This window comes from Varibaculum sp. C0165D1, from assembly GCF_056590355.1.
Genome location: NZ_JBWPVY010000003.1, coordinates 115,344 through 173,014, shown reverse-complemented (window position 1 = coordinate 173,014; position 57,671 = coordinate 115,344). Strand labels below are relative to the sequence as shown.

The 57,671-nt window shown below is 54.2% G+C and carries 41 protein-coding genes (2 of these 41 cut by a window edge); 35 read left to right on the top strand and 6 right to left on the bottom strand.

The genetic code is table 11. The features are described 5' to 3' along the window. A protein-coding gene (locus AC1EKS_RS05625; protein ID WP_481010286.1) for a cation:proton antiporter crosses the window boundary here: on the top strand, positions 1 to 817 show its 3' end. The gene continues 1,247 nt to the left of window position 1, outside the view; 817 of the gene's 2,064 nt are visible here — the last part of the coding sequence; its start codon lies beyond the left edge, outside the window; its stop codon occupies positions 815 to 817. Between the two features lies 1 nt (position 818). Here the strand turns inward: AC1EKS_RS05625 and AC1EKS_RS05620 are convergent, their stop codons facing one another. After that, entirely contained in the window at positions 819 to 2,405 is a 1,587-nt protein-coding gene (locus AC1EKS_RS05620) for an aspartate:alanine exchanger family transporter (RefSeq protein WP_481010321.1), read from the bottom strand. Positions 2,406 to 2,412: 7 nt separating this feature from the next. Further along, complete coding sequence (locus AC1EKS_RS05615) at positions 2,413 to 3,369, bottom strand: TetR/AcrR family transcriptional regulator (protein ID WP_481010285.1); 957 nt, start codon at positions 3,367 to 3,369, stop codon at positions 2,413 to 2,415. An 80-nt stretch (positions 3,370 to 3,449) separates the two neighbouring features. Between AC1EKS_RS05615 and AC1EKS_RS05610 the strand changes: the two genes are divergently transcribed. Beyond that, positions 3,450 to 8,027 (top strand): acyl-CoA dehydratase activase-related protein, encoded by a 4,578-nt coding sequence (locus tag AC1EKS_RS05610; protein WP_481010283.1) that lies wholly within the window; start codon positions 3,450 to 3,452, stop codon positions 8,025 to 8,027. A 260-nt stretch (positions 8,028 to 8,287) separates the two neighbouring features. Here the strand turns inward: AC1EKS_RS05610 and AC1EKS_RS05605 are convergent, their stop codons facing one another. Further along, positions 8,288 to 9,673, bottom strand: coding sequence for a Fic family protein (locus AC1EKS_RS05605; protein ID WP_481010281.1), 1,386 nt, complete (start codon positions 9,671 to 9,673; stop codon positions 8,288 to 8,290). A 327-nt stretch (positions 9,674 to 10,000) separates the two neighbouring features. Between AC1EKS_RS05605 and AC1EKS_RS05600 the strand changes: the two genes are divergently transcribed. Then, positions 10,001 to 11,968, top strand: coding sequence for an acyltransferase family protein (locus AC1EKS_RS05600; protein WP_481009117.1), 1,968 nt, complete (start codon positions 10,001 to 10,003; stop codon positions 11,966 to 11,968). Between the two features lie 26 nt (positions 11,969 to 11,994). On the opposite strand, the gene AC1EKS_RS05595 is transcribed toward AC1EKS_RS05600, so the two are convergent. Further along, positions 11,995 to 12,492: a hypothetical protein gene (locus AC1EKS_RS05595; RefSeq protein ID WP_481009116.1), complete on the bottom strand. Its 498-nt coding sequence runs from the start codon at positions 12,490 to 12,492 to the stop codon at positions 11,995 to 11,997. Between the two features lie 503 nt (positions 12,493 to 12,995). On the opposite strand from AC1EKS_RS05595, the gene AC1EKS_RS05590 reads away from it, so the two are divergent. From AC1EKS_RS05590 to smpB, 29 genes are all read left to right on the top strand, one after another. Beyond that, positions 12,996 to 14,048 (top strand): AAA family ATPase, encoded by a 1,053-nt coding sequence (locus AC1EKS_RS05590; protein ID WP_481009115.1) that lies wholly within the window; start codon positions 12,996 to 12,998, stop codon positions 14,046 to 14,048. Then, positions 14,041 to 16,257: a S8 family peptidase gene (locus AC1EKS_RS05585; RefSeq protein WP_481009114.1), complete on the top strand. Its 2,217-nt coding sequence runs from the start codon at positions 14,041 to 14,043 to the stop codon at positions 16,255 to 16,257. The genes AC1EKS_RS05590 and AC1EKS_RS05585 overlap by 8 nt, the downstream gene beginning before the upstream one ends. A 173-nt stretch (positions 16,258 to 16,430) precedes the next feature. Continuing rightward, complete coding sequence (locus AC1EKS_RS05580) at positions 16,431 to 17,519, top strand: virulence RhuM family protein (protein WP_481009113.1); 1,089 nt, start codon at positions 16,431 to 16,433, stop codon at positions 17,517 to 17,519. A gap of 103 nt (positions 17,520 to 17,622) precedes the next feature. Beyond that, on the top strand, positions 17,623 to 19,479 hold the full coding sequence (locus tag AC1EKS_RS05575; protein ID WP_481009112.1) for a site-specific DNA-methyltransferase: 1,857 nt from the start codon (positions 17,623 to 17,625) through the stop codon (positions 19,477 to 19,479). After that, entirely contained in the window at positions 19,479 to 22,064 is a 2,586-nt protein-coding gene (locus tag AC1EKS_RS05570) for a DEAD/DEAH box helicase (RefSeq protein ID WP_481009111.1), read from the top strand. Before AC1EKS_RS05575 ends, AC1EKS_RS05570 begins: the two co-directional genes overlap by 1 nt. A 113-nt stretch (positions 22,065 to 22,177) precedes the next feature. After that, positions 22,178 to 23,581, top strand: coding sequence for a DUF2252 domain-containing protein (locus tag AC1EKS_RS05565; RefSeq protein ID WP_481009110.1), 1,404 nt, complete (start codon positions 22,178 to 22,180; stop codon positions 23,579 to 23,581). A gap of 323 nt (positions 23,582 to 23,904) precedes the next feature. After that, complete coding sequence (rpsO, locus tag AC1EKS_RS05560; protein WP_481009109.1) at positions 23,905 to 24,174, top strand: 30S ribosomal protein S15; 270 nt, start codon at positions 23,905 to 23,907, stop codon at positions 24,172 to 24,174. A 204-nt stretch (positions 24,175 to 24,378) separates the two neighbouring features. Further along, positions 24,379 to 26,736: a polyribonucleotide nucleotidyltransferase gene (locus tag AC1EKS_RS05555; protein ID WP_481009108.1), complete on the top strand. Its 2,358-nt coding sequence runs from the start codon at positions 24,379 to 24,381 to the stop codon at positions 26,734 to 26,736. A 72-nt stretch (positions 26,737 to 26,808) separates the two neighbouring features. Beyond that, the gene (locus tag AC1EKS_RS05550) at positions 26,809 to 27,237 is read left to right on the top strand and encodes a hypothetical protein (RefSeq protein WP_481009107.1); all 429 of its coding nucleotides are present in this window, start codon (positions 26,809 to 26,811) and stop codon (positions 27,235 to 27,237) included. Positions 27,238 to 27,247: 10 nt separating this feature from the next. Further along, a complete protein-coding gene (locus AC1EKS_RS05545; protein ID WP_481009106.1) occupies positions 27,248 to 28,597 on the top strand; it encodes a M16 family metallopeptidase in 1,350 nt (449 codons plus the stop codon). Between the two features lie 9 nt (positions 28,598 to 28,606). Beyond that, positions 28,607 to 29,092 (top strand): hypothetical protein, encoded by a 486-nt coding sequence (locus AC1EKS_RS05540; RefSeq protein ID WP_481009105.1) that lies wholly within the window; start codon positions 28,607 to 28,609, stop codon positions 29,090 to 29,092. 1 nt (position 29,093) lies between these two features. After that, the gene (gene dapB / locus AC1EKS_RS05535) at positions 29,094 to 29,849 is read left to right on the top strand and encodes a 4-hydroxy-tetrahydrodipicolinate reductase (protein ID WP_481009104.1); all 756 of its coding nucleotides are present in this window, start codon (positions 29,094 to 29,096) and stop codon (positions 29,847 to 29,849) included. A gap of 1 nt (position 29,850) precedes the next feature. After that, positions 29,851 to 30,423, top strand: a complete 573-nt coding sequence (locus AC1EKS_RS05530; RefSeq protein ID WP_481009103.1) for a GNAT family N-acetyltransferase — start codon at positions 29,851 to 29,853, stop codon at positions 30,421 to 30,423. 63 nt (positions 30,424 to 30,486) lie between these two features. Beyond that, positions 30,487 to 31,389 (top strand): 4-hydroxy-tetrahydrodipicolinate synthase, encoded by a 903-nt coding sequence (gene dapA / locus AC1EKS_RS05525; protein WP_481009102.1) that lies wholly within the window; start codon positions 30,487 to 30,489, stop codon positions 31,387 to 31,389. 200 nt (positions 31,390 to 31,589) lie between these two features. Beyond that, complete coding sequence (locus AC1EKS_RS05520; RefSeq protein ID WP_481009101.1) at positions 31,590 to 33,281, top strand: ribonuclease J; 1,692 nt, start codon at positions 31,590 to 31,592, stop codon at positions 33,279 to 33,281. Next, positions 33,282 to 36,608, top strand: coding sequence for a bifunctional lysylphosphatidylglycerol synthetase/lysine--tRNA ligase LysX (gene lysX, locus AC1EKS_RS05515; RefSeq protein WP_481009100.1), 3,327 nt, complete (start codon positions 33,282 to 33,284; stop codon positions 36,606 to 36,608). A 44-nt stretch (positions 36,609 to 36,652) separates the two neighbouring features. Next, positions 36,653 to 37,591 (top strand): PfkB family carbohydrate kinase, encoded by a 939-nt coding sequence (locus tag AC1EKS_RS05510; RefSeq protein WP_481009099.1) that lies wholly within the window; start codon positions 36,653 to 36,655, stop codon positions 37,589 to 37,591. 103 nt (positions 37,592 to 37,694) lie between these two features. Continuing rightward, positions 37,695 to 40,202, top strand: a complete 2,508-nt coding sequence (locus AC1EKS_RS05505) for an FtsK/SpoIIIE family DNA translocase (RefSeq protein ID WP_481009098.1) — start codon at positions 37,695 to 37,697, stop codon at positions 40,200 to 40,202. Between the two features lie 50 nt (positions 40,203 to 40,252). Further along, positions 40,253 to 41,569, top strand: coding sequence for a CDP-diacylglycerol--glycerol-3-phosphate 3-phosphatidyltransferase (pgsA, locus tag AC1EKS_RS05500; protein WP_481009097.1), 1,317 nt, complete (start codon positions 40,253 to 40,255; stop codon positions 41,567 to 41,569). Positions 41,570 to 41,746: 177 nt separating this feature from the next. Further along, on the top strand, positions 41,747 to 42,067 hold the full coding sequence (locus AC1EKS_RS05495) for a helix-turn-helix domain-containing protein (protein WP_481009127.1): 321 nt from the start codon (positions 41,747 to 41,749) through the stop codon (positions 42,065 to 42,067). Between the two features lie 4 nt (positions 42,068 to 42,071). Beyond that, complete coding sequence (locus AC1EKS_RS05490; RefSeq protein WP_481009096.1) at positions 42,072 to 42,353, top strand: DUF3046 domain-containing protein; 282 nt, start codon at positions 42,072 to 42,074, stop codon at positions 42,351 to 42,353. A gap of 284 nt (positions 42,354 to 42,637) precedes the next feature. Next, positions 42,638 to 43,711 carry a recombinase RecA gene (gene recA, locus AC1EKS_RS05485; protein WP_481009095.1) on the top strand — a complete coding sequence of 358 codons (1,074 nt, stop codon included), beginning with the start codon at positions 42,638 to 42,640 and terminating at the stop codon, positions 43,709 to 43,711. Between the two features lie 20 nt (positions 43,712 to 43,731). Continuing rightward, positions 43,732 to 44,316 carry a regulatory protein RecX gene (locus AC1EKS_RS05480; RefSeq protein WP_481009094.1) on the top strand — a complete coding sequence of 195 codons (585 nt, stop codon included), beginning with the start codon at positions 43,732 to 43,734 and terminating at the stop codon, positions 44,314 to 44,316. Between the two features lie 30 nt (positions 44,317 to 44,346). Next, complete coding sequence (locus AC1EKS_RS05475; RefSeq protein WP_481009093.1) at positions 44,347 to 44,826, top strand: CinA family protein; 480 nt, start codon at positions 44,347 to 44,349, stop codon at positions 44,824 to 44,826. A gap of 41 nt (positions 44,827 to 44,867) precedes the next feature. Further along, the gene (prfB, locus tag AC1EKS_RS05470; RefSeq protein WP_481009092.1) at positions 44,868 to 45,989 is read left to right on the top strand and encodes a peptide chain release factor 2; all 1,122 of its coding nucleotides are present in this window, start codon (positions 44,868 to 44,870) and stop codon (positions 45,987 to 45,989) included. 103 nt (positions 45,990 to 46,092) lie between these two features. Next, entirely contained in the window at positions 46,093 to 46,785 is a 693-nt protein-coding gene (gene ftsE / locus AC1EKS_RS05465; protein WP_481009091.1) for a cell division ATP-binding protein FtsE, read from the top strand. 8 nt (positions 46,786 to 46,793) lie between these two features. Then, positions 46,794 to 47,708 (top strand): permease-like cell division protein FtsX, encoded by a 915-nt coding sequence (gene ftsX, locus AC1EKS_RS05460; protein ID WP_481009090.1) that lies wholly within the window; start codon positions 46,794 to 46,796, stop codon positions 47,706 to 47,708. 2 nt (positions 47,709 to 47,710) lie between these two features. Beyond that, the gene (locus AC1EKS_RS05455) at positions 47,711 to 49,030 is read left to right on the top strand and encodes a M23 family metallopeptidase (protein WP_481009089.1); all 1,320 of its coding nucleotides are present in this window, start codon (positions 47,711 to 47,713) and stop codon (positions 49,028 to 49,030) included. A gap of 30 nt (positions 49,031 to 49,060) precedes the next feature. Beyond that, positions 49,061 to 49,576: an SsrA-binding protein SmpB gene (gene smpB, locus AC1EKS_RS05450; protein ID WP_481009088.1), complete on the top strand. Its 516-nt coding sequence runs from the start codon at positions 49,061 to 49,063 to the stop codon at positions 49,574 to 49,576. Positions 49,577 to 49,713: 137 nt separating this feature from the next. On the opposite strand, the gene AC1EKS_RS05445 is transcribed toward smpB, so the two are convergent. Both AC1EKS_RS05445 and AC1EKS_RS05440 read right to left on the bottom strand, forming a co-directional pair. Further along, positions 49,714 to 49,962, bottom strand: a complete 249-nt coding sequence (locus tag AC1EKS_RS05445) for a WhiB family transcriptional regulator (RefSeq protein WP_481009087.1) — start codon at positions 49,960 to 49,962, stop codon at positions 49,714 to 49,716. Between the two features lie 184 nt (positions 49,963 to 50,146). Further along, a complete protein-coding gene (locus AC1EKS_RS05440; protein WP_481009086.1) occupies positions 50,147 to 53,401 on the bottom strand; it encodes an FHA domain-containing protein in 3,255 nt (1,084 codons plus the stop codon). Positions 53,402 to 53,519: 118 nt separating this feature from the next. On the opposite strand from AC1EKS_RS05440, the gene ligA reads away from it, so the two are divergent. From ligA to gatC, 3 genes are all read left to right on the top strand, one after another. Continuing rightward, entirely contained in the window at positions 53,520 to 56,105 is a 2,586-nt protein-coding gene (gene ligA, locus AC1EKS_RS05435) for an NAD-dependent DNA ligase LigA (RefSeq protein ID WP_481009085.1), read from the top strand. Positions 56,106 to 56,150: 45 nt separating this feature from the next. Beyond that, positions 56,151 to 57,392: a phospholipase D-like domain-containing protein gene (locus AC1EKS_RS05430; RefSeq protein ID WP_481009084.1), complete on the top strand. Its 1,242-nt coding sequence runs from the start codon at positions 56,151 to 56,153 to the stop codon at positions 57,390 to 57,392. 87 nt (positions 57,393 to 57,479) lie between these two features. Next, on the top strand, positions 57,480 to 57,671 hold the 5' portion of the coding sequence (gene gatC, locus AC1EKS_RS05425; RefSeq protein WP_481009083.1) for an Asp-tRNA(Asn)/Glu-tRNA(Gln) amidotransferase subunit GatC. Its footprint extends 105 nt past the window's final position; the window shows 192 of its 297 coding nt (coding positions 1-192); it begins with the start codon at positions 57,480 to 57,482; its stop codon lies off the right edge, out of view.

Genomic DNA, 57,671 nt, shown 5'->3' with positions numbered 1-57,671 from the left:
TTTGTTGATGGCTAATTTCTTGACCCCCTTACTTACTCCTACTCCGGAAATACCTGATGATACCGAGCTTCATCAGGCACGTGCCCGGGTAAAGAAGCAGGTAATAAAGGTTTTGCGGGATCAGTTCGCGTCTCGTTCCCCTTTGGCGGTCACGGTGGTTTGTACGCGTTTGACCCGCCAAATTAATGAGGATTTGGATTCTTCTCATTCCCATAATCTTTTCCGCGAGATTCGGATTGATACTATTCGTCACCAGATGCGTCTACTTGATGAAATCGCGGATTCTGGGCAGGCAGATAAAGCGGTAGTAGCGGCTATGCGCAAAGTTTTACGTCGCTCCTTACTGTTATCCGGTTCGCAGTCTACCGCCCATCATCCTGGGAAAAGCTTGCGCGGTGTTGGTCAGTTTCTGCGTAACCGTTTAGGGGACTGGTTTAGGAAGATGCGGTTAAAGTCCGGTTCTACCCCGGTAATTGAAAATTCTAATGAGATGCATGCTCTGCGTTTACGGATGGAAGAGGAAGCCATCAAGTATTTGCGTGCCCGCCAAAGCACCACCGATGATTTGGAGCGTCAAGTTGCTGCTTATCTGCTAGAGGGCCACCAGGAGATAATGGAGTTTTTGAAGAATTATTCTCGCTCCCATCCGAATAATTTGCAGGTAAAAGTAGATCAGTTAGAAGAAGAGTCCTTGCGGCTGCAACTGGGGTGTATTCAGGATTTACGGGAGGACGGTATTCTCAGTGATGATTTGGCTGATGCGCTGCGGCAGGAAGTTTACCTGTTACAAATGAATTATGCTGATGCTGGTCATTAAGCTAAATCACCATTACGATCTGTACTAATACGATTTTCGCGATGATTCCGAGGGCGAAGGTGGCGGAGTAACCTGATTCGCATCGCTCATCCGGGATAGTTGCTTGCACGTGGCTGAGGATTGCAGGCTGCCCGACGAAACCGGCGATTGCTCCGGCCATGCGGGCAGTAGAAAGTCCCAAGAATTTTCCGAGCAGCCACAGCGCCACTAACACTGGCACCATTCCGACAGCTGACAGTAACCCAATTTTGATGCCGGTCAGGGAAAAGGCTTTGGCGGCAAAGGCTTGCCCGGAAGATAGGCCCACTGCGGCCAGGAATAGCACCAGTCCCATTTGTCGCAACATATTATTTGCTGAGGGAGCCAGGGAGAACACCAGCGGTCCCAGTCGGTCTATGCGCCCTAATACTAATCCCACTACCAGTGGTCCGGCAGCGGCTCCCAGTGCGAGGGAACCGAGGGATCCCAGCGGGATGGCGATTAGTCCTAGCGCCACCCCCGCGGCAATCCCCAGCCCGAACGGCAGATAATCGATGGCAGAGATTTTATGTTCGGAATTCCCAAAAGTTTTCGCGATATCGCGTTCGCGTTCTACCGGGTAAACCACCAGTACCCGGTCGCCCATTTGCAAGCGAGTAGCCGCCGTAGCCAACATATCGGTGTCGCCGCGGCGCACCCGGGTGAGCAGTGATTGGAAACGCGCCGGCAAGAATAAGTTCGCGACCGGTTTCCCTACCAGGCGGCTATTAGAAACTGTGAAGCGGCTAAAGTTAACGGCAGTGCGGTCGTTGGAAATATCTTCTTCAATCGGCTTGCCCAATGCTTGCCCCGCAGTTTTCACCGCATTTGGGATTCCCACTAGGAACGCTAAATCCCCAGATTTTAGTTCCCCATCGGGATGGGCAACCCGCATTTTGCCCTCCCGCAGCAGATAAGAAACCCGCAGCCCGCCCTCGGCAGAGCCTACGACCTCAGCAATCCCGGGTATATCTTGGATTCGCATCGGGTTTTCTACCCGGATAGTTTGGGTAGCTAGCCCGGCAGCGGAAGCCGGATCGGGGTCATTTTTTGCCGGGAGTTTTATCCGCATTAGTGCCGTCACTACCACCATGGTTACGATGACCCCCACCGGGTAGGCAATCGCGTATCCCACTGCCGGCTGGGCGCTTCCTCCCGCCGCATCGGTAGCTGCGGCCAGGGCGGGGGTAGTAGTGAGCGATCCCGCGAACATTCCCCCCAGCAGCGGAGAGGTGAGCCCCAGGGCTTTGCCACCAAAAGCTACGATCAGGGCATATACCGCGAGCAAAGCAACTGCCCCAATTAAAAGCGGGGCTTGTTTGCGTAGGTCGCGGAAAAAGGAGGCACCTGCGGCTAAACCGATGGTGTAGACAAATAGTGCCAGTCCGATGGCAGAGACCAGGGATAGATTTTCTCCGAGTTTCGGGTCGAGGGCGCCGGCGGCCAGACCTACGAATAAGGCTCCGGCTGCTCCAAACTTGAGGGGGCCGAAAGGAATCGAACCAAAGAGGGTGCCGAGGGCGATAACCAGAAATAGGGTCAACAGGGGAGAAGAGGCGAGTATTTGCATCACCTCTTTAGGATAGCGAGGGGAATACTTCGTGTGCTAGATTCTCGATTTCGGTTTGCAATATCGGAGCGAGCCGGTTTTGTAATTCGCTACGGGGCATGGAGGCTAGGGGCTCTAGCTGCACGATATAGCGCATAGTCGCCACCCCGTAAATCATGGACATCAAAATCTCGGTGAGTGCGTGAAAGTTGGTTTCCACTTTTTTATCCACGGTTTGCCCGGAAGCTATTTGTAAAGTGTTCAATACTTGGGCGCCCCCTTCGAGCAGGTTGTCACTTACATAGGCGCGAAAGCGTTGGGTGGTTTTTGAATCGGTAATCAGTGCCTGCATCAGGGCTTTCATCCGGTCTTTGGTGAGGCGTTCTTCGTAGAGGGTGAAAGCAAAATCAAGTAGTCGGTCAGCTATTCCCTCAATTCCAGGTTCCCAGAGCTGTAAAATTTGTTCCAAAGGATCTAGGGGCAGGTCGAAACAGTCGCGAAATAGCCGCTGCTTGGAGCCAAAATAATAGCTAACCATCGCGGGGTCGCAGCCTGCCCCCTTAGCAATCGAACGCATAGTGGTGCCGTCATAGCCGCGGGTAATAAATTGATCTTCGGCTACCTGTTTGATTTCTTTGCGCATTTGTCCGCGGGCGCCTCTGGGGCCGCGGGGGTGAGTTACAGAATCAGTTGGTGTTTCTTTATCGGTCGGTGGGTCTTGGTTTGCAAGTGCTTCCGCAGTTTTTTCACCGCCCGCTTTGTCCTGGGGGCGAGTAGCTTTTTTAGTTTTTCGCTGGGAAATTCTATTTTTCTGGCTGCCCTGATCTTTTCCAGCTAACTCTCGGTTAGGAGAATTAGGAAACATTTTCTTTTCGTAATTCCGGGCTTCTAATTCATCGCTGTTAACACTTTCCCTGCCGGTCTTTTTTCTCGCATTTAGGCGTTCGCGCTGATTGAGGCAATTTTCTGCTTCTTCCGATTCCATAGCTCTATCCTAATTTCAACACCCTGTGAATTTAGCATTTTCAGTTTACTTTGAGGGTGACAACAACTGCCGGAGGTGCCATGAGCAAAACCATTGCCCCCTTTGAATTCGCGAGCTGGGAAAACGCTGCCGCTAGCGAAGGCAAGCGGGTGCTCAGGCTAGGCATCGACATTGGCTCTACCACGGTAAAAGCGGTGCTACTTGACGGGCGGCAGGTAATCTTTTCCGACTATCGCCGCCACCACGCAGATGTGCGCGGGGAACTGGCCGGCCTGCTGCGCGATATTAGCGCAGAGCATCCGGGAATTGCCGTAAAGGCGACAGTGACCGGGTCGGGCGGACTCTCGGTTGCCGGAGCGATGAAAGTACCGTTCGTGCAAGAAGTTATCGCCGGCACCAAAGCAGTGGGAGATACTCACCCGCAAACCGATGTGATTATTGAGCTGGGCGGGGAAGACGCAAAAATCACCTATCTGCATCCCACCCCAGAACAGCGCATGAACGGCACCTGCGCCGGAGGCACCGGCGCCTTCATCGACCAGATGGCCACTTTGCTACACACCGATGCCTCGGGACTAGACAAACTGGCCTCCGGTGCCAATCAGCTCTATCCGATTGCCTCGCGCTGCGGGGTGTTCGCCAAAACCGATTTGCAGCCCCTGCTTAATGAGGGCGCCGCGCATGAAGACCTCGCAGCCTCAATCTTCACGGCAGTTGCCACCCAAACTATTGCGGGATTGGCCTGTGGACGCCCGATTCGCGGAAACGTCATGTTCCTGGGCGGGCCGCTGCACTTCCTCCCGAATCTGCGCAAAGCCTACCAGGAGCTACTACCTAAAGCCGATAGTTTCCTCACCCCCGAACATGCCGAACTTTATGTAGCGCTGGGGGCGGCGCTTAGTGCTGACAAAGGGGAGCCGCGCCCCCTGGAACAGTTAATAACTGACCTGACTACCGGGAAAATCGATACTGATTCCCAGCGGATGCGCCCCCTATTTGCTAATGAAGAAGAACTGGCTGAGTTCCGCGCCCGCCACGATAAAGAAGTAATCCCGCAGCTACCGTTATCCGAGGCGCGGGGGCGTTGCTTCCTGGGGGTAGATTCCGGATCCACCACTATTAAAGCGGTCGTGATTGACCAGGATAAACGGATCGTATTTACCCACTATGCCTCTAATGAGGGCGACCCGGTTTCGGCGGCAGTGGAAATTGTGCGCCGCATTCGCACCGAACTGCCCGCGGGCGCTTATATTGGGCGCGCCTGCTCCACCGGTTATGGGGAGGGATTGGTGAAAACCGCCCTCAACCTAGAACAAGGCGAAGTGGAAACGATGGCGCATTTCCGCGCCGCCGAAGACCTGCTGCCCGGGGTGTCTTCGGTAATCGATATCGGCGGGCAAGATATGAAATATCTGGAGATTCGCGCCGGAGCCGTAGATTCCATCTCGGTGAACGAGGCCTGCTCGTCTGGGTGTGGATCTTTCCTGCAGACCTTCGCCGCCACTATGGGTACCAGTGTTCAGGCTTTCGCCGCGGACGCGGTAGCTGCGAAATCGCCGGTGGATTTGGGAACGCGCTGCACCGTGTTTATGAACTCTTCGGTGAAGCAGGCACAAAAGGAGGGGGCGAGCCCTAAAGATATTGCCGCGGGGCTGTCTTATTCGGTGGTGCGCAACGCCCTCTATAAAGTTATTAAACTCAAAACCCCGGAAGAGCTGGGCGAAAAGGTAGTTGTCCAGGGGGGAACTTTCCTTAACGACGCGGTGCTGCGGGCTTTCGAGCTGCTGACTGAGCGGGAAGTGGTGCGTCCTAATATCGCCGGTTTGATGGGTGCCTACGGGGCGGCTCTGATTGCCAAGCAAAGTGATGATGGCCAGGGGGAGTCCACCTTGGCCACCTTGGAAGACCTGGAGAACTTCCAGGTAGAGACCACCCGCAAGACCTGTAGGCTGTGCCAAAACCACTGCCAAATGACCATTTCTACCTTCTCTAATGGGGAGCGGCACGTGTCGGGGAACCGCTGCGAACGCGGGGCTTCCTTAGAGAAAGTGCCGAAGAAGTCGGCGCTACCGAACCTGTTCGACTGGAAATATAAACGGATTTTCGGGTATCGCCGCTTGACCGAAAAGAAAGCTTTCCGCGGGGATATTGGGATTCCCCGGGTGCTGAATATGTACGAAAACTATCCGCTGTGGTTCACCATGCTCACTAAGTTGGGATTCCGGGTGATGGTTTCGGGGCGCTCTAACCACGACCTGTTTGAAACCGGGATGGAGTCGATTCCGTCTGAAAATATCTGTTACCCCGCAAAACTGGTGCATGGTCATATCGAGTCCTTACTGAAGAAAGGGATAAAAAATATTTTTTATCCCTCGGTGATTTATGAACAACAGTTGGTAGAAGGCACCGATAACTGCTTTAACTGCCCGGTGGTGGGTACCTATCCCGAGGTTATCCGCAACAATATGGAGTCGGTGCAAGACAGCGACGTCCGCCTGATTAGCCCGTTCTTAAACCTGGGGAATCGAGAGTTTCTGCCTAAACGGATCGCGGAAGTATTCGCTGACTGGAACGTAACCGAGGCGGAAGCCAAAGCCGCCCTGGATGCGGCTTGGGAAGAGGACGCCGCCGTCAAAGCGGAGATCCGGGAGAAAGGCCGCGAAGCTTTAGCGTGGATTCGCGAAAACGGGGTGCGCGGGATTGTGCTGGCTGGGCGCCCGTATCACCTGGATCCGGAAGTGAACCACGGGATTCCGGAGTTAATTATCGGCTTGGGAATGGCGGTGTTTACCGAAGATTCGGTGCTTGATGGCCGCCTGGAGCGCCCCTTGCGGGTGCGTGACCAGTGGGCTTATCATTCTCGGCTTTATGAGGCCGCTGCCCGGGTGGGCGACGAACCTGATCTGGAACTGGTGCAGCTGAACTCTTTTGGTTGCGGGGTGGACGCGATTACCGCTGACCAGGTGCAAGAGATTTTGGAGGGGCGCGGAGACGTTCACACCGTCCTCAAGATTGATGAGGTTTCCAACCTGGGAGCCGCCCGGATTCGCCTGCGTTCCCTGGATGCGGCTACTCGGGAGCGGCAAAGCTCCACGGTGCTTACTTATCCCAGTGCGGATCGGATCGGTGATCCGGATGCGGCGCCGCAGCAGCGCGACCAAGAGGCGGTCCCAACTCGCATAGACCCGGCAGCCGAAGCCGCCGCGGAAGAGTCTCGCCTGGCGAAAGCCGGACACGTGCAGGTACACGCCCAGTTCACTGAGCAGATGCGCAAAGATGGTTGGGAGATTCTGGTTCCCCAAATGGCGCCTATCCAGTTCCGTCTGGCGCAGCCGGTGGTGCGCCGCGCTGGGTTGAATGTGCGTTTGCTGGAACATACTTCCCGCGAATCGATGGAAACTGGCCTCAAGTTCGTGAACAACGATTCTTGCTACCCCGCGATTGTGGTGATTGGGCAGCTGATTGAGGAGTTTACTTCCGGGCGCTCCAACCCAGATAAAACTGCGGTCGCGATTTCGCAGACCGGAGGAATGTGCCGGGCAACCAACTACGCGTCCCTGTTGCGTAAAGGGTTGCGGGATGCCGGATATCCGCAGGTGCCGGTGATTGCCGCCTCGGTGCAAGGTATTGAAGAAAATCCCGGATTCCAGCTTTCTTGGCCGGCAATCCACCGGATTTTGCAAGCTATCTGCTTAGGGGACATGTTGCAAACCATGCTTTTGCGGGTACGCCCCTATGAGCTGGTGAAAGGCTCCGCGATGGAGCTTTATCGGCGTTGGGATCAGATTATTCAGGAGTGGTTTGCGGCTGGAAAATACTCGGCCACCTGGGGCGGTCGCCTCAGCTATTCCCGCCTGATTAAGGAATGTGTCAAAGAGTTCGATAGTTTTGCTTTGAACGATGAGCCGCGTCGCCCTCGGGTTGGTTTGGTGGGAGAAATCCTGGTGAAGTTCCACCCGGATGCTAATAATCACGCGGTGCGGGTGATTGAGGAAGAAGGCTGCGAAGCGGAACTGCCCACCCTGATCCAGTTCTTCCACTACTCCCTGGCCAGCGGAAACTTTGAACGCGACGAAATGGGCAATTCCCGCAAAGTTAAGTTAGGGATGGATGCGGGTCTGTGGGCCTTAGAGCGTTATGAGGACGCGATTCGCCGGGCTTTCGCTAAAACTAACGGCAAGTTCGAGATGCATCGGCGAATCAAAGATATGGCGGCGCGTTCTGTCGATATTGCAGGCATGGGTAATCAGGCTGGTGAAGGCTGGTATTTGACCGCGGAAATGGTGGACATGATTGAGCATGGCTGCCCCAACATTATTTGCGCTCAGCCTTTCGGCTGCTTGCCGAACCATGTGATTGGCAAAGGCATGTTCCGCGCATTGCGTAACCGCTACCCGGAAGCCAATGTGGTGGCGGTCGACTATGATCCGGGCGCCTCGGAAGTTAATCAGCTAAACCGGATCAAGTTGATGATTGCGACTGCCCTGCGCGGCGAGGAAGTCGCTGATGATTTCGAGGATATGCCCGAGGAGGCATCCGGGGCAGGCTGCGGATGCGGCACCTCTTGTGGTAGCAGAGTGCAATGGAATTCTGAGGTTCAAGTCAGCCCCGCAGGTAGGCGTTCCCTGCCGATTACCCCGGTCAGTGCCGCGCGCTAAAACTGGTGAACTACTAGCCGAGGACACCCCGTTGTGACCCCGGTAATACTGATACTACCCCTCGCTCCCTTTTATGTCTGGAAGAGAATGGATTTTATAGGCGCTAGCCGCAAGTTTCTTATTGAAATTTCGTTGCCATAGATAGCTATCACCTCAAAATCTTTACTTCTTACGGCAAGCAAGGAGTAAAAAGTAAAGATTTTAAGGGTACGAGGTAAAGATATGGGTCTACGTTATGTTCTGGCGGTCAAAAAGAATTTTCATGCTAGAGAGTCCAGAAATTCTGCCGCCTGGTTTGCGTCCTCAAAAACTGCCCCATCTTCGGGATCTTTACCCTCGATAACTCTTTGCGCGTTTGTCAGGGCGCGAGCTGTCAAAGCATTGGGTACGGGGCGGCGCGGGGCAGAGACCAGGGTATCCCACTGGGTGGAGGCAAGGCGGCGTTCGCTGCCACTGATCAGGTCAAACAAATCTGGTTGCCACCAGCCGCGTTGCCCACGCCCGATACTAAGCGGCGCCACTATTCCCGCCGCAACTAAATCTTTAGCGGCGTTCTCGAAAGCGGGGCGAGAAACCTTTAAGGTTTGAGCGGCAGAAGCGATAGTGAACATCGGCAGGTTGGGTAGTTGCTGTCGCAAACGGTTAGCGGCCGCATCAATGCGCAGGGAGCGGTGGTGCTCGCTGAGGTACCAGGAATCTAGCCGCGCCTTCCAGTCGGCTTGCAGCTCCTCGACTTGGTTCTTAAGGCTTTCAGAAATGGTGAGCGCAATCTGGCAAGCATCCAAGAATACTTTGATCCAATGGTTCACCGCCGATATTGCCTGGTCGCTGCGGGGGGCGGCGAGGTGGCGGTAGGAAGAAAGCGCGTCCTCGTACAGGTCAGTTCTGGTAGCGAGCGCCAAAGATAGCGGCAGGGGAGCCCCCTGGGTGAGGCCGCGGCGAGTTAAAACAATATGGATCAGCGCCCGCCCGATGCGACCATTGCCATCGGGGAAGGGGTGGATGGATTCGAACTGTGCGTGCACCAGCGCCGCCTGCAGTAGCGGGCCGTGCTCTGCCCCATTTAGATAGTTGACCAGGTCATTTAATAAACCATCGAGGTGTTCGGGGGAGGGTGGGATATAGCTGGCAGCTAGGGGATGGTAGGAGCTGCCCCCTAACCAGTTTTGGCTGCTGCGGATCCCTTGCCAAGTTTCCTCGTGGATTAGTTTCTGCTGCAAATCCACAATGTCCGCAAGTGAAACCGTCTCGGCGCTAGCTAATTTGCTGGTTGCGTCCTCTAGTATCTGGATATTGCGGATAACGTCCCCAGCGGTGCTGCGCGGATCAGTGCCGCTTTTTTCCTTCAGTTCGGCGCGCGCCAGTTCCCGCGGAGCAACCTGCAATCCCTCGATATTGCTGGAGGCAATAGCTTCACCGCGCAAGATCAACCGCGCCAAAGACTCCATCCCTAGCTGCGAGTTTAACGGAGAAAACGCCAGGATTTTCCGTTCCAAGAGAGCAGCGGCGGCGGAGTTTTCTTCAGTAATCACGATATTTCCCGCCAGCAGGTCAGGTACGTAGGAGCGGTAATCGCCGCTGCGCCGGCCTTCCCGAGAAAACGCAGACAAATTTGCTGCCCAATGCCGTTTTTCGTAATGCCCCATGTGTTCGCCTCCCCGGGACTTAGTTTCCCGCCACCATTGCGGCGGCGCTGCCGTATTGTGGGTGTTTCCGGTATCGCTGAAAGTTCTTACTTTATTTTCGCACTTTAAAGTAGGTGATTGCAAGGATAAGGCTTATCCTTGCAAAACTTAGGGCTGGATGTAAGGATAAGCGCTATCCTTACAAAACTTGGAGGTGCAGATAAGGATAAACGTTAGGGCCTCGCAGCGAGGGTGGGCTGGGGGTACCGATTTAGGAATAACGGAGTTGTCCGAGCCTGTTTTTGTGACCTTTTTAAATTCGCTTTCAACTCGCGCTAGACTTTAGTCATGACAAATGATGAATGTTCCCCGCAATCTTTGTCCGAAAATACGCCGGCGCCAGGAAAATCTCTTCCTCAGCGGCGCCGGAGCAGCAGGATAAAGGCACTGGATGGGCTACGAGCGCTAGCAATTGTGGCGGTAGTTCTCTACCACCTGCGCCCCAGCGTGTTACCCGGCGGATTTATCGGGGTGACCGTATTCTTCGTACTCTCTGGGTTCCTGATTACCCGCAGCGTAGTCAGCGCCCTCGATAAGGGAGTCTTTTCTTACCGGCGCTACCTGCTACGACGCTTCTGGCGGCTATTTTTCCCGATAGTTATCACTATCGCGCTTGCCGCCGCCCTGACCTATCTATTCGCGCCCAGCCTGCTGCTGAAAGTGCAAAGCGACTGCCTACCGGCGACCCTATTCGTCAGCAACTGGTTTTACATTTTCCGCAACGTCCCCTATTTCGCGGCGGCAGGGCTGCCCTCCCCGCTCACGCACCTGTGGTTTTTAGGGTTGTTGGCGCAGTTCTATGTGATCTGGCCGCTGATTGTCTACCTGCTGCTTAAAGTCCGGCGGGCAGCCCCGGCGATTACCGCAGTCTTGATTCTGGCGTCTGCGGCGGCAATGGCGATCTTTTGGATGGCGGGAGAGGATGTTACTCACGCCTATTACGGCCTGGATACTCGCGCCGCGGAACTGCTAGTAGGCGCGTTCTTAGCTTTTATTTACCCGCAGGTTTCTTCGCCGGGTTCCGATTCTGCTCGCGAGGCGAAGACCGGAAAAGGCACTGCGCTGCAGATACTGGCAGCCGGGAGCCTCGTGGCGTTAGTAGTCTTCGCTATCGGAGGAAATGGGGAGATGCCGGCGATTTATCTCGGCGGGTTCCTGCTGGCGGCGATCCTCAGTGCGCTAATAATCAGAGCGGCGGCTTCCGCTGGCTCCGTGATTTCAAAACTGCTATGCAACCCGGTTTTTAACTATCTGGGTTCCCGCTCCTTCGCCCTCTACCTGGTGCATTTCCCGATCCTGCTGATGCTGAATCCGGCTACCCGCACAGTTCCGCCCACCTGGTGGCAGCAACTTTTGCAGCTCCTGATAGTGGTAGTTGCCGGAGAAGTTTTCTATCACCTGACAGAAGCGCCCTCCAGCTTGGTAAGTTCCCTTTGGAAAAAACCGGGAGAAAAGAAGGTCGCAAAACTTAAGGCGCAGAGCCGGCTCCGCAAAGTGCAGCTCACGGTGTTCGCAGTGCTTTCCGCGCTGTCACTGGTAGTAGCCGGGATCTTGGCGTTTTACCCCGCTAACTGGGAGCAGATAGCGAAAAACCGGGCGGTGCAATTGCGTCCCGAACTTGCCGCTACTGCTGCCCCCTCCCCGAAGGTAGAGAAGCCAGCAACTAAGGACAAGGACGAGACCGACAAACCGGAAGAAGAGCCTAAGGGGATAAAACCCGTGGCCAAGAAGGTTCCCAATAACTTGGATACCACCGGATGGCATATAGATCCGGCCACCGGCACCTGTAATGCCGACGTCCTCATTATTGGGGATTCGGTAACCGACGAGGCTACCCCGGCGATTAAGAAAGTGCTGCCAAACGCGGTAGTCGACGGGAAAACTAGTCGCCAGATCCAGCGCGGCCCAGACGTGTTAGCTAAATACAAGAATCAGGGGATTCGTCCCCGGGTCCTGGTGTATGCCTTAGGCAGTAACGGGGTATTGTACGGCGATCGGCTGGTGCAAAACCTGATCGACACCGCCGAAGGCAGGCCCATGTATCTGGTGACTATCCGCGATCCGAATCCTTTGCAAGATATCAATAATGAAATATTGAACCGTCTGGCGAACGCCAATCCGAATGTGGGGATTATTGACTGGTGGGCGGCCAGCGAAGGGCATCGAGAGTACCTGGTAGATGATGGCACCCATCCCACCAATGCTGGAGCTGCGGTGATAGCCAACCTCTACAAGCAAGCCCTGTGTGGGCAGTAGGGGCGTCGGCGGAGCCAGGGAGTGTTTTAGCTTAAGCGGGTGAAAACTGTGGCTATACCAGAGAGAATGGCTGCCAAAACTGCCACCCCGACCGTGCCGAATAGCCATTTGATGACCTTGTCGCGGAGTCTAATGTATGGCTGCAAATCCTCGGTACCAGGGATAATCCACGCCCTGGTGTGTCCCACCCAGTATTCGTCTACCAAGAAACGGTCGACGAGGTTAGTGATGAATAAAATTGCCGCTATCTGCCAAAAGCCTGCCAGGAATCCTCGGGTGTCATTTATCGCATAAACACAGACCAGCGTGTAAATAATGTAGCCGGGAATGCAAATAGCTTTGAAAATCGCGCGGCCGCGTTTGATTTTATTACGCGTGGTCAATCCCAACTTTACGCACCGTTCCTGCACCTGGGGAGGGTAAAGATACACCATATTAACCGGGCTTTTGCGGATGCCGATGACGCAGAGCAAAATCAGCAGCGCGCCCAGCACCAGTCCTTCCAGGACAACTCGTAAAATCATCGTCACCTTCCCCCGATACGTCAGCCGGATTGGGCTTTGAACTCAAGAAAGTAGCCCTCTGACCTGACAAACTCCACTTTTCGACTTAAATAGTTTCGCTTATTTTTCCTAAATTTGAAAGGTACCGGATTTACTCAATACCTTTCTTCGCGCCCCGGGCTTTATTCGCGTTAAAAATGTTGTCATTGAGGCGTTTTCCGAGGGCGAGGCAGAGGCAGTCACCTTAGGAGACTGCTACGTCTGGGCAGCGCTGCGGCGCTCATACCTTGAGTGTGCCACATTGAGAATGCGCGAGTTTACTCAGCGGGGAAACCGGGAAAAGTACCGGGAATCTGGATGCGCTGGATACGGGGTGTGTTTTTATCTGAGGATATTTAATTGTTGCTAATTGCTTCTACCAGCAGGAAAGCCCTAATGTTTTGTGAATAATTGAAATCGTGTCCCAAATGACTTGCATCTGTCCCAAAGTGTGCCTACGCTTGTGTGTAACGAAAGGGGACGTCTTGAAGAAACGCAATGTTATCAATCTGATTAGATATCACGAAGACAGAAATGAATCTGCATTCCGCGCTGAGGCGTCAGAAATTGCCCGTGACTTTGAGGCTGCCGGTGACGCGGAGCTAGCTGCATATATTATGGCTCTCATTTCTGATGCTAACGCGTTTGTCCCGCAAGCTTTAGGGGAGGACGGGGGAGATTTTCTTCGTCGTTTTGAGTCTGCTTCAGCACCGTTGCCTCTCCCGGAGGCTATAGCCATGGACGTTACCGGTGTATGCAATGCAATCTCCCACAATATCGGGGTAAACAAGTTTTTGTTCCAAGGTCCTCCGGGTACCGGGAAAACCCAGACCTCTCGCCAAATCGCCAGAATAACCAAGCGTGAGCTTTATCTGGTGGATTTTAACGCGGTTATTGACAGCAAACTTGGACAAACAGGTAAGAATATAGGGCGTCTTTTCACGGAAATAAACGATATGCGGCACCCCGATAAGGCAGTGGTCTTGTTCGATGAAATAGATGCCCTGGCGCTTGATCGGGTAAATAACCATGATGTTCGGGAAATGGGCAGAGCTACTTCGGCATTATTAAAGGAACTCGACTCTCTAAATGAACAGGTGGTATTGATCGCCACTACAAATCTTTATGAGGCGCTAGATAAAGCCCTCGTCAGAAGATTTGATTCCATTATTGATTTTGGTCGCTACGACAGAGATGACCTGTTAGAAATTTCTGAAGTGATGTTGAGCGGATTGTTGGACAAGTTCAAAAATGTGGCTCGCAATGTACGCTTGTTCCGAAAAATCATGAATCAAATGCCGGAGATTCCTTATCCGGGAGACCTTGAGAATATGCTGCGAACCTCGCTTGCTTTCAGTAAACCCGGTGATCTATACGATTATCTGCGCCGTCTCTACTCCCAGGTCTGTCCGGGTAAATCTATCAAGGATTATGCAGAGCTGAGTCGGCAAGGTTTTACGTTGCGAGAAATTGAAGTGCTTTCCCAGGTGCCGAAGACAACTATTTCCCGGGAACTGCGGGAGGTGCGTGGTGAATAACCTGCTTCAGCTTAAAGGTCAGTTCCAAACCAAAGGTGCTCGGCGACCAGGTTTGCCTCAACTACCCAAGAATGGGGAAGTTACTGCCCAACACCTGTTAGATTTGCGTCAACAGTTGATGGAAATAAAGGAGTATTGGCAGAAAAAGCAGATACCCTTCAATCCATTGATCAGCGTTTACTATAAAAAAATAACGGCTAAAAGTAACCGGATTCGCCGCCTACTTGGCGGAGGCAGCTCTAAAGCTAGTAATTTCATTGTAGGAGCCTGCTTCGAGGGCAACTACCAGAACACCCACCATGTGATTACCTATTGTGTCAGCGAAACCACGGTTGATGAGTCCATCAATGTTTTGGATAGTTGCGCAGCAATTGTTGAGCAACACGGTGGCACTATCAATTATGAAATACTGGAGAAAATAAAAAAGACTTCCAAAAATAAGTGGATTTATAAACTGCCGAAGAGTAGCTTTTTCCAGGTAATCAGGGATGCTTATTTCGCTGAGCGTTTCGGCATACGTGCTCAGCAGGAGGCAGTTGACGGCTGGGTAGTTGTAAATCTTTACGATACCGGCTACAGCGATGTTCGCGATTTTCTAGATGGTTTGGGTTTAAGAGTCACGCCTGACCAAGTGTTGGGAAGCGCTCTCCGGCTGAGCCCGGAGCAATACAGTGTATTGATAGGGAAATATCCCTTCCTGGTATCGATGGCGATTTCCGATATCTCCGAATTGACCCCCGAAGAGTTCGATGAGGCGGGTATCAATCCTTTGGATATACCTAAAGCGGGTAATGAACCCATTATCGGAGTGATTGATACCCCGTTTGATGAAAATGTGTATTTTTCCGATTGGGTTGAGTCAATAAATCTGATTCCCCCTGAAATTGAAATACGACCGGAGGATTATGCTCACGGGACAAAAGTTACATCGCTTATTGTCGACGGTCCGAGTCTAGTACCGGACTTGGATGACGGTTGTGGTCGTTTCCGGGTGCGGCACTTCGGGGTCGCTACGGGATCGCGATCAGATTCGTTTGCATTCATGAGGCGAGTGAAAAGTATCGTGGAACAGAACCGTGACATTAAAGTATGGAACATTTCCCAGGGTTCTGTGCGAGAGGTAGCGCGTAACTTCGTGTCTCCCGAGGGCGCTATTCTGGATGAATTGCAATCTCGATTTGATGACATTGTTTTTGTGGTGGCAGGTACCAATCAAACGCAGGAACAACAACAGAAAATCGGGGCTCCCGCTGATTCGATTAACTCCTTAGTCGTAAATGCAACCTCATTTTCCGGTGAAACTGCCAGCTATTCCCGAAGTGGTCCGGTCTTGGAATTCTTCAAAAAACCTGACGTCTGCGCAGTTGGTGGGGATCAGGATATCCCCATGTATGCCTATGCAGGAAACGGGGGTTCTTGGGTACAGGGGACTTCTTTTGCGGCACCGTGGATAGCGCGGAAAATGGCCTATTTAATGCAGATAATGGGGTTTAATCGTGAAGTTGCCAAAGCGCTGATAATTGACGCGGCTGCGGGATGGGATTTTCGTGAGGATTCTAAGCGAGGCTATGGTCAGGTTCCCATTCGCATAGAGGATTTGGTTAAGTCTAAAGATGATGAAATTAAATTTGTGTTGACTGGGATGTCTGCTTCTTATGAAACTTATAACTTCGATATTCCAGTGCCAGTTGTGAATGAAAAACATCCGTATATTGCCCGTGCCACCTTGTGCTATTTTCCCCCGTGTGACCGCCGTCAAGGCGTGGACTATACCAGTACTGAATTGGATTTACACTTTGGGCGTATTGATGACAAGGATAGTTTGATAGCGGTTAACAATAACCGCCAAGGTGAAAATAATGATTTCACTACTGAGGGCACGGCCCGTAATAGCTACCGCAAGTGGGATAACGTCAAACATATCGGCGAGAATTTTCGTAATGGTCAGCGCGGTAGGAAGGCCTACAAGACGCAGATGTGGGGGTTGAAAATCCGCAAGACCACCCGGTGGGATAAGCCTGCGGGCGCCCCATTTGGAAATTTGCGGTTTGGGATAGTGGTTACTTTACGGGAAATGGGGGGTGTGAACCGTATAGATGAGTTCATTCAAAAATGTTCGTTGCGTGGCTGGATCGTACATAGCGTGGATGTGCAAAACAGGGTGGATATCTACAACGCCGCCGAGGTCGAGATAGATTTTAAAGAATAGCTTTTGCCTTTACAGGAAAAATGTGCCATCGGAACCCATCTTGCTATCGGAAACAATTCTTTGGGTTTAGCGGGAGAGGGTGAGAACCGCGCGGCGCAAACAGTCGGTTCAGACTCAGAAGTGATGATTTGCGAATGGAAAACCTCAATCGAAGGATGGTTAAGAAAAACGGTATGACGAAGAATAGTAAACCTAAAAAGAGCTTGGAACAAACCAGTTCTCGGACAATAATTAAGCATGATTCCGGGCAGTTTCTGGTATTCACCGCTCAGCCCGGCGCGGGTGTTGAAGTGCGTTATCAAGAGGGAACGATTTGGCTGACGCAAAAGCTGATGGCGCAGCTGTTTGATGTGGATGTTACCACTATTAACTACCATCTGCAGCAGATTTTTGATTCTAAAGAACTGACCGAAGAAGCAACTATTGGAATTTTTCCAATAGTTCGCCAAGAGGGCTCTCGCCAGGTAACTCGCCAAATTCAGCATTACAACCTAGATGCCATTATTTCCGTTGGCTACCGCGTAAATTCTATTCGCGCTACCCAGTTCCGTCAGTGGGCAACCGCAGTGCTTCGAGACTTTACTCTGCGCGGCTATGTTATTGACCGCGGGCGCATGGAGTCGGGGAAGTTTCTCGGGCATGACTATTTCGAGGAACTGCTCCAAGAAGTCCGCGAGATTCGTCTCTCGGAGCGCCGCTTTTACCAAAAAATAACCGACATCTATGCCACCGCAGTCGACTACAGCCCCAATGCCCCCACCACCAAAACATTCTTTGCTGCCGTTCAAAACAAACTGCATTACGCGGTTCATGGTCATACCGCTGCCGAGTTGATTGCCCAGCGAGCTGACGCCGCCAAACCACACATGGGGTTAACAACTTGGAAAAACTCCCCAGAAGGGAAAGTCCTAACCAGCGATGTTACCGTCGCCAAGAACTACCTAACGAAAGACGAATTGGCCGATTTAGGACGAATCGTTGAAGCCTACCTAAACCTGGCAGAATCACGTGCCAAGCGGCATATTCCCACCACCATGGAAAAATGGGAAGAATTCCTGAACCAAGTACTCACTCTTGATAGTCGCGAACTCTTAGAGAGCGCCGGGAATATCTCCAAGAAAATAGCAGACCATAAAGCCAAAGAAGAACTGGAAAAATATCGGGTAATCCAAGACAGGGAATATCAGTCAGATTTCGACAAGTTCGCTGCCAAAGCCTTGGAGGCCAACAGCCAACACGAGAAGCTAAATGAAGCGCCCTAGAGAGCGTCTAAACCGGCAGGTTGCTTAGGGGCGCTATCGTGGGGCGGTAATATCAGGGTATCTGTGAAGTGTTTTATTGGCGCGCAAGGGAGAGGGCTATTAGATGTCGCAACAACGCCTGCAACTTACTTGGTACAACAAGGACAAGGCTCTGATTCCTACCGAAACCGGCAAATATGGTTACACCTGGGTTGATCCCGCCGATCCGCGTTACTGTGAAACCCACACCCTGGTCTATGACGAACACGTTCAGGGTAAACAAACTCCCAAGAGTGAGGATTTCGAGTATTCTGAGCGTGCTGATCTGGAGCCGCAAGACGATAACTTGTTGATTTTGGGAGAGAGCGGGGACGTGCTGGAGGCGCTTACCCGGGTGCCAGAGTTAGCCGAAAAATATGTGGGCAAAGTGAAGCTGATCTATATTGATCCGCCATTCAACACCGCGCAGACTTTCGTCAATTACGAGGACAACCTGGAACACTCCGTGTGGCTGACCATGATGCGCGACCGCTTGCTGCATTTAAAGAAACTCTTGAGTGAGGACGGATCCATTTGGGTGCATTTGGATGATGTGGAAGTACATAGGATGCGACTGCTGATGGACGAAGTGTTTGGTGCCGCGAATTTTGTGGCTGAGGTTGCATGGGAGAAGGGAGATTCTCCAAGAATGGACGCCAATCAGTTTTCTGAAAGGCATGATTTTCTCCTTGTTTATGCAAAAGAACTGAATTGGTCACCTAATAAACTTGAATCAACGGTAAAGCTAGATTTTCCTCTGACTGACGCACAAGGGCGTCGATACCGTGCACCCGGGCCACTTAGGAAATGGGGCAAAAATAGCTTGCGCGAAGATAGACCTAATCTTTGGTATCCGATAATTGCTCCTGATGGAACTGAAGTTTGGCCGATAAAACCAGATGGAACAGAAGGCAATTGGCGTTGGAAAGCATCAACAGTAGAGGAAAAGGTCAATGACCTTCATTGGGAAGATAAAGGCTCTGGGCTTCAACCTTATGTGAAAGAATACGAGGACTCGGCACGTCTTTCGATTCCTCCCGAAACTTGGTGGCCTAACTCAGAAGCTGGTCATAACCGTGAAGCAAAAGCAGAACTTAAAGCCTTATTTTCTGACTTGAATGTGGTTTTCTCCACCCCTAAGCCCGAACGACTGCTTGAGAAGATTATCCACATCGGTACCAAACCAGGCGATATAGTACTAGATTGCTTTGCAGGTTCAGGAACTACGGCTGCTGTCGCGCAGAAGATGGGCAGGCGTTGGGTGACGTGTGAGCTGGTGGAGGATACTTTTAAACGCTTTACCCGTCCTCGGTTAGAGAAGGTAATTAACGATACTGATCCGGGTGGTATCACTCGCTCGAAGGGCGAACGGGTGGACGCTACCGATGAGGGTTTACCGGAGGGTTTAAACGCTGATGATGCGCAGAGGCTGACTTCTTTACTTAATAAGGCGATAAGTGAGAGCCCGGAGTTGAAGAAGTCGGCGGATATTCGGGCAGTCAAGCAGATGGTGAAAACTCGCCGCTCGAAAGATGTGGTTAATTGGCGTGGGGGTGGCGGTTTTCAGGTGGCGCATTTGTCGCCGGCTTGTTTTGATTACGATCCGCAGTTGGGTCGGGTGATGCTAACGGCGGCGGCGATTGGGCAGGTGTTTATTGAGTCGGTAGCAGCGAATCTGGGGTTCAGATTGTTGCATCCTGATGATGATTATGTGTTTGACGGTAGGCGCGGCAATTCTTTGTTGAAAGTGGTTGAGGGCGTCGCAACTGTGGAGGTTGTGGATTGGTTGGCCTCGCAGGTGCGGCCGGGTGAGACGATTGTGCTGGCTGCTACCAGCGTGATGGATGGGGTGCGTCAGCATCTACGGAAAGCGGTGAAAGGTTCACGGGTGGTTGCCGTGCCGGATGATGTTTTTTCTTTTAGCGCAGGGGGTGAGCGGTAATGGCGGGTCGGCTTAATATTAGTTTTGATTCCGACATGCTGGAAGAAATTAGCGCCCAGTTTGATTTGCGGGCTCCCAATAAAGAAGCGCTGCGCAAGCTGGTGTTTACTCTCGATGGAGATTATGACCCGGCGGTGATGCAGGTGTTGAATCTGGCGACCGGGGTGGGGAAGACCTATTTAATGGCGGCGTTCGTGGAGTATTTACGCCGTCAAGGGGTAGGTCATGTCATGATTGTTACCCCTGGTAAAACGGTACAGGCGAAGACGGTACAAAATTTCTCTCCGGGGTCTGCTCGGTATATTGCTGGTTCTGGGGTGCCTCCGCAGGTGGTTACGCCGCAGGATTATTCGGCGTGGGTGGCTCGCCAGAATGGCCCAGCGCAGCTGGCTTTTGGTCGCGAGGTGCCGTTACTGGCGTTCATTTTCAATATCCAGCAATTGATTGCACCCAAGTCCGAGGACGGGGATACTCATGGTGGTACCCAGGAGGCGATGCGGCGCAAGCCCCGCAGGTTTGATGAGAACGCGGGGGTGCTTTTTGATTACCTCAAAAATCTTGATGACCTGGTGGTGATTGCCGATGAGTCGCATCTTTACGGTACGAGCGCGGTAGCGTTTAATGCCGCTCTTAAAGAGCTAGATCCGGCTGCGGCTATTGGCTTGACTGCCTCGGTGGATAAGACAACAGATAAGGTTATTTTCGAGTATCCGCTGTATAAAGCTATTCAGGACAAGTATGTGAAGGCTCCGGTGTTGGCGTTCCGTAAGACGGGTTATGGCGCGGGTAAAGCCTCGGAGGAGCAGCAGCTGCGTGATGCGTTGCAGCTGCGGGAGATTAAACAGGCTTATTACGATGCTTACGCGAAAGAGCAAGAGCGCGGTCATGTGAATGCGGTTGCTTTCGTGGTGTGCTCGGATGTGGAGCACGCTACCCAAGTAACTGATTTGTTGCGTACCCCGGAGTATCTGGGTAAGGCTGATGCGGTGTTGCAGGTGGATTCTAAGCATGAGGACGAAGCAACTCAGCGTCTGCTCGAGGAGTTGGATCGTCCGTATTCGCCGGTGTTAGCGGTGGTTAGTGTCAATAAGCTTAAAGAGGGTTGGGATGTTAAGAACATCGCGGTGGTGGTAACGCTGCGGGCGATGGCTTCGGAGGTTTTGACCCAGCAGACGATGGGGCGCGGGTTGCGTTTGCCGTTCGGGAAGTATACGGGGGTGGGGCAGATTGACCAGTTGGATATTATCGCCCACCAGTCATTTAGTGAGTTGTTGGCTGCCGAGAATGTGCTGCAGCAGTTTGGTTTAGAAGAAGCGGTAGCCAACCAAGATGTAGGTAGGATGCGTGAGGCTATCGAAAGTGCCGGTAGCGAAATCTCTGCTAATCCTGTCGCCGTTGACGGTGATAGCGTCAGCCAGCCCACCGGGGCCCCGGTGGATACCACTTTCTCGTTTGTGAATGGTTCGCAGGTATTTGCAAGTCATGAAGGTTCGGTGTTGGTTGGTGAGCCGGGGGAGCCGGGGCTTCCAGGGCTGGGAGTTCGCACTATTAGCGAATCCGGGGTAGATGCCGCCCCGGCGTGGGAGCAAGTTACGATTGAGCGTAACCCTGAGTTTGCTGAGGTTAGTTACCAGTTCCCGGTGACCACGATTACCGTTAGCCAGCCGCCTATTGACTTGTCAGAGATTAGTGATGAGCAGATCGAGCAGGCGGCACGGCGGGTTACCTCTACAGGTGACGTGTTATTGCGTAAGGAAATTGTTGCCGTGTTAGGTAAGAAACTGCGGGCTGAAGATCGGGAAAGTGCGGAAGTAGACTCGCTTCATGTTAATGATGCTGACGCCCAAGAAGGCCTGGTTAAACTGGTGATGAACCTGCAACTGGTGCCAAAAACAGACCAGAATCATCGCTATGTTTCTACCTTCCTGGTTCCTAGTTTCATGAAAGGCGTGACTTTCACGGGATGGACGGTGAAATCACTGGCTTCTGCGCGTGATGAGCTTTCTAAGCTGGTGCAAAAACATATAGATGAGACGCTACGCGCCACCCGTGAAGTTTCCACCATTCACCCTAAAACCCTGCCCGGCTCGGGATACACCCTGCCGATGGGTGAAATAGTGCATGACCAGATTGACAGCCGTGAACAGTTTGTGCGGGGACGGGTTTATGGGGGCTGGTTCAAGTCTCTTTTCGCTGAGGAATCCTTCGACTCCTACACCGGTGAATATGTATTGGCCAAGCTGCTAAATACTTCGCCAGGAATCAAGTGGTGGCACCGTTTGCACCCGCAAGATGGGGCTTTCGTGTACTACAACTCTAAAGATCGTTATTTCCCAGACTTTGTTGCCCGCGACAGTGATGGCGTGTACTGGATTATTGAAGGCAAATCAGAACGTGGACGTGATGACGAGCAGGTGCAAGCCAAACGTAAAGCCGCAGAATCATTAGTGCGACGTTTGATTGCCGAGGACGCCTACGCAGATCAAAAGTGGGGATACCTAATCGCCTACGAAAATGACACTGCCCGCGCAGATTCCTGGGAAGACCTCAAATCCTACAGCCAACCAGTCACCAACGTTATCTAACTGCGGTATCACCGCCGTCTAGGCGGCTTCCATTCCAAAAGGCTAATGCCATTTCAAACGGGGAAAAGGTGTTGAAATCGGTTAATACGCACAAAGAATATAGAATTTACAGCGTGAATATTCCGGTGAAATATCAATCTTTGCTCGCACCTCCCGAACCGCGGGAAAAGCGGTACCAATACGGACGCTCGCTGCGCGATACCGTTCCCTTCAGTTCTTTGGCAGCCTGGGTGTCGCCGCCCGATCGCGACCCCATCGCCCTCATCCAAGACTCTCACCAGGGCAGAGTAGAAAATCTGATCCCGATTCGGGTAGGGCGGATGGCGTCTTCACCCTACGGATTCTTACGGGGAGCGGCGGTAGTCCAAGCCGCCGACTCGGCCGCTCTACCCGCCACCGGGATCCAACCGGTAGTTTGCGGGGACTCCCACTTGGGAAACTTCGGTTTTTATCGTTCCCCCGAAGGGGAGCTAGTAATTGACCTCAACGACTTCGACGAGGCACATACCGGCAGTTGGGAATGGGATTTGCGCCGCCTGACCGCCTCGATCCACGTGGCGGGGCGGGAAAATAATCTTTCCGAATCCAAATGCTCCGACGCGGTAGTCGCCTGCGTTAATGCCTACCGGGACGAAATCGCCTACCTGGCGGGCCGCCCCCTCTTTGAGCGCGCTTTTAACCGGATTGACCTGGAAAAACTCACCTCGAAAGAGCTAACTCCCAAGTTGGTTAAAGAAATTGAGCGTGCCGCCGCCAAAGCAATGAAACGTACCTCGGATCGGGCGCTCCCCAAGTTCGCCCAAGAATCCGCAGGCAGCCTTAAGATAACCCCAGAACCGCCGCTAACCACCCAAATTCCCCAGGATGATTGGGATGCGGTGGCGCGCGCCCTCGACGAATATCTGCACACTATTTCCCCACAATGGGCGCGAGTATTAGGCGGATACACCCTAGTCGATATCGCGCAGCGAGTAGTCGGGGTAGGCTCGGTGGGTCTGCGAGCCTATATCGCGCTGCTGCAAGGCTCCACCCCCACGGACGTAATCTTCCTGCAGCTCAAACAGGCCCGCCGCTCGGTACTCGCCCAATATGTGCACGGCTCTAAAGAATGGCACGCCCACCAGGGGCAACGGGTGGTTGAATATCAGCGGGCGCTGCAAACCGTCTCTGATCCCCTCCTGGGTTGGGCGAGCGTAGGGGAGCATCAATACTACGTGCGCCAGTTCCGCAATATGAAAGGAACCGTGCCCCTGGATCGGCTGGGAGGCAATTCTTTATGCGACTACGCGGGGATCGTGGGGCTGCTGCTGGCGAAAGGACACGCGCGCACCCACGGCGCCGCTATGATTGCCGGCTACCTGGGTAAATCTGATAAACCGGGACAAGCCTTCGCCACCTTCGCCCGGTCCTACGCCGACCAGACCGAGGCCGATCACTCCGAATTCCTGCGGGCGATCAAAGACGGACGGTTGCCGCAGCCCGAGGGCGAAATGGGAAGTGCCTTCCGCGCGGGCTAGGACATATTAGGAGGAAAATGGCTGGTGCCGCACCAGCGCGGGGGCTTGGTTTTATCCGAGCAGGCGCGGTGGGCATAAGAATTCGGAAAATGACTGCGGTCTTTTTCCGAATTCTTGGGCGGGAGGAAAAACCAAGGCTCCGCGCGTAACCCGTGCCAGCGCTCCCGCCCGCGCCGTGTCCTAGTTCACCAGCGCCAAAATAGGATAGCCAGCAGCGGTGATGTTAGGCTAGTAAAGCCGTTACAAGCCGGCCACGGATGCGTCATGCCCGGGTGAAACTGCCCCGGAGCTCCGTGCAACAAGTATAGGAAAAGGAGAACCCAGTGGCACTGAGTAAAGATGAAAAAGCCAAGATTATGGAAGAATATGCGACCCATCCCGGTGATACGGGTTCGCCTGAGGTCCAGATCGCGCTGCTTTCCAAGCGGATCTCGGATCTAACTGAGCATTTCCAAACTCACCAGCATGATCACCACTCCCGTCGGGGACTAATGCTGCTGGTGGGGCAGCGGCGCCGCCTGCTAGGCTACCTGAAAGACATCGACATTGAACGTTACCGTTCTTTGATCGCGCGTCTCGGTTTGCGCCACTAACATAGGAATATCGGCCCGGTTATCGCCGGGCCGAATTGCTATCACCCAGGTTTCGGTCTTCGGTGGTGGCCTCCGGATAGGGCGCAGCAGTTTCTAGTCGCCAACCTCCGTGGGTCTCGATCGTTGACCGCCCATCGCAAGGTGATAGCTCTCAGGAGGGCATAGGCCCTAGAAGATGGAATATCAAGGAGTAAATAAAAGAAAATGATGGACGATCCAGAAGTGATTGCCTCCGAGGCAATCATCGATAACGGTCGTTTCGGACAGCGCACGGTGCGCTTCGAAACTGGCCTACTCGCCCAACAGGCTGCCGGCAGTGCGCTGGCTTACCTGGATGATCAAACCACGGTTTTATCTGCCACCACGGTAGGGAAAAATCCGCGCGACCAGTTTGATTTCTTCCCACTGACCGTTGATGTGGAAGAACGTCAATACGCGGCCGGACGTATCCCCGGAAACTTCTTCCGGCGCGAAGGCCGTCCCGGCACTGAAGCGATTTTGGCTGCTCGCCAAATCGACCGTCCGCTGCGCCCCTCGTTCGTAAAAGGGCTGCGCAACGAAGTACAGGTAGTGGAAACTATCCTGACCGTACACCCGGACGACGCCTATGATGTGCTGGCCATTAACGCCGCCAGCATGTCCACCCAGATTTCCGGTCTGCCCTTCTCCGGGCCGATCGGCGGCACCCGCATCTCCCTAATCGATGGACAGTGGGTAGCTTTCCCGCGGTACAGCGAAATGGAACGCGCCACCTTCAACATGGTGGTGGCCGGACGGGTTATTCAGACCGCGGACGGCGGCGAAGACGTCGCCATTATGATGGTTGAGGCCGGTGGCGGCGAAGGTACCTGGGATCTTATCCAGCAGGGACAGACCGCGCCTACCGAAGATGTAGTAGCTGCCGGCCTAGAGGCCGCCAAGCCCTTCATCAAAGAACTGTGCCGCGCGCAAGCGCAGGTAGCGGCCAAGTGCCAGAAGGAAACCCTAGAGTTCCCGCTGTTTAAAGACTTCGAGGACGAACACTGGGATGCCGTAGCCGAAAACTGCCGCGAACAACTCGACCAGGCCGTACAGATCGCGGAAAAACTCGAGCGGCAAGACCGGGTTGATGAAATCAAAGACCAAATGCTCGCCGATCTGGAAGAGCGTTTCCCCGAAGGCGAGAAAGAGCTGAAAGCGGCTTTCCGCGCCCTCGAAAAAGAGCTAATCCGCACCCGTACCCTGAACGAGGGGGTACGGATGGACGGACGCCAGCCGAACCAGATTCGCTCGCTATATGCGCGCGCCGGAGTGCTGCCCCGCCTGCATGGATCCGCGATTTTCCGTCGCGGAGAAACCCAGGTGCTGGGGGTAACCACCCTGAATATGCTGCGCATGGAGCAGCAGCTAGACAACCTGGGGCCGGAGACTCGCAAACGCTATATGCACCAGTACAACTTCCCGCCCTACTGCACCGGCGAAACCGGGCGCGTAGGCAGCCCCAAGCGGCGTGAAATCGGGCATGGTCACCTCGCAGAAATGGCGCTAGAACCGGTACTTCCTTCCCGGGAAGACTTCCCCTACGCTATCCGCCAGGTTTCCGAAGTGATGGGCTCGAACGGTTCTTCTTCGATGGGTTCAGCCTGTGCTTCTACCATTTCCCTGCTGAACGCGGGCGTACCGCTTAAAGCGCCGGTCGCCGGGATCGCGATGGGGCTAATGAGCGAACCGAACGAGGACGGCACCACCAAGTACATGACCCTGACCGATATTTTGGGAGCCGAGGACGGCTTCGGAGATATGGACTTCAAGGTTACCGGGACTCGGGACTTCATTACCGCCCTACAGCTGGACACCAAACTAGATGGTATCCCCTCTGACGTGCTGAAAGGCGCGCTAGCCCAGGCGAAGGAAGCTCGCCTGGAGATCTTGAACCTGATCGAACAGGCGATTCCGGAACCGGACGAAATGAGCCCCTACGCTCCGCGCATCATCACCGTACAGGTGCCGGTAGATAAGATTGGCGAGGTTATCGGGCCCAAGGGCAAGATGATCAACCAGATCCAAGAGGACACCGGAGCCGAAGTGGTGATTGAAGACGACGGCACCGTCTATATTTCCTCCGCTGACGCCGAATCTGCCGAGGCCGCGCGGGCAGCCGTTAATGCGATTGCTAACCCGCAAATGCCCGAGGTAGGGGAGCGTTTCGTAGGAACCGTAGTTAAGACTACTTCCTTCGGAGCCTTCGTTTCTCTGACCCCCGGAAAGGACGGACTGCTGCACATTTCGCAGATCCGCCGCCTGGTAGGGGGCAAGCGCATCAACCAGGTTGAGGACGTACTAAACGTTGGCGACCAGGTGCAGGTAGAGATCGAAGAGATCGACGAACGGGGCAAACTTTCGCTAGGCGCAGTCCTCAGCGAAGAGCAAGAAGCCGAGCTAGCCGAAAATGAGGCTAAGCAGGAATCTCGCCGCTCCGAGGATGGAGATCGCCCGCGGCGCTCGCGGAATCGTACCCGCCGTCACCGCAACAATCGTCGCGACGACCGTCGCGATGAGCAAGCAGACGGTGACGACGAATAATCGCTAAGAACAGTTGGCGAGGGCGAGAGTATCTCGCCCTCGCCTGCTTTAATTTTCAGAAAGGAAATCCTGGTGCGGAGATTCTTTGACCTGGTAGTGGCAGGTAGTGTCCTCTTCCTCTGCCTATTTTTCGCCCTGATATTACTATCGGTATCTGCCTCCTCTGACTCGGGACTTTTAACCATGTTGACCGGGTTTCTGGCTCTGATTTTCGGGGCTATTGCCGGCGGATTTCAATTAGTTTTTGCTGGTTTGCGTTTGATCTTTAAGCTAGATCCCCGCCGTTTTTGGGCCCGCGCCACCCTAGTGTCCCTGGCAGTTACTGCCGGTTTCCTTATCTATGCGGGGCTGTCCGACAGCGCCGAAACTGGACTACTGACCCTTGCCTTGGGAATATTCACTATCCTCGCGGCGCTGCAATTCGGTTGCTGCCAGGCATTAGGAAACCCCCAACCGCTAAACCCCGCGACCGGCAAACGGACAGGTAGAAAGAAAAACTAGGGAAACCGCAGTGTTAACTATCAATACTAAAGCAGAGAAAATGCCGGAAAAAAACTATTACGAACTGCCGCTTTCAGCCCAGGCGCCGCGCCTCAGTATTAACGAGGGCGAAACCCTGATAGAGCGGTCGATACTGCCCGGCGGTATCCGTCTGATTACCCAACAGGTGCCCGCCTCCCCCTCGGTAGTGCTGGGATTTTGGATTCCGGCAGGTTCGCGTGATGAAGGACCAGAGCATCTGGGATCTACCCACTACCTCGAACACCTACTATTTAAAGGGTCCGCAACCCGGGATGCCCGCGAAATTTCCTTGGCCTTCGATGCGGTTGGGGGAGAACTAAACGCGGCTACCGCCAAAGAATCCACTCACTATTACTGCCGGGTACTGTCCCGGGATTTACCAATGGCGGTGGAAGTTCTCACCGAAATGCTGGCGCGCCCCACTTTGGCGTCCGCAGATTTCGAACTAGAGCGGGCAGTAATCTTAGATGAACTAGCTATGTCTCAAGACGATCCCCAAGATGTAGGTTACGACAAGTTTTTGGGCGAACTATTCTCTACCTCCCCGCTGGGATTGCCGGTAGGCGGCACTGCGCAAACTGTAGCCGCCACTCCTTTAGAGGCGGTAAAAGCCCATCATCAGCGCTGGTATCAGCCCCGACACTTGACAGTAGCCGCGGCAGGCGACATTAATCATGACCGCCTAGCGCAACTGATTTTAGCTGCCGCCGAGAAAAACGGTTGGGATCTGCCCGGTGGCACCGATCCGGAAGTTCCCGAGCGTCCCCTGCCGGATCCGGCGGTGGACGCAAGCGCCGCGGTAGAAAAAACGGTGGAACAGGGGCAAATATTTTTAGGGACCCGGTCTCTGCCCGCTAACGACCCTCAACGCGACACTCTTAGTTTGTTGCTCACCGTGCTTTCCGGGGGAATGTCCTCTCGGCTTTTCCAAGAAATCCGAGAAAAACGGGGACTAGCTTACTCTACCTATGCCTTTGACTCCGCTTATAGCGATAGTGGAGCCTTCGGCCTCTACGCCGGGTGTGCCCCCGATAACTTGGAGAAAGTCGAGCAGCTGCTGGTGGCAGAACTAGAAAAACTCGCCGAGTACGGGGTTCAAGAGGACGAACTAACTGCGGCATTAGGGCAGCTAAGCGGGGGAGTACTGCTGGGAATGGATGATAACCGTGCCCGGATGGCCAGGTTGGGCCGCGCGGAAGTAACCGGCGGTCGTCTGCGCACTATCGAGCAACTAAATGCAGCGCTAAAGAAAATAACCGGAGCGCAAATTAGCGAGTTGGCCCAGCGATTCCTAGGCTCACCCCGGGTAAAAGTCGTGGTACGCCCAGCGATGGCATAAGCTGAACGGGTGAAACTAAAGAAACTTTTCCCGATAATTGCTGCCGGGGCGCTGCTGAGCGCCTGCAGCCCCGCTGCGCAGCCGTCCGCTCCCGATAGCACTACCAAAAATCCTAAAGTGAGTAGTTCGGTCTCGCCTTCGCCGGCGACGCCTACTACCCCCACAGCTTCGCAAACCCCGACGGTGGCATTTACTCCCAAAGCCCACCTGTCGGAAGCCCAAAACTCTTTCGTGCAAGAGATAATGGAAAAGAACCATTATGACCAACGCACCGCCGAGTTGGTGCTCGGGCCGGCACAATCCCTATGTGGGCTGCTAGATACCAAACAGCCGGATTCTCAGGCCAATAAACAGACTTTGTCCGATATTTATACCAAGGTTGATTCTGCCGAACTGCGGCAAGAATGGTACAACAACCTCCAGGTAGCCGGGCAAACCCTATGCCCGGACAAAGCCCAAATTATTAACGCTAATAAACCCGAGGGCGTGAAATAAAATGACCGCAAAACTGAAAGTGGCCGTAGTGGGCGCCCAGGGACGTATGGGGAAAGCCAGCTGCCAGGCCATTGAAGAAGCTGCAGACCTGCAGCTAGTTGCCTGTTTAGGTAGTAAGGATGAGATCACCTCCCAGACTTTAGCGGGAGCTGAAGTCGCGGTAGAGTTCACCATTCCTAGCGCCAGCTTTACTAATACTGCGGCGATTTTGCGCGCCGGGGCGCACGCGGTGGTCGGTACCTCTGGATGGGACCAGGACGCCCAGGAAAAAATTCGGGAAGTGGCTAGCCAAACCGGACGCAACGTCGTGATTGCCCCCAACTTTGCGCTTTCCGCGGTGCTAGTGATGGCATTTTCGCGTCTAGCGGCACCTTTCTTTACCTCCGCCGAAATCGTGGAAACCCATCATCCGAAGAAACTGGATGCCCCCAGTGGGACGGCGCTGGCAACCGCGCAAGAAATGGCGGCGGCGCGGCAAAAAGCGGGGATTCCTGCGGCCCCCGATGCCACCACTACCGATCCCGAGGGCGCGCGCGGTATGAAAGTCGGCGACGTGGGGATCCATTCTCTGCGGATGTTGGGCGCCAACGCCCACCAGGAAGTGTTGCTTTCTAACCTTGGGGAACATTTGCGGCTGCGTACCGATTGTTTTGATCGTTCCTCCTTTATGCCGGGCGTGCTACTGGCTGTCCGCAAAGTCGGCGCTGCCGATCCGCTGACAGTCGGGCTAGATAAGCTCATGGATTTAGGGATTTAGAGTGAAGGCAGCACCTGCCGCTAAAGATGCGGTGCGCTTAGCGAAAAGCGAAGATCTGCCCACCTGGGGTCAGATACAAGCACAAGCCATGCGCGCAGATCTGCAATCCCATTTGGGGCAGGTCGGCCCGCAAACCTTAGCGCTGATCGATCCGCAGCAGATTACCCGTGCCTGGGAACAAGCCCTTTTCAATCCGCCCTCCCCAAAACATCACCTGCTATCGGCAGTATCAGAAGGACAGGTAGTGGGCATGGCGGCGATTGCCCCCGCCCCCAAAATGTTGGTGCAACCTAAGCAGTCCCCACTTGCCGAAAAAAGCGCAGATGCCGAAATCGTGGTCTTAGAGGTCGCCGATTGGGAAAAACAGCTAGCCGACGCCTCCCGCCTAGTAAATGCGGTGGCAGATATGTTGCGAATGTCGGGGGCCACCCGGGTGCAGATTTGGCTAGCGGCCCAGGCCCAAGAAAAAATCCGTTTCTTTTCCGAATCTGGGTTTGTCCCCGCGGGGCTGCGTCAAGGCTTGCAGGTAGGACACCAGTCTATGGTGCAGCATCTGTGGTTTACTGACCTGTAAACAGCTGACGCCCAAATTTTGGACGCCAGAAAAATCCCCTGATGGGACGGGTAGAGTAGGGGCATGAGCAACACAGAGTGTACTTATCGGCTTCCAGCACCGGTCGGGGTAGCGATGGTGACCCCCTTTCACCCGGATGGATCCGTTGACTACGATACCGCGGCTAATCTAGCAAAACACCTGGTAGAACAGGGGATTGATCACCTGGTGCTGTCCGGTACCACCGGGGAATCGCCGACCACCCACCTGGATGAGAAAGAACAGCTGATTAAGGTAGTCCGCCAGGCAGTAGGAGAAGAGCTCTATATTACTGCCGGGGCGGGATCCAATGACACTGAACATTCGGTGCGGATGGCGCGCAGCGCCCAGGAGGCGGGGGCAAACGGGATCCTGCTGGTCAGCCCCTACTATTCGCGTCCTTCCCAAGAGGGGCTCTATCAGCATTTTGCAAAAGTTGCCTCCCAGGTAGAGCTGCCGGTTATGCTCTACGATATTCCCGGCCGTACCGGGGTAGCTATCAGTGATGATCTGCTAAAGCGCTTAGCTGAAATCGACAATATTGTGGCGGTAAAAGACGCCACCGGCAAAGTGGAAGTGGGTGCCCGGCGCATAAGTGAAACCGGGCTGGCTTTTTACTCCGGCGATGACGCCCTCAACTATGCCTGGCTCACCCATGGCGCAGTGGGGGTAATTAGCGTGGTTGGCCACGTAGCCGCCCCCAGCTACCGTAAAATGGTGCAACTGGTAGAAAACGGTGATTACCAGGGGGCCTTGCAGCTTTCCCTGGAGGTAGAACCCGTGGTGAAGGCGTTAATGGGAGGGGGACAAGGGGCAGTAATGGCCAAGCACGCTCTCGCCCTGCAAAAAGTTATTCCTTCCGATACCCTGCGCCTGCCGCTTGCTCCGGCCAGCGAAGAGGAAATTGCGCAGTTGCGCGCCGACCTCGAGAAATTCGAGTTGCTTTAAGTCTTTACCGGCCCTGTGCCCGCGAGCATTTTTTCGCCTATCCAAGACTGGCATGCCGGTTAGCCGGCGTAGCAGTAGTAGCCGACCCCAGCATGGGGTTTGCCCTTGCCACCTGCCCGTACGGGCTTATAAGGGCTTATTAGGATGCTAATGCGCGCGGAGGTTTGCTATAGGCGGGCAAACTCGGGACAATTGGAAACGTGAAACCGCTTTATCCTGAACTTTCTTTACCGCCAAAACTTAAAGCCGGCACCATCCGCGTGGTTCCCCTGGGAGGCCTGGGGGAAGTTGGGCGAAACATGACCGTAATCGAACTGAATGACAAAATCTTGATAGTTGATTGCGGAGTGCTTTTCCCGGAGGAAATCCAACCCGGCGTGGACCTAATCCTCCCCGATTTTTCCTATCTGCGTACCCGCATGGATCGGGTAGTGGGATTAGTGCTCACCCACGGTCATGAAGACCATATTGGGGCGGTGCCTTATCTGCTGCGCCTGCGCGAGGATATCCCCATCTACGGCTCCCAACTCACCTTAGATTTCCTGCGTCCCAAACTAGAGGAACATCGCCTCTCGGCGGCGCATCTGCATCAAGTTCGCGAAGGCGAAGGCGTACAACTCGATAATTTTGACTGCGAATTTTTAGCGGTTACCCACTCTATTCCCGATGCGCTAGCGGTAATGATCCGCACCAAATCTGGAAACCTGCTGGTCACGGGGGATTACAAAATGGATCAGCTGCCCCTAGACAGAAGGATCACCGACCTGCGTGGTTTTGCGCGTATGGGGGAAGAGGGCGTGGATCTGTTCTTAGTGGACTCTACCAATGCGGAAGTCCCGGGGTTTATTGCCCCGGAACGAAAAATCGGTCCCGTAATCCGTCAGGTACTGTCTGAATCCAGCGGGCAAGTAATCGTGGCCTCCTTTGCCTCCCACGTGCATCGGGTGCAACAGGTTTTGGATGCGGCCCGGGCAACAGGGCGCAAAGTGTGCCTATCGGGGCGGTCAATGGAACGCAATATGGGTATTGCGGCGCAGGCCGGATACCTGGACTTAGACCCGGAAGTAGTGGTGCGCGCCGACGAACTAAAGCATTTGCCCCCGAAAAAACGAGTGTGGATGGTCACCGGTTCCCAAGGTGAACCTATGGCGGCGCTGTCCCGGATCGCTCAAGGTGAGCACCGGTTTGTAACCCTGGAACCAGAAGACACGGTGCTGCTGGCTTCTTCCCTGATTCCCGGCAATGAAAACTCGGTTTACCGGGTGATTAACGCGCTAATGCGCCAAGGGGCAAATGTAGTACATAAAGGTAACCGCGCAGTTCACGTTTCTGGGCATGCCGCCGAAGGGGAACTGCTCTACACCTACAACATTGTGCAGCCCAAGAACGTGATGCCGATTCACGGAGAAATCCGGCATTTGATTGCCAACGGGCGAATCGCTCAGGCCACCGGGGTACCAGAAGAAAACGTAGCATTGGCTGAGGACGGGGTAGTAGTCGACCTCAAAGATGGAAAAGCCCAGGTCGTAGGGCAAGTTGATTGTGAATACGTCTATGTAGACGGCGGATCTATCGGGGAGATCGATGAAGATCAGCTAAAAGACCGGATGACTTTGGGAGAGGAAGGCTTCGTTTCCGTATTTGCGGCCGTAGACGTGCCCACCAAGATAATTGCTGCCGGCCCCCATATCACTGCTCGCGGAATGGCCGAGGATGAGGGGGTGTTCAGGGAAGTACTACCGGATGTGACCGAAGCGTTGCAAAGAGCGTTAAATCAGGGCGATAGCGATCCTTACCGTTTGCAACAGGCCATGCGGCGGGCGCTCGGGCGTTGGGTGGCACGCCGACTGCGGCGTCGCCCCATGATTGTGCCGGTAGTAGTGGAGATCTAGATGGCAGTGGCGAGTAAAGAAAAGCTTAATACTTCCTGGCGTCAGCGAGTTCCCGCCTGGGGAGGCTGGGTCTATACTATTGCGGCCCTGTTCTGCCTAGTAATGATCCCTTTGCGTTATACCGCAGGTCATGGTTTCGGGCGATTTTCTTTCCTGGTACTAACCGCTCTCGGGGTGCCATCTACCGCCACCTTGGGCACCGCGGTGTTATTGGCTTTCTTGGCTTTGCTCTGTTTTTCCCGCAAGCGGATCGGAGTTATCGTCCTCATCGCGTTGCATTCTCTGCACGCTTTGCTGTGTCTGGTCGCGCTAATATTTTCTTTCTCCGACCCGGAAGTTGGCCCGACAGACCAGATAGTCCTAGGGTCGCGGATACTGATAGCCTCGCTGATTCTGGCTATCTTATTCGCATCTGCGCGTAGTTTCTGGGGGAAAATCAATGCTAAATCCGCCTGGAAAGCTATTTTTATTCTGTTAAGCGGACAGCTGCTGGTATTCGGGATGGGATTCGCGATGGCTCGGGTTATCGCGCCCCGCAGTTGGGCTAGTAGTCCGCTAGCACTGTGGGTCTTCGGTCGCATGTCTGGTTTGCGACTGCACCGGGGTCTGGCCATCCATTTCATGTTTTCCCATCAACCAGCTTTTCGCGGTCTCGGATTCTTTATCATGGTGCTTTCTGGCCTGGTGATGATGATCGCTGCCAATCGATTTATTCTCGGGCAACGGGCGAAGGCTCGCACCCGCAGTGAAGATCTCGCGTTGCGTGCCCTCTTAATCAAATGGGGGAAAGCCGATTCTTTAAGCTACTATGCCACCCGTGATAATCGCGCGGTAGTTTTCAGTACTGACGGGCAAGCGGTGGTTTCTTACGGGGTAGCTCTTGGAGTGGCCCTAGCTGCCGGAGACCCCATAGGAGATCCTTCTTCCTGGGAAGACGCGGTGCAGAGGTGGAAAGGATATTGCTATCGGCAAGGATGGATTCCGGCGGTAATTTCTGCCAGCACCCAGGGGGCGCGTATCTATCGCCACCAGGGACTTAGGGTGCGCAAAATGGGGGACGAAGCCATTATTAGCCCCGAACGTTTTGAGCGTAACTCCAGTGCCGGGCGCGCCCTAGCCGCGGCGCAAAGGCGGGTGGCCCGCGCCGGGGTAGAGATTGAAATCTGCAGGCAAAATGAGCTTTCTCCGGCGCAGCTGCGGGAAGTGGCGATGGTGGCGGAGCTATTTAGGCGTGGGAATGAACGTGGCTTCTCTATGAGTCTAGATAGGATGTTTGCTCCGCAAGAGGGCGAGCAGCTGATCGTAACCGCGCGGGGCCGGGATGGGCAACTGCAATGTCTGCTTACTTTCGTTCCCTGGGGGCAGCGCGCTGTTTCTCTCAACCTGATGCGCCGGGCAGAATCGGCGGTTAACGGGGTAGTAGAAGCCATGGTGCTCACCTTGCTGCAGCAAGGCCCGGATGAGGGGATCGAACGTTTCTCCTTGAACTTTGCGATGTTTAGAGAAATCTTTGTCGAGGGCGAGGCCGTCGACGCTACTTTTAATGATCGGGTTAAGCGCGCCCTCTTTGTTAAAGCCTCCCGTTTTTGGCAACTGGAGTCGCTTTACGAATCCAACGCTCGCTATAACCCGAAATGGTTGCCCCGTTACTTTTGTTTCTCTTCCGACCCTCTAATGCCGTTATCGCTGATCGCAGCGGGAATGTTAGAGGGATTTGTACCGGCCCCGGCCGCTGCTTTAAGCGGGGAACCCTTCGATTGGGAAGTAGATGACCAGTATCTTGCAGAGCTGGAATCGCTGCGCAGCGGATACACCGCTGCCAAGCTGCAGGTGAAGCTGAGTCAGCAGCAGCGATCTCGGCGCGCGAAAGCCGAAAAGTTAAGTGCAGCTGGAATAGAGCCGTTCCCGGCAGGCTTCGATTTAGGGATTCCCTTATCTGAAGCGAAAACCCAAGTAGATATGGGTGACAACGGGAAAGCGCTGCGCACCCTCGGCCGGATTGTGGCGAGGCGAAATCACGGAGGCGTGGTGTTTTGGGATTTGTTCTTCCAAGGCACCTTCCTGCAGGTGGTACTGGAAAGAAGAAACCTGAGCCCCGAGCAGTTCGCCCACTTACGCCTGTTAGATTTGGGGGACCTGGTAGTAGTCAGCGGCAGTTGCGGAGCCTCCCGCACCGGCACGCCCTCTTTGCTAGCAGAAAACTGGACGTTGGCAGCCAAAGCTCTGCGCCCGATCCCGCATCCGGCTGCGCGTCTGGACAGTTCCACCCGTACCCGGGAACGGACTATGACCCTGCTCAATGATGCCGCGGCCATGCGCCGCCTGCAGGCACGTTCGCGGGCATTAAGTGCCGTTCGACAGGAGTTGATTAACCGCGGCTACTTAGAGGTGGAAACCCCCATGTTGCAGGCGGTACAAGGCGGCGCCAATGCCCGCCCCTTCGTTACCCACTCCAACGCCTACCAAGTAAATATGTTTTTGCGGATCGCTCCAGAGCTGTATCTAAAACGGCTGGCGATAGCCGGTATGGGAGCGATTTTCGAAATGGGGCGTTCTTTTAGGAACGAGGGCGCCGATGGGACTCACAACCCCGAGTTCACCTCGCTGGAAGTCTATAAAGCGGGCTCTGATTACCAAGAAATGATGACCCTTACCCGTCAGCTTTACCAGGCGGCGGCCCGGGCGATACACGGTAAAGAAATCGCTTTGCGTCCGGTAAACCTGGAAGATGCTGGCACCGGTAGCAGCGACGCAGAATTCGAGGAAGTAGATATCTCCGGCCAGTGGCGGGTGATCTCGGTTTTCGAGGCAGTATCACAAGCGGTAGGAACCACCGTTACTCCCGACACCGGGGAAGATGTTCTGCGGAGCCTGTGCGCCGAGCACCACCTCACCCCGCCGCCGGGCGCCAATAGCGGCACCTTGCTAGGTACTCTCTATGACGAGTTGGTAGAGGCACGCACAGTAAAACCCACCTTCTACTGCGATTTTCCGGTGGAGTCTTCTCCGCTCACCCGCCGGCACCGCACCGATCCTCGCCTAGCGGAGCGTTGGGACCTGGTGGCTTTTGGGATGGAACTAGGAACCGCTTACAGCGAACTAACTGATCCCCGCGACCAGCGCGAACGTTTCACTCAGCAGTCGCTGGCGGCAGCGGCGGGCGATCCAGAAGCTATGAGCCTGGACGAAGATTTCTTAAACTGTTTGGAACTGGGGATGACGCCCCTGGGCGGACTGGGACTGGGAATGGATCGGATGGCGATGATGCTGATGGGATGCGATATCCGGCAGGTGCTGGCTTTCCCGTTCGTTAGGCCCCGCAACTAGGGACCAAATCTAGGTGGCAAGAGACAAGATTTAGGCGAGAAGAAATGACTAAAAAACAAAACAAGTTGGTTTCGGTAGCGGCGGTGGTGCTGACCCTGCCGTTGAAAATGTCGCGCCTGCCCGAACGGGGTACCACCGTCCTCGGGAGCGCGAAGCGTCCGGGAGTGGGGGAGGCTGCCGAAGTAATGCTAGCTGCCGCTCGACAAGGGGTGCCGGTATTAAACATGTCGTGCCTAGGGACCGGTCCGAATTCCACCCAGGCGAGGAAAGCATTGCGAGATGCAAATATCAATACCAACACCGTAGAAGTGGTGGGCGATATCGGGATGAAAATTCAGATGATTGAGGCCGGAGGCTACTACGCGTCGGTACTCACCACCGGAGTGGAAGTAGATATTTCGGGTCGGGAGCTAGACAAAGTTTCGATGCACCCCGGGGATGTGGTTTATATTTCCGCTGGGGATCTGGCCCACACCTCCTATCGAGCAGCGCTCTCCCAGTGGCTTCCTTCCTTGCCGGAGCAGGTAAAAGTAGTGATGGCGGCGACTCCGCAAATTTCGCAAATCGAGCCCCGATATGTTCGTGAAGTTCTGCCCTATGTTGATGTGCTTACTTGCAACGAATATGAATCCCAGTTCTTGCCGGGATCAGTTGGGCACGTGACTTGTGGTTGGGTTGCGGAACGACTCCCCGAATCAGCTTGGGTGGTAGAGCGTATCGGCGCCTACGGGGCAAAATTAATCGATACCCAACGGGAAACCATGGTTCCCTCCCTAAGCGTCAAGGTGGCCGATACCTTGGGGGTGGGATCGGCCCACACCGGGGTGTTGCTGGCAGAACTGGTTAAGGGACGAGATCCACTTGCGGCTTTGCAGCGAGCCAATGTGGCGGGGGCTTTGGCGGCAGAAAAACACGGGAACGATACCTCTCCTGGGCAATCAGAAATAGATGAGCGTATTGGCGAGGTTCCTGCCTACCGTTAACTGCCCATTACTAAAAACCAAAATTGCCTTGAACAGCTAAATTGCCTGCTTGCGGCGTGGCAATCAGCGGGAGAGTGGTCCAGAAAGGTAAAGTGCCAGTGTTATGGTTGCGAAGAATTCTAGCAAGAAACAAGGTCCCTCCCATCCCCTGACAGATAGTTCCCGGATGCGCGATGGGATAGCTTTCTTACTTATTGCCTTAGCCACCGTGTCGGCGTTAACTGAATGGTTCGCCATGGATGCGCTAGCAACCCGGGCTCTGCATCACCTAGCAGCGGGGTTGATCGGTATCTACAGCATTATCGCGCCAGTAATCTTGGTGGGAGCGGCGATTAGCCTTTTCCGCCACCGTGACCCCGAAGAATCCCAGCTCAATATGCTGTTGGGAGCTATCGGGATAGCGGCAGCAATCACCGGAGTCACCCATGTGGCTTGCGCTAGTCCGGGTATCACCGACCTTACGGCGATTGAAGAATCCGGGGGGATCTTAGGGTGGTTCTTTGGACATCCGCTGCAAATCCTGGTCTCGGCGCCGGGTGCGGTGATTTTACTGGTGCTATTGGGCTTGTACTCACTGCTAATCGCCACCGACACTTCTATTTCTCAAATACTAGGGGTCGCGCGTTCCCTCATTGAACGGATTAAATCCCGCGCCGCAAAGTCGCAGGAAGCAGCAGAGACAGAGCGCGAAAGCGATCCTGGCTTACCGGAAGAAAATGGGCAGGAGGCTCCGCGCACCCGGCGTCTGAAGCGTTGGGAGCGGACGGCAGCCGCACAGGACAGCGAGCAGGCGGAAGAAAGCGGCAGTGCCACCGAAGTTTTAGATCCGGCCGAGCCGGTAGCCGCGAAATTGAAACCGGAAACCAAGCTGCACACTTCTCGCCTAAAACTGCCTGCAGATGCCGAAGAAACCAAGGTGCTTAGTGGCGGTGAAGCAGTAGCAGCATCAAAAACCGGCGGCGATGGCGAGAAAACGGAACTGCTGTTGCCGGGTGCCGGCCAAACCGGTATGGAGCTTGCTGATGGGCAAACCTATGAACTTCCGGGGGAGGAATTACTGGTTAAGGGCAAGCCCCACAAAGTACGCTCTCAAGCTAATGACCGGGTAGTATCCGCTCTGGAGGAAGTATTCACCGAGTTCGGGGTAGACGTGGAAGTCACCGGATTCTCTCGCGGACCTACGGTTACCCGCTACGAGCTGGAACTGGGACCAGGGGTAAAAGTAGAGAAAATTACTAACCTCAAGAACAATATCGCCTATGCGGTGGCCAGCGCGGATGTGCGGATTTTATCCCCGATTCCCGGAAAGAGCGCGATTGGGATTGAAATCCCCAATACGGATCGCGAGATTGTGGCCCTAGGTGACGTATTGCGTTCGGCGGCTGCGCACCGCTCCACCCATCCGCTGATGGTAGGGGTAGGTAAAGACGTCGAGGGCGGTTACGTGGTCACTAACCTGGCAAAGACCCCGCACCTGCTAGTGGCGGGGGCTACTGGTTCGGGTAAATCTTCCTTTGTAAATGCCATGATTACCTCCCTGCTGATGCGGGCCACCCCGGAACAAGTGCGACTGATTCTAGTTGACCCCAAGCGGGTGGAACTGACTATTTACCAGGGGATTCCCCATCTGATTACCCCGATTATTACCGACCCTAAGAAAGCGGCCGAAGCCCTAGAATGGGCAGTCAAAGAAATGGATCACCGCTATAACGATATGGCCAACTTTGGGCATAAACATATCGATTCTTTCAATCAGGCGGTGCGGGAAGGAGAGGTCGTGCCCCCGCCGGGCTCTGAGCGGGAAGTCAGCCCCTACCCCTATCTGTTAATCGTGGTGGACGAGCTAGCGGATATGATGATGGTCGCTCCCCGGGACGTGGAGGCCTCTATCCAGCGGATTACCCAGTTAGGGCGTGCCGCTGGAATCCACCTGGTGGTCGCCACCCAGCGGCCTTCCGTGGACGTAGTTACCGGCATTATTAAAGCGAATATTCCTTCGCGGCTAGCCTTCGCTACTTCTTCGATCACAGATTCGCGCACAATTTTGGACCAGGGAGGAGCGGAAGCCTTAATCGGACAAGGTGACTCCCTGTATCTGCCGGCCGGAGCCGCAAAACCGATGCGCATTCAAGGCGCCTGGGTAGGCGAGGACGAGATTCAACAGGTAGTCGACGCGGTGAAATCGCAGATGAGCCCGGAATATCGCGAGGATGTAATCGCCAAAGAAGAGGACAAACCAAAAGTTGCTGAAGATATTGGTGACGATTTAGACGACTTACTAGAGGCCGCGCAACTGGTAATCAACACCCAGTTAGGCTCAACCTCGATGCTGCAACGCAAACTGCGGGTAGGGTTCGCCCGGGCGGGCCGGCTAATGGATTTGCTGGAGTCTCGAGAGATTGTGGGGCCATCGCGGGGCTCCAAAGCCCGGGAAGTTTTAGTTAATCCCGAGCAGCTGCCCGAGGTGTTAGCGATGCTGAGAGGAGAAGAGCCGACGGTTTCACCTGCAGATTCGCCCTCGGAAGGGGAGCAGGCGAGCGCGGAAGATCCTCCGCTAGAGGAAGTGGAAGCCGAAAGCGGGGAGGACGCCTGGGAGCTTACCGGGCGATAAGCACCTATAATGCGTCTTTAGAGCGAAAAAATCTATTAGGGTAGTAGTTGATGGAAAGCAAAGAGAAACCCGTAGCTTCATCGGACAAATGGTGGAGACTGATTCCGAACGCGCTTACGATTGTGCGCATTGTCTTGGTGCCAGTCTTTATCGCTTTGATGGTTATGCAGCATTTGCGCGGTTCGGTATCCCTGCTGATTGTTTCGTTGGTGGTATTCTGTATAGCTTCCTATACCGACCATTTAGACGGTAAACTGGCTCGCCGCTGGGAAGTGGTGAGTGATTTTGGGAAACTAGTTGACCCCATCGCCGATAAAGCTCTGATGATTTCGGCTTTTGTTTTGCTTTCCCTGTTCCAGAACCTGTGGTGGTGGTTTACTGCAGTCGTTATTTTACGCGAGGTTGCGGTTACACTACTGCGGATGTATCTGCTGCGTTCGGGCGTGGTTCTGCCGGCCTCTAAGGGCGGGAAAATCAAGACCAGTTTGCAGATTTTGATGGTGTTCTTATGGATGTTAGCGGGGATTTGCTACCCGTTTAACGTTCAGCTGGGCATCATCATTATGTATTTGGCAATTGCGGTTTTGATCGCCGCCTTCGTGGCCACTGTGCTTTCGGGGATGGTTTACTTCCTGGACGCCCATGACAATCACAAAAATTCGGATAATGCCACTGATAGCGCTGATCAGGCGGCAGAAAAGGATTCGGTAACTAGAGCCGAAACGGATACGAAACAGCTCGGTAAGGCTGAGGAAGATGGCGCCGCTGAAGACCGAGAAGACCGAGAGGAAAAAACTTCCGGTGCCTCGTCCTCTAGCCTAGAAGCTGGAAGCGGTCAGGAACCCGCTGAAGATGCTGTAGCTTTGAAAAAAACCTGGGAACCGCGCTCCCAGCGTGCCTCCCGGCGGGCTAAAAACAAGGATCAGGAAATCGAAGACTCCCGCCCGGCAGATAGTCCGGTCCCGGAACCGGAAGAAACCGGCTCGCAAGATTCTAACGAGGATTCCCCGGTAGCCTCTAAGCCCGATACTCCCGTTAAAACTTCCGATGAGGACGTGATGGTTACGGAGAAGGAAAACGAGGGCGGACACCATGCCCCCTTCCCTTCGCGCCGGGAGCGCCGGGCGCAGCAAGCCCCAAAAGCAGACTCTAGTGATACCGACCTAGATAACAAGAAAGAAGATAGTGCCGATACCTGGGATCGCCGTTCGCGGGTAAGTATTCCGGATCTGTCGGCGGCCAGCGCTAGCCCCACGCCCGACCCCACCCCAGAACCGGCGGGTGAAAGCCCAGAGCCAGAAGTGGCTGGACAGGAATCCCGGTTTGCAATGACGCGTTCGCAGATGCGGCGGAAAAATAACAAATGATTGAAAGCCAGGTAGGTCACGGGGGTGTGAACACTGGCACTATTTATCGGTAAGCGGAATGAAGCTTGCGGACGTGGTGTTGGAACGAGTGTGAAGGCAAAAGAGTATCAAAGGATACCGGCTCGGGCTGCTCAAGATAATCAATCTAGGCGCGGGCAGCAGATAGGGGGATATGCTATGGATATGCGAGAAAAAGACGCAGGAAATAAGACTATGTTGCTACGCGAAGAGATCGGGCAAGTACTGCGGATGGTGCGCCGTTCCCAGGGGCGTACTCTGCGGGAAGTTTCTACCAGCGCCCAGGTATCTTTGGGATATCTGTCCGAGGTTGAGCGGGGACAAAAAGAGGCCTCCTCGGAACTCTTGGCTGCTATTTGTAAAGCCCTCGAGGTACCGATGGCGATGGTGCTGCGGGAAGTATCTTTGCGAGTGGCCGTGGCCGAAGGATTATCGGTGCGCCGCCAGGTACCGGAAGTACCGGTTCATTCGGTAGTCTAGCCTGGTGAAACGCTCTGAATTCGACAACGCCCTGAAAGCTGTCTTTGGGCAGGCTTTCGGGGCGTCACTACTTTCTGATCTTTATTTACCGGATCTGCATGCTACTCCGGCAGAAGCTTTAGCGCAGGGAAAAGACCCGCAGCAGGTTTGGGATTTATTACTGGTGCAAACCGATAGTGACCCCGACTTGCGTTTTATTCACCGCGCTGACCGAAGAACTTTAAATGAACTAATGCGAAAAGGGCTGCTCAGAGGGGATACTGGCGCCTCTAGCGCCGATAGGTAGGTTAAGGACTGCCCCGGATTATTGGTAAGGGTCAGCGCTTTGCTGCTGCCTTCATCGCCGTTTTTATTATTCCCCGGTGTTTCATTTGTCGAACATCTGTTCGCTAGGTAGAGTTGTACCCAGACGCGCAGTCAGTGATATTTCCTCAGGGGATTATCGCCAAACTGTAAAACGTATTTGGCCGTACGTAGCGTTGGCTTGGCTCCTCGGAGAGGGGAATCCCAAGTCAGGAAAACCAGGCCAGCCTATTAATCGTTCGGAGAGAACCAGAGAGGATCGAAACCATGGCAAAAAAGACCGCAAAACGGCAGGTAAATGCAGGCGGAAATCGCGAGCAGGCGCTAGACATGGCGCTGGCGGCAATTGATAAGCAGTTCGGAAAAGGCTCAGTGATGCGCCTTGGGGAAAACACCCATCGTCAGGTAGAGGTCATCTCTACTGGTTCAGTAGCTCTAGACATTGCCCTAGGGGTAGGCGGCTTGCCGCGCGGGCGCATCGTAGAGATTTACGGCCCGGAATCCTCGGGTAAAACCACGGTGGCTCTGCACGCGGTAGCGGCGGCGCAAAAAGCTGGCGGGAATGCGGCATTTATCGACGCCGAGCACGCCCTCGACCCCGAATACGCCAAGAAGCTCGGGGTAAACACCGACGAGCTGCTAGTTGCCCAGCCAGATACCGGGGAGCAGGCGCTAGAAATCGCCGATATGCTGGTGCGTTCCGGGGGCATCGATATTTTAGTTATCGACTCGGTAGCCGCTCTGGTTCCCAAAGCGGAAATCGACGGAGAAATGGGTGATTCCCATGTAGGCTTGCAGGCTCGGTTAATGAGCCAGGCCCTGCGGAAAATTACCGGCGCGCTGTCCGCCACCGGCACCACCGCGATTTTCATTAACCAGCTGCGGGAAAAGATCGGGGTTTTCTTCGGGTCTCCCGAAACCACCACCGGCGGTAAAGCCCTCAAGTTCTATGCCTCAGTCCGGATCGATGTGCGCCGCATCGAAACCTTGAAAGACTCTTCGGGACCGATTGGTTCGCGCACCCGGGCAAAAGTGGTAAAAAACAAGATGGCGCCGCCTTTTAAGACCGCCGAATTTGACCTGATGTATGGCGAGGGGATTTCTCGCGAAGCCTCCATAATCGATTTGGCCACCGATTTGGGAATTATCCGCAAGTCAGGTGCCTGGTACACCTATGAAGGCGACCAACTGGGACAAGGCAAAGAAAACGTGCGGCAATATCTGAAAGATAATCCGGAACTTGCCAATGAAATCGAAGAGAAAATTCTAAAAGCGGTGGGGATTATCGCAGAAGAAGATGCTGGGACCGCTGAGGAAGCGGCTGACGAGAACGCGAAGTAGGGGACAGTCAACCAGGCAAGATGGTTAAATATCTCGATCCCGAAAGTGATTTTGGGGCCCCTCGCCGTCGGAAAAAAAGTCCAGATCTGGCGGCGAGGCGGCAAAAAAATGCGGAGCTTCCTGCCGAGGAAGCCTTAGCGGCGGCGCGAGAAGCCGCCTTGCGGGTGCTAGATCGCACTGCTGCCTCCAGTTTCCAGATTCGTCAAAAACTCACCAAAGCCGGCTTTTTACCGGAGATTGCCGAAGAAATCGTCAATCGCTTTGGTGAAGTGGGGCTGCTAGATGACCGGGAATATGCGGCGATGCTGGTGCGGACTCGCTTTCAGGAACGGGGATTAGTGGGCAGAGCCTTACTTCAAGAATTAAATCGGAAAGGGATTGCCTCTGACCTGCAACAAGAGGCACTCGCGCAGATCACCCCGGAGCAAGAGGCAGAAAGTGCCCAAATGCTAGCGGAAAAGAAGGCGCGCTCCCTCCATAATGTTTCCTACCCCCAGGCAATGCGGAGAATCGGTTCTTTTTTGGCGCGTAAAGGATATTCGCCCAGCCAGTGCCGCGAGGCTACCCGGCAGGCACTTACCAATATGGATTTTGAAACCGAATAGGGGCGAGGGCGCTCGTGCCATGATGGAACTATGAATCAAGAACTAGATGCGCTGGCGCGCCGGCTGCAAGAAATATTGCGCGAAAAAAACTACACGATTGCCTGTGCGGAATCTTTAACCGCCGGGCTGGTATGCGCTACCCTCTGCGATATTGCGGGTGCCTCCAAGGTAGTAGCCGGGGGAGTCACCACCTACCAAACTCGCACTAAGAGCGAAGTCTTAGGGGTTTCGCGTTCTCGTTTACAGGATACTGGCGCGGTAGATCCGGTGGTGGCTGAACAGATGGCGCAAGGAGTCGCGAAATTATTTTCCGCGGACGTCGCCCTCGCCACTACGGGAGTGGCTGGCCCTGGCAGCCAGGACGGTCATAGCGCCGGTACCGTGTTTATTTCGGTTACTACTCCTGCCGGGGGAGCAACCACGGAACTATCTTTATCGGGCGATCGCAATCAGATTCGCCTGCAAACGGTGGCGGCGGTGTTAGAGCTGGCTATCGGGGCTTTAAGTTAAGCACTTATTCACCGCAGAGTTTCCTCGGGTAACCTAGAAGCGTGGCATACGATTACGAAGAGCAACTCGCTAAGGCGCAAACTACCCTAGGGAAGATCCGGGCGGTCACCGATCCCGAAAAGCTAGGCGCCCAGATAGCAGAGCTGGAAAAAGCCAGCGTTGACCCTAATCTTTGGGATGATCCCGAGCATGCTCAGCAAGTAACTTCCCGGCTTTCACACCTAAAATCCCGGCTTGACCAGGTTGAACGGCTAGATCAAAGTGTCGAGGATGCGATAACTCTCAAGGCGATGGCGGCAGAAGAACTGGGAAGCGATCGAGAAGAAGTGCTAAGTGAGCTGCGCGCTCTGCTAGAAAAGTTAAATAAAGAACTAGCCGACCTGGAAGTGCGCACTTTACTTTCTGGGGAATATGACGAGCGCCGGGCAGTGGTTACTATCCGCTCCGGAGTGGGGGGAGTCGATGCCGCAGATTTTGCGGAAATGTTACTGCGTATGTATCTGCGTTGGGCGGAACGCCACGGCTATCCCACCCAGGTGATGGACACTTCCTACGCGGAAGAAGCGGGCATAAAATCGGCAACTTTCCAGGTAGATGCGCCCTATGCCTATGGCACGTTATCGGTAGAGGCAGGAACCCACCGTCTGGTGCGGCAAAGTCCTTTCGATAACCAGTCGCGACGGCAAACCTCTTTTGCGGCGGTCGAAGTTATCCCTTTGATCGAATCCGATGACCATATTGAGATTCCGGAAGCTGATTTGCGGATAGATGTGTTCCGCTCTTCGGGCCCGGGCGGGCAATCAGTAAATACCACCGACTCGGCGGTGCGGATGACCCATATTCCCACCGGCATCGTGGTGAGTATGCAAAACGAAAAATCCCAAATCCAGAACCGGGCGGCGGCGCTGCGGGTTCTGCAGTCCCGACTATTGCAGCTGCGGCACGAGGAAGAACAGGCGAAGAAAAAGGAACTCGCCGGGGAGGTAAAAGCCTCTTGGGGGGATCAAATGCGCTCCTATGTGCTACATCCTTACAAGATGGTGAAAGATTTACGTACTTTAGAGGAATCTTCGCAGGTAGATTCGGTGCTCGATGGGGATATTGACACTTTCTTGGATGCGGGGATTCGCTGGCGAAAAGCCCAGGAAGAAAGTGAGAACTAGCACGTCAACGCGGTAAGCGTCCCCTAATCGGCGTGTAAGCAACAATGCTTGGTCCTCAGGCGCTAAGTTGGTCAGTGCCGGAAGCTTCCAACATGGGGGATGCATGATTACTTTTGACGACGTCTCGATGGTTTATAAGCGGAGCGCTCGCCCCGCGTTAAACCACGTGAGCACCAATATCGAACGGGGAGAGTTCGTGTTCCTCGTAGGTAAATCGGGTTCCGGGAAGTCCACTTTCCTGACTATGATTTACCGAGAAAACAGTCCCACTGAAGGTACCGTGACGGTGCTGGGCAAAGACGTTGGCAAACTCTCGCGGTGGAAAGTTCCGAAGTTACGGCGCCAAATCGGCACGGTGTTTCAAGATTTTCGCCTGCTCGATAATAAATCGGTGGAGGCAAATGTGGCCTTAGCGATGCAGGTGATTGGTCGTCCTCGCCATGCTATAAAAACAGAGGTACCAGAGGTTTTGTCCCTGGTTGGTCTGGAGGGTAAAGAAAAACGGCTACCCTATGAGCTTTCTGGTGGCGAACAGCAGCGGGTAGCGATCGCCCGGGCTATGGTCAATCGCCCGGAGATTCTACTGGCAGATGAGCCCACTGGAAATCTGGATCCGAAAACTTCTCTTGGAATTATGCTCCTGCTGGACCGGATTAACCGCGCGGGTACCACGGTGGTGATGGCCACTCATGATGAGGAAATCGTCAATCAGTTGCGCAAGCGAGTAATTGAGCTGGTAGATGGGAAAATCGTGCGCGATCAGGATCGCGGCGTGTATGGATCGAGTCGGAGCTAGGAGAAAAAATGCGTTTGCGGTTTATCCTCGGCCGGGTATTTTCTGGCCTGGGGCACAATATGGCGATGACCATTTCGGTAGTGCTGGTGACCTTTATATCTCTACTGTTCGTGGGGGTGGGTGGCCTCGCCCAGATGCAGATTTCCGCTATGCAAAAGGAATGGTACGCCAAGGTGGAAGTGAGCGTATATATGTGCGCTCAGGACGATCAGGTAGCTAACTGTAATGGGCAAAAGGCTACTGAGCAACAGATTAAAGATGTGCGCGACGAGTTGGAGCGAGGCACTTTAGCTTCCTATGTGGACCATTACGATTTTCAAGACCATGACCAGGTGTATGCGGACTTTCAAAAGCAGTACGGGGACACCACTTTAGGGGAGGCCACTAAACCGGAGATGCTGCCGCAAGCCTTCCGGATAAAAATGAAAGACCCTTCCCAGTACGAGATTGTGTCTGCTCAGTTGGAGGGACAACCAGGGGTAGAACAGGTTCAGGATCAATCACAGCTGGTAAAACCGTTAATGAATCTGTTTAGCCAGGCAAGTCGGATTTCTTGGGGATTAGCGGCGGTGATGGCGATTGCGGCGATCCTATTGATTGTTACTACCATTCGCCTGTCGGCCATGTCGCGGCAAAAAGAAACCGAGATTATGCGTATGGAGGGTGCCTCCGGGTTGTTTATCCAGCTGCCTTTCATGATTGAGGGCGCGCTGTGTGCGCTCTTGGGAGCCTTGCTGGCTTGTGGGGCTTTGTTTGCGGGCGTGAAATATTTGGTGCAGGGTTGGCTACAAAAGACTATTCCCTTTATCCAATTCGTGAATTTACGCGAGGTCGCGGTTTTGTCAGGCATTATCGTGGCCGCGGCATTGGTACTTTCGATTATTGCTTCCCTGGCTTCTCTAGCTAAATACGCGAAGGTGTAACCATGGTTATTAGGAAACGTTTAGGAAAAATCCTCAGTACCGCTTTTCTAACGGGAGCATTAGTTTTGGCGGGTACTGCCGGTACCACGATGGCTTCCGATCGGGCGAAAGAAACGGAACAAGAAAAAGCTGCCTCCACTAAAGCGGCCCAGTTGCGGGCGTCTTTAGAGGACGTGAGTGCGGATTTGGCTCAGTCGGTGATCGCCCTGGAAAACACCAAGGATGCGCAAAAGAGCGCCCAGGGTGCCTATGACGAGGCAGTTCGGGTGCAGTCTAATGCGGCGCGTGAACAAGCACAGGCACAAGACCAGTTGGAGGTGGCTAGTGCCCAGCTAAACCGGGTTGAAAAAGCTTTGGCGGCATCGCAGAAAAAAGAGAGTGAAAACCTAAGCAATATTGGGCGGGTGGCTCGCGAAACCTACACTAACCCGTCTGTTGGTGGCACTTTTGATTTCTTTATTTCCGATAAGAACAGTGGCGATATCAGCACTTATGCGCGGAATGCGCAGCTGGCTGCCCAGTTGCAATCTGATTCTTTAAAAGATGTGCAAGATCAGATAGTGGAGCAAAAAAACTCGCAGATGGAACAGCGCGAACTGACGTCTGAAGTTCGCAAATTAAAAGAGCAGGCGGATGCGGCTTTACAAGCAGCAGATAGCGCTAAGAGTTCTAAGCAAGCGAAGCTTACGGAATTGAATCAAGCTGTCCAGGAAAAGAATAAGCACGAGGCCGAATTGGCAGCAAAGAAAGGCGAGATCTCCAAGCAGCTCGAACAAGCCGAAAAGGAGCAGCAGGCGGCACGGGAACGGATTGCGCAGATTGATGCTCAGAACCGTAGCGCGCAAGCTGCAGCCAAAGCGAAAAATAACAGCAGCTCCACTGGCGGAAGCGCCGGCAAGAGTGGTGCCGGTTACACTTCAGGGGGAATCTTTCAAGCACCGATTAAAGGCGCTATAAGTCTTACTTCTCCCTTTGGTTACCGGATTCATCCGGTGACGGGGCAGCGGCGTCTGCATATGGGCGCAGATATTCATGCTGCCTGTGGGCTGCCACAGTATGCAGCTGCTAATGGCACCGTGGTTTCTACCCGCTATGAAGGCACTGGGGGAAACACGGTCACTATTAACCATGGGATGCTAGGAGGAAACTCCTGGATCAGTGTTTACCGTCACATGACACAATTTGCTACTAGTCCCGGAGCGCGGGTTTCCAAGGGGCAACTTATTGGTTATACCGGTGCTACCGGTAGGGTTACTGGCTGCCATGTGCATTTTGAACTGTGGAAGAACGGCTCAGTAATAAACCCCATACCCCTGCCGTAGCTATCTATCATGCGGTAGCGTAGGAACGCTATGAGTAAGAAAGATAAGGGTCTGGTCACCATCACCGGCAGCAAGACGGGGGTGCAGATGATCGCACGCAATAAAAAGGCGTTGCATGACTTTTTTATTGAAGAAACCTATGAGGCCGGGTTAGTACTCACCGGTACCGAGGTGAAATCCTTGCGGATGGGCCGGGCTTCTTTAAATGAATCTTGGGTAGAGATTGATCGCGGTGAGGCCTGGCTGCAGCATGCTCATATCCCCATGTATATTAACGGCACCTGGTCAAACCATTCCCCGCTGCGCAAACGGAAACTATTGCTACACCGGCGGGAAATCGACAAGTTGGGTGGGCAGGTGCAGGCCAAGGGCCACACTATCGTGCCTTTGGAACTGTATTTTTCTAATGGGCGGGTGAAAGTGAAAATTGCGCTTGCCCGGGGCAAACAAGAGTGGGATAAACGGCAAAGCCTGCGCGAACAGCAAGACAAACGAGAAGCTCAAAGAGCCATGAAGGACTGGAATCGGCGCGCTCCCCTCAATTAACATGTTCCCCTCAACTAGGGTGGGGCTCCGCTGTAGGGCCCCCTTAAGCAGGGTTAAGTTAACGTGGGAAAAGCAAAACAATAACTCTCTGCCTCCCCATAAGGAAAGAAGACAGAGAGTTACTACGTAGATTTCAGTTAGTAGGCGCGACGGGCACGGGCTTTGCGTCTCCGCATGCTGCGACGCTCATCTTCGCTTTTGCCGCCCCATACCCCGGCGTCCTGGTTATTATCTAGCGCCCAAGCTAAGCAGACTGACTCTACCTCGCAGCGCGCACAAACTATCTTAGCGCGCTCGGCCTGGGCAATAGCCGGGCCGGTGTTTCCGATCGGGAAGAAGAGTTCCGGGTCCTCGTCTAGACAGGCTGCGCGTGAACGCCAATCCATCTGCGTCTCCTTTTAAGGTTAATAATAAGTGTCAAGTTTGCGGGTAACTGCCCGCAGAGAACGCTGTCTTCGCGGGCAGCACCTTTGCTACTCTCCATTTTTTTAGTTAACGGCAGATAAATCAAGGGTTTTAACAGCTCAGAGCTGGTTTTTTGCGTGCAACGTGTCACAAAAGGCCGAAACTTTAGTGAAGTTTAGAAGAAATAGGCAATTGGATGGCTAAACCTTTACCTTCTTTGATGAGGATTCCGCGTCCGGGAATTAAACCGATTTGATCGGGAAGCGCCTCGCAATCCATCCCCTTCAGAAAAGGACGACACTGGGAAGCACTGCCTAAAACAATCAGCCGCGCCCGCTGCCGCAACTCGGCCAGAGGACCAGAAAAAGTAGTCTCCAGGATTTGCGGACTTACGCTGGCAATCAGCGGTGCACTCTTAGTCTGAGTCGGCGGCGGACGAAGCGGAGGCGATAAGTCTGTTTTCGGCTGGAGACCAGGGGAATGGATCACCCCTGCATCCGGGGTGAGGCGTGGATCGTGGGCACGCAAGTCTTCAATTACTTGATGGTCAGGCAATAAACCAGCAAGGAGGTGAACGGCATTGGTTTTTCCGCTGCCATTTTCCCCGACTATCAACCAATCTCGCGACAGATCGGACTCCTCTAGGCATACCGGTCCTTTTAATCCGAAGGCAAAAATTTTTCTTGCCCCCTCCTTATCGGTGGGCTTTGGGAGGAAAAATTGCTTAGGAAGGCGATGAAGACGCAGGCGAGGAGTAGTTAAGAATCTATCTGGCTGGGGGGTAGGTACCGCCGCTGCCCGGAAGGGGGTGGCTTCTCGACTGGGCGCAAGTACGAATACTCCCACCCCACTAATCTGTTCTAGTACCCGGGGAGTAAAGCCAGCTTGGGCTGCTTGCACGCCGTCGCGAATCCCGCCCACGATCTGGGTTTTCAGTCCTTGAAATAGGCGCAAAGATGCTCCCGACGGCCCCGAAACGATCAACAGTGAAAATCCTAAGGCTTCACTTTGTCGACAGAGTCCGGCTAGTAAATCAGTGCCGCTTAACGGACCGTAGGCGCGTTCCAGCGAGTCCAACAGATCCTCACAATCATCAATAATCAAGGTCCCGGATAGGTGGCCTCTACTCGCATGTTCCAGCAGTTCCAAAGCAACTTGAGGGCTGGTAGCAATAGTTCCCGGCCAAGTTTTTTCATGCTCGGCATTAAAAGAAGCACCAAAAAACTCTTTCGCGTCGCGGCAAATTACATGGATCTCCTTACCGCTATTTGCCAGTTGCAATGCCAACATTAATGCCAGGGAGCTTCTTCCGGACCCCACCGAACCTACCAGGTGCAGCGAAAACGGTAGGGGAACCAGCAAGGGAGCGGTGCATTGGCGGCGAGGATAGTCCCCCAAACCCAAAACTACCTTTTCTTCTGTCCTTGGCAGCTGTGACAAAGCAATGCGAGGGGGCAAGGGAGGAGCCCAAGGAAGACGGGGCAAGCAGGGAGGATTCCAGGCGGTGCGGCACAGCTGAGCCAGTTGTTCTGCCTGCTGCGGTCGCGCAATCCATCCAAATTGCACCAGTTTTCCGCTGGCGTCGGTAGCTGATTTTATCCAGGAGCGTCCCGGAATGGCGGGCAATTGCGCGCTGCGGCCGTCTCCCAACACATCCCCAGAATCTGCTGCCTCTAGCACCCGTAAACAAATTCGCAGGCCCATATTCGACTTGATTTGCCCGTCGACTATGCCCGCAGGACGTTGGGTAGCTAAGATCAGATGGATTCCCAGGGAACGTCCTAAAGTCGCTAAGCGAATTAGGGAATCAAGTAAATCCGGGTGATCGGTGGCCAGGACTCGAAACTCGTCCACCACCACCACAATCCGGGGATGGGACAGCAGTTTATGCTGCTCCCGGTATTTTATCTCGGCACTCAGTGACAAGATAGCGCGTCTGGTTAATGCCGGCTCTAGATCCGTTAAAATTCCGAGCACGTGCGGTAAGGCCCGTAATTTTCTAAAAGCGTCCCCGCCTTTATAGTCCACCAGCACATATTGCAATTTGCTGGGCGGGTGAGATAGGGCCATCGACAGCAGCCAGGTGGTTAGCGCCACCGATTTTCCGGCACCGGTAGTGCCTGCCAGTAACGCATGGGGACCATCCTTAATTAAATCCAGATAGCTGATGCCTGTGCCGTCGTGGGCCACCGGGGATTGCAGCGACCGGGAACATTGCCAGTTTTCATGAATCTTAGCCAGGGGATTATTACCTCTGAAAAGTTCGGGCCATAGTTGCTCAAAGAAAACTTGATCTGCTAGTTCATTCGCTGATTTAGCAGTGCAAGCCTGTGAGAGCAGGCGGGACCATTCCTGGCTTGGTAAATCCGCGTGAGACGTGGCGCGGCGATGGGTGGGCACTTCCTCAATCCGGTTAGCCCATACCGGCGCCTGTCCGGGAGTTTTTGCCCAAGTGACCCAAATATCTTCCCCGCAGCCGCCCGGAGTTTGGGAAGGTGAAATCACCAGTACCCGCGGAAGGCGGGGTTTATTTTTCTCGGTAGCGGGATCCGGATAGTTCTGTACCTCTCCCGCATACTGGTTGCTATCTTCCCCCTTATTATCTGAAAGCTTCGTAGGGTGATCGCGCCCTTCAGAGAATAGATCTGGCTCTGCGAGCCGTAAATCTAGGTAATAGGCAGTCTCCTCCTGCCAAGCCAGCTGCGCCGCCCACCATAGCGACCGCTCGCGGGCATAGTTGCCAGTAAAACAAATTTTATCTCCTGCTTTGCTGCGCACCACCCGGTGAGGACTAATCCAAGCGCCTACCGCGACTCCTTCACCGCCAAAACGCTGCGAGGAGGATGGGGGACGTTTGGGCTGGCTAGCAACTAGTAATAGCTGTGCGGGACTTACGGGGCGAGGACGGCGATACAGCCAAACCGCTAGCCCCGAGATCGCGATCCCAATGAAAAGAGTTATGCCCCATAGGCGCGGGATCCGGAGCAAGGAGATAAGCGAGAGCGGCAAGAACAGTAACATTGGCAAAAATAACCATTGCCGCCACGACCCAAGTTGCGGCTTGGGGCGAGGACGGGCAACCCGGAGGGCACGAGGACGAGAGGAGACTTTCAGAACTGTGTTTCCCGCCCTAATCCGAGAAGAGGTGCCAATCTCTTGCTCGCCGCGAATCCGGGAAAAGTAGGACGGACGGTGTCCGCGAAAAGTGCCGTTAGCCGAATCCAGGTCCCGCACCTGCAGCTTTCCATCCTTAGAGATAAATAACAGATGCTCGCGAGATACTGCCGGATCATGCAAGTGGGCACGTCCCACCGGGCAGTAAGAGCCGACAAAAGGCAGCACTAACCCGGCGGCGGGGCCGCGCTCTACCTGTAAATGACAAGGGGCTCCCAGGGCTTGCCGTACCGATTTCAACTCCACTTCGCCAATCTAACTACCGTCTGCTCTGCCCCGCGAGATTATTTTTTGGCCTGTGGATAACTGTTAACGGAAGGGGGCACCTTTTTCTTTTCCGAACAAAAAAGGGGAAAATAAAGCCATGGCGAGCGAATACGAAGAGGCATTAACTCAGGCGCAAAAGCAGTGGGAAGACCTGGCAACTCAGATCAACCAGGCGCGGGTTCTCTACTATGACCGCGACCGTCCCACGCTGTCTGATGCTGCCTATGACCGGCTGTTTCGCCAGTTAGAAGCCCTGGAGGGACGTTTTCCGCAGCTAATAAACCCCGATTCGCCTACTCAAACCGTAGGAGGGAGCGCGCAAAAAACATTTTCTGTGGTCACTCACCTGGAGCGGATGGCTTCCCTAGATGACGTGTTCGATACCGAAGAGGTCTCTAGCTGGTATCAGCGGATGGCGCAGGCCACCGGAGAGGAAAACCCGCAGGTGAGCGCGGAAGTAAAAATCGATGGTTTGGCGGTAAACCTTACTTACCGGAATGGAAACCTGGCCATCGGGGCGACTCGCGGAGATGGAGCCGTAGGGGAGGACGTGACCGCTAATATCCGCACTATCGCTAACATTCCCCAAAAACTCAGCGGAAAGATAGTGCCCGAGCTCTGTGAAATCCGGGGGGAAATCTATTTTCCGCTTGCCGATTTTAACCGGTTAAATGAACAGCGAGCTAGCTGGTGGGAGGAATATAGCGAAGCTAAGAAAGTGGGGGAACTGGCCGCTTGGCGCGCGCAGCGAAAAAAAGCGGGACTGCCTAGCAAGGTGGAACCTCCATTCGTTAATCCCCGCAATGCTGCCGCCGGATCCTTGCGGCAAAAAGACGCCCGGATAACGGCAGCTCGGCCGCTAGCTTTGATTGCCCATGGCATCGGGAAAGTACAATGGAAGGCAGCAGATTTAACGGCCGATTTTACCCCGCCCACCACCCAATTGCAGTGGTATCACCAACTATCTGAATGGGGACTGCCGGTCAGTGAATATACCCGCCCGCTGCGGGGGCTGGATAAAATCCAAGAGTTTATTACCCACATCGGTAAAATCCGCCCCGAAATTAGCCATGAAATTGACGGGGTAGTACTCAAGATCGATGACCTGAAAACTCAGGGGGAACTGGGCTTTACTGCCCGCGCCCCGCGTTGGGCGGTCGCCTACAAATTCCCGCCGCAAGAAGTCCATACCAAGTTGCTGGATATCCGGGTAGGGGTGGGGCGTACCGGCAGGATAACCCCCTACGGAGTAATGGAAAAAGTACTGGTAGATGGGTCTAATGTGGAGCGCGCAACCCTCCATAATCCCTTCGAGGTGCGCCGTAAAGGCGTAAAAATCGGGGACACCGTGGTACTGCGCAAAGCCGGGGACGTAATCCCCGAAATCGTCTGCCCGGTAGTGGATTTGCGGGACGGTGGTGAACGGGAATGGGAAATGCCTAAGCACTGTCCCTCCTGCGGGAGCGAGATTCGCCCCGAAAAAGAGGGCGACAAGGATTTACGCTGCCCCAATCAGCGTCATTGCCCTGCACAGATCAAAGAACGCCTTATTTTCTTAGCTTCGCGCGGCGCCCTCGATATTGAAGGGCTAGGGGAGCAGTCCGCGGCGGCACTCACCATGCCCGAGGCTGACAGATCTCGGGTGGGGCTCGCCCTCACCCGAGGCGCGGCAGTAATGGTCGCGGGCAAGTTTGTCTATTGTTCCGAGCCGGACCCGGCTGCTAGCGAGCCATCCAAAGAGGCCGAGTCGCTGCTACCTGCGCCCGCTACCCCTGTGCTCCCGCTAGAGTCCAGAGTCTTCGATTTAGATGCTGGGCAGCTATTACAGGTAAGAATCTGGAATCTTAAACAGGTGACCAAGGGTGACCGGGAGGCGCTCACCGCGCAGCTAGTGGCAGCCGGAAAAGATAAAAAAGAGGCAGCAGCCCTTAGTCGCAAGCTGCTAAAGAGCGGCCAAATCTGGACTTATGCTGCCTATTTCGGAGCTGGAGACCCGCAGGCAGCCACCTTGGGAGCACGCGGAAAACTACTGCTTGCGGAACTAGAAAAAGCGAAAACCCAGCCGCTGTGGCGGATTTTAGTGGCGCTTTCGATTAGGCATCTAGGACCGCAAGCCTCCCGGGCATTAGCGGCGCAGTTTGGCTCCCTGCAAGCCATAGCTAGTGCCAGTGAAAATGAGCTAACCAGCGTAGACGATATTGGAGAGGAGATCGCGTCCTCCATAAAAGCCTGGTTCGCCATTGATTGGCATCAAGAGATCGTATCCGCCTGGGAAAAAGCGGGGGTAGTGCTGCGCGAAGAGGGCGCCGCTAACGTAGCGCAAACCCTGCCCGGCCTAAACGTGGTGGTGTCGGGACGAGTAGAAGGCTATACCCGGGACGAAGCTAAAGAAGCGGTTATGCGGGCAGGAGGAAAATCGGCGTCCTCGGTATCAAAAAAGACTGACCTGTTGGTTTACGGCGAAAAGGCGGGGTCTAAACTGACCAAAGCCCGCGAGTTAGGGGTCACCTGCTTGCCGCAGCAGTATTTTTCACAGCTTATTGAGCAGGGACTGGAGGCCACGCTTGCCCAAGCCGGGCAAGGAAGCGGGCAGTCTTCGCAAACCCCGAGCACCTCCTCAGCGGAGAAACTCGCACCGGCTGGGGAAGAAGAACTCACGGAGAGTGCCGATAGCCTTTTCTAGCGTTTACTCTGCGAAGTGCCTCGGCTACGCGCTAAAGTTATTAGCATGTTCCGGATCCCGAAGAAAACGATCCCACCGCTGTTGCGAGGTTTGAAAATCGCAGGTGCGGTGATTGCAACGCTGCAGGCCATTACGATTTCGGTCATCGTGGCGATTGACCAGCTGCGTAAACTGCGGCAAACGGGTAAACCGGGTGGGTATCCCCAGGTTGATAATGAACCCCTGCGTGTGGATCGTTCCCGCCTAAAAACTTATACGGATGGGGACAGTCTCTACCGCGATATGCTGGCGGCGATCGATGGCGCGAAAGAGCGGGTATTTTTTGAAACTTTTATTTGGAAATCAGACGAAATCGGTCAGCAGTTCAAAGAGGCGCTGATTCGGGCAGCTAAGCGTGGCGCCGAGGTCTACATCATTTGGGATCAGTTTGGGAACCTGGTGGTAGCCCCGCGTTTCTTCCGCTTTCCCCGCCTAAAAAACCTGCACGTCCTGCGGTATTCGCTGAAACACACGGCGCGTGACCACCGTAAAATTCTGGTAGTGGACTCCAAGGTGGGATTCGTAGGCGGATATAACATCGGCTCCTACTACCTGGAAAACCAGTGGCGAGACACTCACCTGCGGATTAGTGGCCCTAACGTGTGGGAGCTAGAGAGCGCGTTCCTCGACTTTTGGAACTATGCCCAAAAATGGCATTTGCGGTTAAAGAAAGTACGGGACCCGCGTGCTAAATCTTGGAATTCAAAAATCCAAGCCTGCGTTAATGACCCGAAACGCCTGTTATTTCCGGTACGCGGAATGTACGTGAACGCCCTAGATAAAGCGCAAGAATCCGTCTATATTACTTCGGCGTATTTTGTTCCTGATCGGGTAATTCAGCGTTCTCTGATTGATGCTGCCCGCCGGGGAGTAGACGTAAAAGTACTGGTACCAGCAAAATCAAATCATATTATTGCGGACTGGATTTCCCGCTCCTATCTGACTGATCTCCTTGATAACCAGGTGGAACTGTGGCTGTACGACAATGTGATGATCCACGCCAAGACCGCAGTTATCGACGGATACTGGTCCACTATTGGCACTGCGAATATCGACCGGCTATCGATGACTGGGAACCACGAAATAAATATGTCAATTACTTCCCGCCCGTTAGCGGCAACTATGGAGAATATTTTCTTTACTGACCTTTTAAATGCCCGCTCGATTAGCCGTCACGAATGGAATCAGCGTCCCTTTATCGCCCGGATAGCGGAGCGACTTTTACGTCCGTTTGCCTTCCTGGTTTAGGTGCGCGGATTACTGGGCAAGCCCGAGTCTATCCGTAGCTCCTGGGCATAATATGACCGGGAGTGCCGCGAGCATTAGACTGGGGTTATGTCGACAATTGATAGGGACGAAGTAGTGCGCGTGGCCGCTTTGGCGCGGATCGCACTCACCGATGAAGAAATAGACCAGTTCGCGGGGGAGCTGGGGCAGATTGCGGCGGCGGTTGCCACCGTGTCCGAGGCCGTAGGTCCAGATACCAAAGCCACCTCCCACCCGATTGAAATGAGCAATGTGCTCCGC

Bases quoted from the DNA above. Each gene is read 5' to 3' on its own strand.
- AC1EKS_RS05620 (WP_481010321.1), bottom strand. From the start codon at position 2,405: ATGCAAATACTCGCCTCTTCTCCCCTGTTGACCCTATTTCTGGTTATC.
- AC1EKS_RS05615 (WP_481010285.1), bottom strand. From the start codon at position 3,369: ATGGAATCGGAAGAAGCAGAAAATTGCCTCAATCAGCGCGAACGCCTA.
- AC1EKS_RS05610 (WP_481010283.1), top strand. From the start codon at position 3,450: ATGAGCAAAACCATTGCCCCCTTTGAATTCGCGAGCTGGGAAAACGCT.
- AC1EKS_RS05605 (WP_481010281.1), bottom strand. From the start codon at position 9,673: ATGGGGCATTACGAAAAACGGCATTGGGCAGCAAATTTGTCTGCGTTT.
- AC1EKS_RS05600 (WP_481009117.1), top strand. From the start codon at position 10,001: ATGACAAATGATGAATGTTCCCCGCAATCTTTGTCCGAAAATACGCCG.
- AC1EKS_RS05595 (WP_481009116.1), bottom strand. From the start codon at position 12,492: ATGATTTTACGAGTTGTCCTGGAAGGACTGGTGCTGGGCGCGCTGCTG.
- AC1EKS_RS05580 (WP_481009113.1), top strand. From the start codon at position 16,431: ATGACGAAGAATAGTAAACCTAAAAAGAGCTTGGAACAAACCAGTTCT.
- AC1EKS_RS05575 (WP_481009112.1), top strand. From the start codon at position 17,623: ATGTCGCAACAACGCCTGCAACTTACTTGGTACAACAAGGACAAGGCT.
- AC1EKS_RS05570 (WP_481009111.1), top strand. From the start codon at position 19,479: ATGGCGGGTCGGCTTAATATTAGTTTTGATTCCGACATGCTGGAAGAA.
- AC1EKS_RS05555 (WP_481009108.1), top strand. From the start codon at position 24,379: ATGATGGACGATCCAGAAGTGATTGCCTCCGAGGCAATCATCGATAAC.
- dapB (WP_481009104.1), top strand. From the start codon at position 29,094: ATGACCGCAAAACTGAAAGTGGCCGTAGTGGGCGCCCAGGGACGTATG.
- dapA (WP_481009102.1), top strand. From the start codon at position 30,487: ATGAGCAACACAGAGTGTACTTATCGGCTTCCAGCACCGGTCGGGGTA.
- lysX (WP_481009100.1), top strand. From the start codon at position 33,282: ATGGCAGTGGCGAGTAAAGAAAAGCTTAATACTTCCTGGCGTCAGCGA.
- AC1EKS_RS05510 (WP_481009099.1), top strand. From the start codon at position 36,653: ATGACTAAAAAACAAAACAAGTTGGTTTCGGTAGCGGCGGTGGTGCTG.
- AC1EKS_RS05505 (WP_481009098.1), top strand. From the start codon at position 37,695: ATGGTTGCGAAGAATTCTAGCAAGAAACAAGGTCCCTCCCATCCCCTG.
- pgsA (WP_481009097.1), top strand. From the start codon at position 40,253: ATGGAAAGCAAAGAGAAACCCGTAGCTTCATCGGACAAATGGTGGAGA.
- AC1EKS_RS05495 (WP_481009127.1), top strand. From the start codon at position 41,747: ATGGATATGCGAGAAAAAGACGCAGGAAATAAGACTATGTTGCTACGC.
- recA (WP_481009095.1), top strand. From the start codon at position 42,638: ATGGCAAAAAAGACCGCAAAACGGCAGGTAAATGCAGGCGGAAATCGC.
- AC1EKS_RS05480 (WP_481009094.1), top strand. From the start codon at position 43,732: ATGGTTAAATATCTCGATCCCGAAAGTGATTTTGGGGCCCCTCGCCGT.
- AC1EKS_RS05475 (WP_481009093.1), top strand. From the start codon at position 44,347: ATGAATCAAGAACTAGATGCGCTGGCGCGCCGGCTGCAAGAAATATTG.
- ftsE (WP_481009091.1), top strand. From the start codon at position 46,093: ATGATTACTTTTGACGACGTCTCGATGGTTTATAAGCGGAGCGCTCGC.
- ftsX (WP_481009090.1), top strand. From the start codon at position 46,794: ATGCGTTTGCGGTTTATCCTCGGCCGGGTATTTTCTGGCCTGGGGCAC.
- AC1EKS_RS05455 (WP_481009089.1), top strand. From the start codon at position 47,711: ATGGTTATTAGGAAACGTTTAGGAAAAATCCTCAGTACCGCTTTTCTA.
- smpB (WP_481009088.1), top strand. From the start codon at position 49,061: ATGAGTAAGAAAGATAAGGGTCTGGTCACCATCACCGGCAGCAAGACG.
- AC1EKS_RS05445 (WP_481009087.1), bottom strand. From the start codon at position 49,962: ATGGATTGGCGTTCACGCGCAGCCTGTCTAGACGAGGACCCGGAACTC.
- ligA (WP_481009085.1), top strand. From the start codon at position 53,520: ATGGCGAGCGAATACGAAGAGGCATTAACTCAGGCGCAAAAGCAGTGG.
- AC1EKS_RS05430 (WP_481009084.1), top strand. From the start codon at position 56,151: ATGTTCCGGATCCCGAAGAAAACGATCCCACCGCTGTTGCGAGGTTTG.